Origin of the sequence: Mycobacterium montefiorense (assembly GCF_025823255.1) — a bacterium.
Lineage (GTDB): Bacteria > Actinomycetota > Actinomycetes > Mycobacteriales > Mycobacteriaceae > Mycobacterium > Mycobacterium montefiorense.
Genome location: NZ_JACKVL010000012.1, coordinates 341869 through 398560, shown reverse-complemented (window position 1 = coordinate 398560; position 56692 = coordinate 341869). Strand labels below are relative to the sequence as shown.

Annotated in this window: 59 protein-coding genes and 1 pseudogene (1 of these 60 cut by a window edge); 20 read left to right on the top strand and 40 right to left on the bottom strand. The window is 64.3% G+C overall.

Going from position 1 to position 56692, the window contains the following annotated elements:
- Positions 1–7 precede the first annotated feature (7 nt).
- The 5 genes from H7K34_RS11550 to H7K34_RS11530 form a co-directional block, all read right to left on the bottom strand.
- Positions 8–652, bottom strand: coding sequence for a S1 family peptidase (locus H7K34_RS11550; protein WP_264062025.1), 645 nt, complete (start codon positions 650–652; stop codon positions 8–10).
- Positions 653–708: 56 nt separating this feature from the next.
- Positions 709–1281, bottom strand: a complete 573-nt coding sequence (locus tag H7K34_RS11545; protein WP_264062024.1) for a nuclear transport factor 2 family protein — start codon at positions 1279–1281, stop codon at positions 709–711.
- A gap of 121 nt (positions 1282–1402) precedes the next feature.
- Positions 1403–2278 carry an alpha/beta fold hydrolase gene (locus H7K34_RS11540; RefSeq protein ID WP_264062023.1) on the bottom strand — a complete coding sequence of 292 codons (876 nt, stop codon included), beginning with the start codon at positions 2276–2278 and terminating at the stop codon, positions 1403–1405.
- A gap of 24 nt (positions 2279–2302) precedes the next feature.
- The gene (locus H7K34_RS11535) at positions 2303–2473 is read right to left on the bottom strand and encodes a hypothetical protein (protein ID WP_264062022.1); all 171 of its coding nucleotides are present in this window, start codon (positions 2471–2473) and stop codon (positions 2303–2305) included.
- A gap of 420 nt (positions 2474–2893) precedes the next feature.
- Complete coding sequence (locus H7K34_RS11530; RefSeq protein WP_264062021.1) at positions 2894–4042, bottom strand: TDT family transporter; 1149 nt, start codon at positions 4040–4042, stop codon at positions 2894–2896.
- Between the two features lie 121 nt (positions 4043–4163).
- Here H7K34_RS11530 and H7K34_RS11525 point away from each other — a divergent pair, with 121 nt between their 5' ends.
- Positions 4164–4370 (top strand): hypothetical protein, encoded by a 207-nt coding sequence (locus H7K34_RS11525; protein ID WP_372510766.1) that lies wholly within the window; start codon positions 4164–4166, stop codon positions 4368–4370.
- Between the two features lie 23 nt (positions 4371–4393).
- Here the strand turns inward: H7K34_RS11525 and H7K34_RS11520 are convergent, their stop codons facing one another.
- Positions 4394–4918 carry a hypothetical protein gene (locus H7K34_RS11520; protein WP_264062019.1) on the bottom strand — a complete coding sequence of 175 codons (525 nt, stop codon included), beginning with the start codon at positions 4916–4918 and terminating at the stop codon, positions 4394–4396.
- 379 nt (positions 4919–5297) lie between these two features.
- Between H7K34_RS11520 and H7K34_RS11515 the strand changes: the two genes are divergently transcribed.
- Complete coding sequence (locus H7K34_RS11515; RefSeq protein WP_264062018.1) at positions 5298–6881, top strand: LCP family protein; 1584 nt, start codon at positions 5298–5300, stop codon at positions 6879–6881.
- 41 nt (positions 6882–6922) lie between these two features.
- Here the strand turns inward: H7K34_RS11515 and H7K34_RS11510 are convergent, their stop codons facing one another.
- From H7K34_RS11510 to H7K34_RS11495, 4 genes are all read right to left on the bottom strand, one after another.
- The gene (locus tag H7K34_RS11510) at positions 6923–7714 is read right to left on the bottom strand and encodes an SDR family NAD(P)-dependent oxidoreductase (protein WP_264062017.1); all 792 of its coding nucleotides are present in this window, start codon (positions 7712–7714) and stop codon (positions 6923–6925) included.
- Positions 7711–8556, bottom strand: a complete 846-nt coding sequence (locus H7K34_RS11505; protein WP_264062016.1) for an SDR family oxidoreductase — start codon at positions 8554–8556, stop codon at positions 7711–7713. Before H7K34_RS11505 ends, H7K34_RS11510 begins: the two co-directional genes overlap by 4 nt.
- A gap of 166 nt (positions 8557–8722) precedes the next feature.
- Positions 8723–9658: an enoyl-CoA hydratase gene (locus H7K34_RS11500; protein ID WP_264062015.1), complete on the bottom strand. Its 936-nt coding sequence runs from the start codon at positions 9656–9658 to the stop codon at positions 8723–8725.
- Between the two features lie 93 nt (positions 9659–9751).
- On the bottom strand, positions 9752–10624 hold the full coding sequence (locus H7K34_RS11495; protein ID WP_264062014.1) for a DivIVA domain-containing protein: 873 nt from the start codon (positions 10622–10624) through the stop codon (positions 9752–9754).
- A 590-nt stretch (positions 10625–11214) separates the two neighbouring features.
- Between H7K34_RS11495 and H7K34_RS11490 the strand changes: the two genes are divergently transcribed.
- The 3 genes from H7K34_RS11490 (at position 11215) to H7K34_RS11480 (ending at position 13524) form a co-directional block, all read left to right on the top strand.
- Complete coding sequence (locus H7K34_RS11490) at positions 11215–11379, top strand: hypothetical protein (protein WP_108920566.1); 165 nt, start codon at positions 11215–11217, stop codon at positions 11377–11379.
- Positions 11380–12864, top strand: coding sequence for an alpha,alpha-trehalose-phosphate synthase (UDP-forming) (locus H7K34_RS11485; RefSeq protein WP_264062013.1), 1485 nt, complete (start codon positions 11380–11382; stop codon positions 12862–12864).
- An 81-nt stretch (positions 12865–12945) separates the two neighbouring features.
- A complete protein-coding gene (locus tag H7K34_RS11480; RefSeq protein WP_264062012.1) occupies positions 12946–13524 on the top strand; it encodes a hypothetical protein in 579 nt (192 codons plus the stop codon).
- 10 nt (positions 13525–13534) lie between these two features.
- Here the strand turns inward: H7K34_RS11480 and H7K34_RS11475 are convergent, their stop codons facing one another.
- The 12 genes from H7K34_RS11475 to H7K34_RS11420 form a co-directional block, all read right to left on the bottom strand.
- Positions 13535–14026, bottom strand: a complete 492-nt coding sequence (locus H7K34_RS11475) for a mammalian cell entry protein (RefSeq protein WP_108920405.1) — start codon at positions 14024–14026, stop codon at positions 13535–13537.
- The gene (locus tag H7K34_RS11470; RefSeq protein ID WP_264062011.1) at positions 14026–14736 is read right to left on the bottom strand and encodes a mammalian cell entry protein; all 711 of its coding nucleotides are present in this window, start codon (positions 14734–14736) and stop codon (positions 14026–14028) included. Before H7K34_RS11470 ends, H7K34_RS11475 begins: the two co-directional genes overlap by 1 nt.
- Positions 14736–16412 (bottom strand): virulence factor Mce family protein, encoded by a 1677-nt coding sequence (locus H7K34_RS11465; protein ID WP_264062010.1) that lies wholly within the window; start codon positions 16410–16412, stop codon positions 14736–14738. The genes H7K34_RS11470 and H7K34_RS11465 overlap by 1 nt, the downstream gene beginning before the upstream one ends.
- Positions 16413–16421: 9 nt before the next feature.
- Positions 16422–17573, bottom strand: a complete 1152-nt coding sequence (locus tag H7K34_RS11460; RefSeq protein ID WP_264062009.1) for a virulence factor Mce family protein — start codon at positions 17571–17573, stop codon at positions 16422–16424.
- Complete coding sequence (locus H7K34_RS11455) at positions 17570–19003, bottom strand: virulence factor Mce family protein (RefSeq protein WP_264062008.1); 1434 nt, start codon at positions 19001–19003, stop codon at positions 17570–17572. Before H7K34_RS11455 ends, H7K34_RS11460 begins: the two co-directional genes overlap by 4 nt.
- Positions 19000–20064 carry a virulence factor Mce family protein gene (locus H7K34_RS11450; RefSeq protein WP_276059479.1) on the bottom strand — a complete coding sequence of 355 codons (1065 nt, stop codon included), beginning with the start codon at positions 20062–20064 and terminating at the stop codon, positions 19000–19002. Before H7K34_RS11450 ends, H7K34_RS11455 begins: the two co-directional genes overlap by 4 nt.
- Positions 20054–21106, bottom strand: coding sequence for an MCE family protein (locus H7K34_RS11445; protein WP_264062007.1), 1053 nt, complete (start codon positions 21104–21106; stop codon positions 20054–20056). Before H7K34_RS11445 ends, H7K34_RS11450 begins: the two co-directional genes overlap by 11 nt.
- Entirely contained in the window at positions 21106–22308 is a 1203-nt protein-coding gene (locus H7K34_RS11440; RefSeq protein WP_264062006.1) for a virulence factor Mce family protein, read from the bottom strand. The genes H7K34_RS11445 and H7K34_RS11440 overlap by 1 nt, the downstream gene beginning before the upstream one ends.
- Positions 22309–22316: 8 nt before the next feature.
- A complete protein-coding gene (locus H7K34_RS11435; protein WP_108920397.1) occupies positions 22317–23159 on the bottom strand; it encodes an MlaE family ABC transporter permease in 843 nt (280 codons plus the stop codon).
- A 7-nt stretch (positions 23160–23166) separates the two neighbouring features.
- Positions 23167–23931, bottom strand: coding sequence for an MlaE family ABC transporter permease (locus H7K34_RS11430; protein WP_108920396.1), 765 nt, complete (start codon positions 23929–23931; stop codon positions 23167–23169).
- Positions 23932–24169: 238 nt separating this feature from the next.
- The gene (locus H7K34_RS11425; RefSeq protein WP_264062005.1) at positions 24170–25081 is read right to left on the bottom strand and encodes a 3-oxoacyl-ACP reductase; all 912 of its coding nucleotides are present in this window, start codon (positions 25079–25081) and stop codon (positions 24170–24172) included.
- A gap of 36 nt (positions 25082–25117) precedes the next feature.
- The gene (locus H7K34_RS11420) at positions 25118–25309 is read right to left on the bottom strand and encodes a ferredoxin (protein ID WP_108920564.1); all 192 of its coding nucleotides are present in this window, start codon (positions 25307–25309) and stop codon (positions 25118–25120) included.
- A 191-nt stretch (positions 25310–25500) separates the two neighbouring features.
- Here H7K34_RS11420 and H7K34_RS11415 point away from each other — a divergent pair, with 191 nt between their 5' ends.
- The 4 genes from H7K34_RS11415 to H7K34_RS11400 are packed head-to-tail and all read left to right on the top strand — an operon-like array spanning position 25501 to position 30031.
- Entirely contained in the window at positions 25501–26679 is a 1179-nt protein-coding gene (locus H7K34_RS11415; RefSeq protein ID WP_264062004.1) for an acyl-CoA dehydrogenase, read from the top strand.
- 23 nt (positions 26680–26702) lie between these two features.
- Positions 26703–27800 carry an acyl-CoA dehydrogenase family protein gene (locus H7K34_RS11410; RefSeq protein WP_264062003.1) on the top strand — a complete coding sequence of 366 codons (1098 nt, stop codon included), beginning with the start codon at positions 26703–26705 and terminating at the stop codon, positions 27798–27800.
- A gap of 4 nt (positions 27801–27804) precedes the next feature.
- On the top strand, positions 27805–29313 hold the full coding sequence (gene fadD17 / locus H7K34_RS11405; RefSeq protein WP_264062002.1) for a long-chain-fatty-acid--CoA ligase FadD17: 1509 nt from the start codon (positions 27805–27807) through the stop codon (positions 29311–29313).
- 4 nt (positions 29314–29317) lie between these two features.
- On the top strand, positions 29318–30031 hold the full coding sequence (locus H7K34_RS11400) for a serine hydrolase (RefSeq protein ID WP_108920391.1): 714 nt from the start codon (positions 29318–29320) through the stop codon (positions 30029–30031).
- Here the strand turns inward: H7K34_RS11400 and H7K34_RS11395 are convergent.
- Both H7K34_RS11395 and H7K34_RS11390 read right to left on the bottom strand, forming a co-directional pair.
- Positions 30000–31259 carry a cytochrome P450 gene (locus tag H7K34_RS11395; RefSeq protein ID WP_264062001.1) on the bottom strand — a complete coding sequence of 420 codons (1260 nt, stop codon included), beginning with the start codon at positions 31257–31259 and terminating at the stop codon, positions 30000–30002. The two genes, H7K34_RS11400 and H7K34_RS11395, sit on opposite strands and share 32 nt — an antisense overlap.
- A gap of 123 nt (positions 31260–31382) precedes the next feature.
- Positions 31383–31865 carry a VOC family protein gene (locus H7K34_RS11390; protein ID WP_264062000.1) on the bottom strand — a complete coding sequence of 161 codons (483 nt, stop codon included), beginning with the start codon at positions 31863–31865 and terminating at the stop codon, positions 31383–31385.
- Positions 31866–32139: 274 nt separating this feature from the next.
- Here H7K34_RS11390 and H7K34_RS11385 point away from each other — a divergent pair, with 274 nt between their 5' ends.
- Positions 32140–32769 carry an enoyl-CoA hydratase/isomerase family protein gene (locus H7K34_RS11385; RefSeq protein ID WP_264061999.1) on the top strand — a complete coding sequence of 210 codons (630 nt, stop codon included), beginning with the start codon at positions 32140–32142 and terminating at the stop codon, positions 32767–32769.
- On the opposite strand, the gene H7K34_RS11380 is transcribed toward H7K34_RS11385, so the two are convergent.
- Genes H7K34_RS11380 through H7K34_RS11365 form a run of 4 tightly spaced genes read right to left on the bottom strand, consistent with a single transcriptional unit; the run spans position 32759 to position 37593 of the window.
- On the bottom strand, positions 32759–34309 hold the full coding sequence (locus tag H7K34_RS11380; RefSeq protein WP_264061998.1) for an acetolactate synthase large subunit: 1551 nt from the start codon (positions 34307–34309) through the stop codon (positions 32759–32761). The two genes, H7K34_RS11385 and H7K34_RS11380, sit on opposite strands and share 11 nt — an antisense overlap.
- Entirely contained in the window at positions 34306–35130 is an 825-nt protein-coding gene (locus H7K34_RS11375; RefSeq protein WP_264061997.1) for an amidohydrolase family protein, read from the bottom strand. The genes H7K34_RS11380 and H7K34_RS11375 overlap by 4 nt, the downstream gene beginning before the upstream one ends.
- Positions 35131–35154: 24 nt before the next feature.
- Positions 35155–35922 (bottom strand): fructosamine kinase family protein, encoded by a 768-nt coding sequence (locus tag H7K34_RS11370; RefSeq protein WP_264061996.1) that lies wholly within the window; start codon positions 35920–35922, stop codon positions 35155–35157.
- 18 nt (positions 35923–35940) lie between these two features.
- On the bottom strand, positions 35941–37593 hold the full coding sequence (locus tag H7K34_RS11365) for an acyl-CoA synthetase (protein WP_264061995.1): 1653 nt from the start codon (positions 37591–37593) through the stop codon (positions 35941–35943).
- A gap of 34 nt (positions 37594–37627) precedes the next feature.
- On the opposite strand from H7K34_RS11365, the gene H7K34_RS11360 reads away from it, so the two are divergent.
- A complete protein-coding gene (locus H7K34_RS11360; protein WP_264061994.1) occupies positions 37628–38470 on the top strand; it encodes a crotonase/enoyl-CoA hydratase family protein in 843 nt (280 codons plus the stop codon).
- Positions 38471–38499: 29 nt separating this feature from the next.
- On the opposite strand, the gene H7K34_RS11355 is transcribed toward H7K34_RS11360, so the two are convergent.
- The 3 genes from H7K34_RS11355 to H7K34_RS11345 are packed head-to-tail and all read right to left on the bottom strand — an operon-like array spanning position 38500 to position 41494.
- Positions 38500–39696 carry a cytochrome P450 gene (locus tag H7K34_RS11355; RefSeq protein ID WP_372510738.1) on the bottom strand — a complete coding sequence of 399 codons (1197 nt, stop codon included), beginning with the start codon at positions 39694–39696 and terminating at the stop codon, positions 38500–38502.
- Positions 39693–40409: an acetoacetate decarboxylase family protein gene (locus tag H7K34_RS11350; RefSeq protein ID WP_264061993.1), complete on the bottom strand. Its 717-nt coding sequence runs from the start codon at positions 40407–40409 to the stop codon at positions 39693–39695. The genes H7K34_RS11355 and H7K34_RS11350 overlap by 4 nt, the downstream gene beginning before the upstream one ends.
- A gap of 44 nt (positions 40410–40453) precedes the next feature.
- Complete coding sequence (locus H7K34_RS11345) at positions 40454–41494, bottom strand: LLM class F420-dependent oxidoreductase (RefSeq protein WP_264061992.1); 1041 nt, start codon at positions 41492–41494, stop codon at positions 40454–40456.
- Between the two features lie 81 nt (positions 41495–41575).
- Between H7K34_RS11345 and H7K34_RS11340 the strand changes: the two genes are divergently transcribed.
- Genes H7K34_RS11340 through H7K34_RS11325 form a run of 4 tightly spaced genes read left to right on the top strand, consistent with a single transcriptional unit; the run spans position 41576 to position 45248 of the window.
- Complete coding sequence (locus H7K34_RS11340; protein ID WP_264061991.1) at positions 41576–42571, top strand: Zn-ribbon domain-containing OB-fold protein; 996 nt, start codon at positions 41576–41578, stop codon at positions 42569–42571.
- 15 nt (positions 42572–42586) lie between these two features.
- Positions 42587–43651, top strand: a complete 1065-nt coding sequence (locus H7K34_RS11335) for a thiolase domain-containing protein (RefSeq protein WP_264061990.1) — start codon at positions 42587–42589, stop codon at positions 43649–43651.
- Entirely contained in the window at positions 43651–44844 is a 1194-nt protein-coding gene (locus H7K34_RS11330) for a thiolase domain-containing protein (RefSeq protein WP_108920377.1), read from the top strand. Before H7K34_RS11335 ends, H7K34_RS11330 begins: the two co-directional genes overlap by 1 nt.
- Complete coding sequence (locus tag H7K34_RS11325; RefSeq protein ID WP_264061989.1) at positions 44841–45248, top strand: nuclear transport factor 2 family protein; 408 nt, start codon at positions 44841–44843, stop codon at positions 45246–45248. The genes H7K34_RS11330 and H7K34_RS11325 overlap by 4 nt, the downstream gene beginning before the upstream one ends.
- Here the strand turns inward: H7K34_RS11325 and H7K34_RS11320 are convergent.
- Positions 45245–45769, bottom strand: coding sequence for a gamma carbonic anhydrase family protein (locus H7K34_RS11320; RefSeq protein ID WP_108920375.1), 525 nt, complete (start codon positions 45767–45769; stop codon positions 45245–45247). The two genes, H7K34_RS11325 and H7K34_RS11320, sit on opposite strands and share 4 nt — an antisense overlap.
- Before the next feature lie 127 nt (positions 45770–45896).
- Between H7K34_RS11320 and H7K34_RS11315 the strand changes: the two genes are divergently transcribed.
- Both H7K34_RS11315 and H7K34_RS11310 read left to right on the top strand, forming a co-directional pair.
- A complete protein-coding gene (locus H7K34_RS11315) occupies positions 45897–47069 on the top strand; it encodes a 3-ketosteroid-9-alpha-hydroxylase subunit A (protein ID WP_264061988.1) in 1173 nt (390 codons plus the stop codon).
- Positions 47070–47074: 5 nt separating this feature from the next.
- Positions 47075–47524 carry a hypothetical protein gene (locus H7K34_RS11310; RefSeq protein WP_264061987.1) on the top strand — a complete coding sequence of 150 codons (450 nt, stop codon included), beginning with the start codon at positions 47075–47077 and terminating at the stop codon, positions 47522–47524.
- A gap of 1 nt (position 47525) precedes the next feature.
- Here H7K34_RS11310 and H7K34_RS11305 read toward each other — a convergent pair whose 3' ends face one another.
- A complete protein-coding gene (locus tag H7K34_RS11305) occupies positions 47526–48101 on the bottom strand; it encodes a TetR/AcrR family transcriptional regulator (RefSeq protein ID WP_264061986.1) in 576 nt (191 codons plus the stop codon).
- A 108-nt stretch (positions 48102–48209) separates the two neighbouring features.
- Between H7K34_RS11305 and H7K34_RS11300 the strand changes: the two genes are divergently transcribed.
- Positions 48210–48500: a hypothetical protein gene (locus H7K34_RS11300; protein WP_264061985.1), complete on the top strand. Its 291-nt coding sequence runs from the start codon at positions 48210–48212 to the stop codon at positions 48498–48500.
- A 1-nt stretch (position 48501) separates the two neighbouring features.
- Here the strand turns inward: H7K34_RS11300 and H7K34_RS11295 are convergent, their stop codons facing one another.
- The 7 genes and pseudogenes from H7K34_RS11295 to H7K34_RS11265 form a co-directional block, all read right to left on the bottom strand.
- Positions 48502–49647: a sulfotransferase family protein gene (locus H7K34_RS11295; protein WP_264061983.1), complete on the bottom strand. Its 1146-nt coding sequence runs from the start codon at positions 49645–49647 to the stop codon at positions 48502–48504.
- Positions 49647–50428, bottom strand: a pseudogene (locus H7K34_RS11290) (SDR family oxidoreductase). Before H7K34_RS11290 ends, H7K34_RS11295 begins: the two are co-directional and overlap by 1 nt.
- The gene (locus H7K34_RS11285) at positions 50425–51564 is read right to left on the bottom strand and encodes a hypothetical protein (protein WP_264061982.1); all 1140 of its coding nucleotides are present in this window, start codon (positions 51562–51564) and stop codon (positions 50425–50427) included. Before H7K34_RS11285 ends, H7K34_RS11290 begins: the two are co-directional and overlap by 4 nt.
- Positions 51565–51664: 100 nt before the next feature.
- Positions 51665–51964, bottom strand: a complete 300-nt coding sequence (locus H7K34_RS11280; RefSeq protein WP_264061981.1) for a heme-binding protein — start codon at positions 51962–51964, stop codon at positions 51665–51667.
- Positions 51965–52025: 61 nt separating this feature from the next.
- Positions 52026–53084, bottom strand: coding sequence for a 4-hydroxy-2-oxovalerate aldolase (dmpG, locus tag H7K34_RS11275; protein WP_108920367.1), 1059 nt, complete (start codon positions 53082–53084; stop codon positions 52026–52028).
- Positions 53081–54001 (bottom strand): acetaldehyde dehydrogenase (acetylating), encoded by a 921-nt coding sequence (locus tag H7K34_RS11270; RefSeq protein ID WP_264061980.1) that lies wholly within the window; start codon positions 53999–54001, stop codon positions 53081–53083. The genes dmpG and H7K34_RS11270 overlap by 4 nt, the downstream gene beginning before the upstream one ends.
- A gap of 52 nt (positions 54002–54053) precedes the next feature.
- The gene (locus tag H7K34_RS11265) at positions 54054–54839 is read right to left on the bottom strand and encodes a 2-keto-4-pentenoate hydratase (RefSeq protein ID WP_264061979.1); all 786 of its coding nucleotides are present in this window, start codon (positions 54837–54839) and stop codon (positions 54054–54056) included.
- A gap of 72 nt (positions 54840–54911) precedes the next feature.
- Here H7K34_RS11265 and kstD point away from each other — a divergent pair, with 72 nt between their 5' ends.
- Positions 54912–56594: a 3-oxosteroid 1-dehydrogenase gene (gene kstD, locus H7K34_RS11260; RefSeq protein WP_264061978.1), complete on the top strand. Its 1683-nt coding sequence runs from the start codon at positions 54912–54914 to the stop codon at positions 56592–56594.
- 1 nt (position 56595) lies between these two features.
- On the top strand, positions 56596–56692 hold the 5' portion of the coding sequence (locus H7K34_RS11255; RefSeq protein WP_264061976.1) for a MaoC/PaaZ C-terminal domain-containing protein. 764 nt of this gene lie beyond the right edge of the window; only the first 97 of its 861 coding nucleotides appear in the window; the start codon lies at positions 56596–56598; the stop codon falls past the right edge of the window.

The following is a 56692-nucleotide window of genomic DNA, read 5'->3' as shown; positions in this document are numbered from 1 at the left end:
GCGTGCGTCAGGGCAGAATGTGTATTCCCCACTTGCCCAGCAACGGCTGCACCAGAGTGAAGTACGTGGTGTTGTCGTCACCGTCCGGCGAGGACATCAGGATGCCGACGGCACTGACGGTGCCGTCCTCGTTCACCACGTAGCCGGGACTGCCACTGTCGCCATTCAGACTGAAGACGCTGGCTTCGACCACGTTGCCGTCGATGCCGGTGATGGTGCCGCAGGTCTCCGCCGTGACCGCACCCAACTTACAGAACGGCATGCCCATCTTAATCTGGTTGCGGCCCAACACATCTCGAACCGGCTTGGCCCCGACACCACCGGCGGGCGCGCCGACGGCGGGCACCAGCCGGATCATCGCGGCGTCGCGCTTGTCGCCTTCTTTCTCACTGGCGGTGATGGTCCCGAGCGGGACGCTCTCGCCGTAAGTCCAAACCGACCCGTCGTGCGCGCAGCAGTGCCCACTGGTCAGCAAGTAGTAGTCGCCATCGTTGCCCTGCGCCGCGAAACCCGCCGTGCACCGGCCACTTTCATCATCGACCTGCACGCCCGGCGTCGGCGGCACGTCAGCCGCAGCCGTATTCGCAAACACCGTCGCCACCGTCGCCACGGCGACGAACAGGCCCAACCCCCGCAACCGCGCTATACCCACGCCGCTCTCCTTTGTCGGGCCAGGATGCTACCAGCCCGTGTGCGGCTTGACGCAGGTCAGAGCGGCGAACGGAATGCTGTGGTGTCTGTGCTGGCCCGCGCCGCCTTCAGCGGGCGGGTGTAGGAGGGGTCGCTGCGGTCGCGCGCGGCGCCCTTGACGCCGGTGAGCATCGCGACGACTTCCTCGCTGATCAGATTCGTCGAGTCGACGATCCACTCGGCGATACACACCCGGTCCACGATCGCCCAGCGGCCGTCACGTCGCTCGAGGCGGTCGATGTAGCGGCCGCCGGAGACGGTCATGTGGTTGGCCGGTTCGAAGTCTGTCCCGACGAACAGGTAGTAGGTCTCGGCGTGCGCCTCGTCGCCGTCGACTTCCGACGTGTGGTTGAGCAGATAGTGCTGATGCCGCGTCTGCGTGGAGTGGTAGGCGAACGCCCAGTCGATGAAATCCTCTGCAGGGCCCACAAATCCGATGTAATCGTCGACCGCGTCGTCGTGATAGACCGACCGCAACAGCGTCCGGTCACGTCGGTCGATCCCCCGCGCGTAGCGCTGCACACAGTCGAAGATCTCGGCTCGTGCCTCGAGGCGGGCCACCCGGTCGCGCAATTCGACGTCGGTCGTCATCGGCTGTTCCGTTCGGTTGCGCCAACGCTTCGACGCCGGCTGTGGTCCATCGGAACAAATATTAGGGAAAAGGCCAAGGTAAACACAACGACCTAGGCTCAGTTCGCAAAACAGCCCGGCGTTAGCCCCCGTCGACGCGGCGGGACAAGAAATCCAGAACGGCGCCCGCGAAGACGTCGTTTCGATCGCCGGCCACCATGTGTCCGGCACCGCGGACGTCGGTGAACTCGACCTGAGGAAAGCGTGCGAGAAATTCGTCGGCGCGCTCCTGGCTGACTAGGTCGCTCACTTGGCCACGAATCAGCAGAATCGGCACACCGCTGCGCAGAATCGCCTCGACGGCGGTGTGCATGCGATCGGCATCGGTGACCTCAAATGGCGGAAACGCCGCAGTGCCACTGATGAATTGGGGGTCCCAGTGCCAATACCAGCGATCCCCGCGGCGACGCAGGTTAGTGGTCAGGCCATCCAGATCGGTTGGCCGGGGCCGGTGCGGGTTGTATTCGGCGATCGCATCGGCAACTTCTTCGAGTGAGCCGAATCCGGATTCCACCCGGTCGGCCATGAAATTGTGAATGCGATTCGCCCCGGATTGCTCCATGTCGGGCACGATATCGACGAGAACGGCGGCACTGGCGATGCCGGGTGAGATCTCCCCGGCCAGCAGCATCGATGTGAATCCGCCCAGCGAGGCGCCCACCAGCACCGGCTTTTCGGGCAGGCCGCGCAGCACTTCTTGGACGTCGGCGGCAAAGCTGACCACGCGGTAGTCGCCTTCGCTGGACCAGTCGGATTCGCCATGGCCCCGCAAATCGATCGTGACGGCTTGCCAGCCGCGTTTGGCGACCGCCGCGGCCGCCCGGCCCCATGAGCGCCGGGTCTGCCCGCCGCCGTGCAAGAACACGACGGCCCGCGAAAGCGGATCGCCCTGGCGGTCGGCGACGATGCGAACACCGCCCATCCCTGAGGTGGAGAACTGTTCAGGAGCCGTCGTCATCAGAAGATCGTAAGACGACCTCGCTCAGCCGGTGCCACCTGGGGAATCATGTTCGCCGCGAAAGAACTTGGCGAACCGCGCCACGACACGCCCCAAGGGGCTTCCCGGTCGCTGGACTTCCTTGATCTTGTCGTGCGTTTGCTTTCCTTCTCGGGCGTAATCCTCGACCGATTCGTCGCCTTCTTCAGCGCGCATGCGCTACCTCCATTCCTTGACGAGCCGAGTCTTATGTCCGCGCTTGACGGTTCCCTCGGATCGGTTCAGCCTTGCCTACCCGCCGAGCCGGTGTATTAAAACGCTGTCCGGCCACACGTCGCCGGCATAGTTGCAAAACGTTGGGCGCCTTGTATTTACGCACGCGTCAGCATTTTCCAGCAAGATCGGAAAGCTTCACCCGCTAACTACCGACGGCGCGTAGAGTTCCGGTCGACTCTCACGCCGGTTTGATCAACAGGTTACCGTCGGCCGTCGTCACCAAGTAGCTGTTGGCGATGTTGCGGGACATGAAGAATCCATCGCCGGGTCCATCGTCGACCTCCGGTGGGGATGGTCCGACGATAACCTAATATTTGTTCGTCAGATACGGGCGCATCTCGCACCGTGGCGCTTCGTCGGTCAGGACACGTGCTCCTTGCTGGCCTTGATCGGTGCGCTGCTCGGCGGCAGCTTCAGCAGATTGCCGCGCAGGCTGCCCCGCGCCGTGCGGATGGCCACCAACAACCAGGTGAAGAGCAGGCCGGAGTAAGCGATGGCAGCGGCCACCTTGAAGGCGGGCAGGTGCGTGTGTGCGGCGAGTTGCGATGTTCCGGTCACGAAGGTGCCCACCGGGAATGTCAGGCTCCACCATGTCAGAGCAAACGGCATCCCATGACGCAAGGTACGCACCGTGAGTGAGGTGGCAAGCGCGATCCACAACACGGCGAAGCCCCATACCGGCACCCCGTACAGAATTGCGAACGCGTTCATTTCCTCGGCCACGTCATGCTCGACGGCCAGCTTCGCGACCGCACCGAGAAGCCCTGCGGCCGTGATGGATTGGCCAAGGGGGCCCAGCACGATCCACAGTGTCGGCACCCGCGCGGTGCCGGAGGTGCCGTACAGTACCAGCCGGCTCCAGATCATCGCGACGATGTTCAACGACGCCAGCAACGACAACCCGAACATCGCATAGCAACCGTAGAGCATGGTCTGGCGGCCGGTGCCCGCCTCCATATGCGAAAGCAGTAGGGCACCCATCGCGGCCGACACCATCGGCGGAACCACGGGCATCAGCCACCCGCCGAAGGCGGCATCGGGTTCGACGGCGTGCTGGGTGAACATCAGAAACGGAATGCTGACCGCGGTGAACAGCCCGCCCAAGCTGCCCGCTGTCCACAGCACCCAGTCCAGATCGACGGCGATGCGCTCGCCGATCAGGTCCCTGCCGACCACGATCGCTCCGCCACCGACGGTCATCAGCGCCATCGGCGCGGCCCCGTAGAAATGCGCCATCTGCGGATTACGGGCGTGGCCGCGCGCCACCGTCGGGTGGCGTAGCCAATGACCACCGACCAGGACGATCAGCACCACGAGCAGCGCGGCGGCGATGCCCCAGACCACTTCGGCGAATGCGCGCAGCCCCAACACGTGGATCGGTAGCGTGGCACCGCCGATCGCGACGATGCCGGTGCCCATTACCGAGGCGAACCAGTTGGGCCCGATGTTGCCCAGCACCTCAACCCGAGTTTGCGACGGCGGCGGGTTCTCAGGGATTGCACGCGTCATAGCTGTGAGACCTTACTTCCCCGAGATTGCTCGATGTTGCGCTTACACTCCTTCGATGACGAACTCGGTGCAAACGAGGCCCAAAGTGAAAAAAGCCCCCGTCTTGGTCGGAATCGTCGTAATGCTGGTGATCGCAATGCTCGCGATGCCGACCAAACAGAGGTGCGGTGCACCGGGCCTGACGTGTGCGACGGCATTGGACAAGGACGGCTACGCCCACTACTACTACGAGGTTGAACCGGTCGGTGTGTACCTTGCGGAAATCATCACCGGGTCGAATCTTCCCATCTTCTACTATTCCGGCGAGGACCTGGTAAAGGTCCGTTAGCCGTTCGGCCACAACAGCTTTCGTCAACCATGACAGATCTGCAACGCGTAAGTCACCGGCTCGTCAGCCGGCCCGCCGAGCTCAGATGAAACTGTGAGCGCCGGGGTCACGAACTCGTTGTCAATGCCGAATTTCGATAGGTCCAGCGTCATCTCGACGGTGTCGGGTGCTGTGCGGCTGGCTTGGCTGCCGAGGTCCGTGCGGATCTTGGAGCCGTTGGGTGGGAGGCCGCGGATCGTCAGGTCGTCGCTGCCCGGCCGCTGGTTCAGCACGGCGAACGCGGTGCCGTTATTGGCGAGACGGTAGGTCAGTTGGTAGGCCGACGAGGCCGGCAACGGTTCGGCGAAGCGGACCGCGAGCGCTAGCACGTTGGCCCGGGGATGGCTGACACCGACCGAGGCCACGTTTGTCGCGGGTGGCGGGACAGTTCCGGACTGCACCTGGCAAACGAGTCGGTCCGGCAGCCGCGACCAATCATCCCCCGACGGCCGCACCCAGTTATAGAAGCCAACCACGACGACACCCACCAACACCGCCAGGGGCAACACCGTCCGTAGGCCTGGTGGGATTCGCTGCCAGATTCGGCGTAAGCCGTGCTCAGGCGGCTTTGGATCGGCATTGTGTCCGTCTGGTGACGGTTTGGGATCGATCTCGACAGTTATGTTTTCCCCCTGAGACCTACCCGCAACGTCTTCGGGTCCGAAGCTCGTCGCATCGTAGCCAAAACATGCTGGTAACGGGCAGATTACCGTCGGCGATTCGGCCGAATCCCGGGGGTGAGAAGGGCCACAGTGGCCTATTCCAGGCCGTCTCGATTGGGGGCTTCACAGCAAGCTAACGCATACTTGACCGCATGCTTTTCGCGTCATCACCGCAAACCGCTGATGCGGTATCGAGGGGTGCGCGGATTAAGGGTCACGGTCTCTGATGGCACGCTCCGGCGGCGCGCATCGCCGCCATCGAGCCGTTCGCCGAACGTCGCCTCTGCGCAGGGGGGTAACGCGGACATTCATGACGCTGGTCTCCACGGCGGCGGTGCTGATGACCGGGGCCGGGTATTACGTGGCGCACGGGGCGCTGGGCGGCATCACCGTCTCGCAGGCCCTGAGCCCCGACGATCCGCGGTCCAGCGGCGACAACATGAACATCTTGCTGATCGGTCTGGACTCGCGAAAAGACCAGGAGGGCAACGACCTCCCGAATTCGATCCTCAAGCAGCTGCATGCGGGCGATTCCGATGACGGCGGCTATAACACCAACACGCTGATCCTGGTACACGTCAGCGCCGACAACAAAGTGGTCGCCTTCTCGATCCCCCGCGACGACTGGGTGCCGTTCAACGGTGTCCCAGGGTACAACCACATCAAGATCAAAGAAGCCTACGGTCTGACCAAGCAGTACGTCGCCCAAAAGCTGATCAACCAGGGGGTGGGCAGCCAAAAAGAGCTGGAGACGAAGGGCCGCGAAGCCGCCCGGGCGGCGACGTTGCGCGCGGTGCGAAGCCTGACCGGTGTTCCGATCGACTACTTCGCCGAGGTCAACCTGGCGGGCTTCTACGATCTGGCGCAGAGCTTGGGCGGAGTCAATGTGTGCCTCAACCACGCCGTCTCCGACTCCTACTCCGGCGCCGACTTCCCCGCCGGGCCGCAGCGGCTCGACGCCTCCGAGGCGCTGGCGTTCGTCCGGCAACGTCACGGCCTCGACAACGGCGACCTGGACCGTACCCACCGGCAGCAAGCCTTCATTTCATCGGTCATGCGTGAGCTACAGGATTCGGGCACCTTCTCGAATCTGGGCAGGATGCAGAGCCTGATGGCCGTGGCCCGCAAAGACGTCGTGCTCTCAGCGGGCTGGGACGAGAACATGTTCCGCCGGATCGGCGAAATCGCTGGCAGCGCAGCGGCAAACCAGGTGGAGTTTCGGACGTTGCCGGTGGTCCGCTACGACAACATCGGCGGCCAGGACGTCAACATCGTCGACCCGGGCGCGATCAAGGCTGAGGTGGCCGCGGCGATCGGCATCGACACCTCGACCAGCTCGTCTCCTACGACGGCCGCCAAGCCGAATCCGTCCACCGTCGTCGACGTGGTCAACGCCGGCAGCATGAGCGGTCTGGCCAGCCAGGTGTCGCGTGCCTTGAAGAAGTACGGCTACACCCCAGGCATGGTCCGCGACCGTACCTGGTTCGATCCGACCAAGACGTCCATCCAGTACGGCACCGGCGCCGAAACCGACGCGCAGAACGTGGCGAATCTGCTCAGCCTGGATGCTCCCAAGCAGGCCGATCCCGGTGTCGAGCCCGGACACGTTCGCGTGACGGTGGACACCAACTTCTCGATGCCGACGATCGACGAGTACATGGACGATTCGTCCTCGTCCTCGTCCTCTTCGTCGTCGACCACCACGACGAAGAAGACGAGCAGCTCGAATTACGGCTACGACAACAACACCTACCCGACGCCCGACCAGGGCAAGCCGATCGACGGTGGCGGAGTGCCCTGCGTTAACTAGCGGCGATCGCAAGCGGCGCGTAGCGGGTCGTCGCCGCACGCCTAGGCGTGCGTGCCGCCGTCCATACGGATCTCGGTGCCCGTGATCCAGGCTCCATCGTCGGACACCAGCATGGCGATCACACCGGCGACCGCATCGGGTCCTGCCATCCCCGCGCCGCTGGATTCCGTCGTGGTCGGCAGGATCGGCATCAGCCGGGGAAACAGCGACCAGTCCGCGTCCTTCGGGATGTATCCACCAGTCGCGTCGGTGATCCCGGACTTGATGCTGCCCGGGGCCACGCACGCCGCGCGCAGACCCTGCTTGGCATATTTGAGCGCCAAAGAATGAGTGAAGGCCTGGATTCCGCCCTTGCTCGCGGCGTAGGCCGCCATGTACGGGTGGGCAAAGGACGCGGAGGTTGAGCTGAAGTTCACGATCGCGCTGCTCGAATTCGCCAGCAAGGCCGGCAACGCCTCCCGGACCACCAGAAAAGTACCGGTCAAGTTCACGGCGATGATTTGATTCCACTGGTCGGTGCTGGTCTGGTGAGTGTGCCAGGAACGCAGAATGCCCGCCGCATTGACGAGCGAATCCAGGCCGCCGAGCTTATCGACGGCCGCGCGGACGCCGTCGATCACCGAATCCTCGTTACCGACATCGATCGGCATGGCGCTGAGCCGCTGCGCGGTTGCGGCCTCGTCGGCTCGGGCCTGAGTGACCCTCAGACCGTCGGCCGAGATGTCGGCGGCCACCACGCTGGCGCCCTCGCTCAGTAGCCGCAGCGCTGTCGCCTGGCCGATCCCCGACGCGGCGCCCGTCACCAGGATCCGCTTGCCTTCAAGTCTGTTCATGATTGTTGGACCACTCCGCGTAGCGCATCTTCACCGAACATCTGCACCATCATCGAGGAGTAGTCGGGACCGCGGCGCAGAATGTGGCCGCCGTCGACGTTGATGCACTGCCCGGTGATCCAGTTAGCCGCATCGCTGAGCAAGAACAGGGCCAGGTTCGCGACGTCGGAGACCTCACGCACTCGGGGCAGCGGCGTGCACAGTGCGTAGTCGGCACTGATCTCCGGTGACTGAATCACGCTGGCATCAACGAGATCGGTGCGAATCAGCCCGGGGCGGATGCTGTTGACCCGCACCCACGACGGCCCGAGTTCGTCGGCGGCCAGCATCATCATGTGGTCGATGGCCGACTTGGTGACGCCGTACGGCCCGAACCAGCGGTGTGTGTTGCTGGCGGCGATCGACGAGATCCCGACGAATGAGCCACCGCCGCCGCGCACCAACTCCCGCCCCACGTGCTTGAGCACGTACATGGTGCCGTTGACGTTGAGGTCGACGGTGTTTCGCCATGCCTCCGAGTCGGTGTGGGTGATCGGCCCGACGGTCAACGAGCCGCCCGCGCAGTGCACCGCGCCGTTCAGCCGACCGTGCCACGCCGTTGCGGCGTCGACCGCACGAGTTACCTCTTCTTCGTTCGTGACGTCGGTGGGCTCGTAACGGATCGCACCGCCGTTGGCGGCCAGCGGCTCGATCTCCTCGACGGCTCCTGCCAGGCGGTCGGGGTTGCGGCCGATGATCATGACGGAGGCCCCGGCCGCGACCAGACCGGCAGCCACACCCTTGCCGATTCCACTGCCACCGCCGGTGATCAAATACGTCCGGTCTTCGAAAGTTAGCTGCACGAGGGCCCTCTCAAACTGGAACAGGTTCTAGATATAGAAGCATGCAGCACCGACGGTGAATATCGCTACCCCCGGTCTCGTTAGGCAGCGGACACCGATGTGAACGACGAACATGTCGCGTTGAGGCGGGCGGATTGGCCGTCGCCTCCGACCAGTGCGGTAGGTGCTACGGCGTATCGCGGCGGGCGACCTTGGTCGGCTTCGCGTTGCGCCAGTCCTCGACGTGCGGCGGCTGGCCGACAGGCCACCTGTTCTCGTTGAAGGCTGCCCAGTGCGCGTGCCCCAACAGGTGAACATGGAACGCGTGCCGTAAAGCCTCTGTGTAACCCATCGCATCGGAGGCGGCATTGACCGAATCCTTGATCAGCAACGACGCCATCGTAGGCCGCTCGGCAATGCGCCGGGCGAATTCCAGTGTCTTTTCCTCTAGTTCGTCGACCGCGAACACCTTGGACACCATTCCCAGCCGATATGCGTCGTCGGCGTCCAGCGAATCACCAGTCAATAGCAGCTCTTTGGCCTTACGGGGACCGAATTCCCAAGGGTGCGCGTAATATTCAACGCCCGGCATGCCCAGCCGGACGGCGACCACGTCACTGAACTTCGCATTGTCGGCCGCGACGATCAGGTCGCATGCCCAGATCAGCATCAGGCCCGCCGAGATCGCGTTGCCCTGCACCTGGGCGATGGTGATCTTGCGTAGATCGCGCCAGCGGCAAGTGTTTTCAAAGAAGAAGTGCCACTCCTGGTGGTACAGCTTTTCCATGATCGGCTCGTAGGTCGCGCCGTGTGAGCGGAAGGTCGGATGCTGCCCCGGTCCGGGTGCACGCTCCGCCAGGGCCTGCTCGGAGCCCAGATCGTGGCCGGCGGAGAAGTTCTTGCCACGCGCCGCCAGGATCACCACGCGAACGGTGTCGTCGGCCTCGGCCCGGCCGAACGCCTCATCGAGCGCAACCAGCAGTCCGCGACTCTGCGCGTTGTGCGCATCGGGCCGGTTAAGCCAAATCCGCGCGATGCGACCCTCATCGAGGGTCTCGTAGGCCACCAGCTCTGCTGAGTTGGAATTGGCCGCCGCGGCGTCGGCTTGTTCGGAGACTGTCATTCCGCCCACCTCGTTAGTCGTTGAATCGCCTTGTTTACACATTACGGCGAGTATGTAAGCGACTCCGAGTTGGGTTGGTAGCCGCCAGCCGAGCTACGGGCCGTCGAGCGCGGCCGCCAGCACTGCGGCGGCGGATTTGAGCAGGCTCAGCGAGCGGGCAAGTTCAGCGTTCTCTTCCTTCAATTGTTCGAGTTCGGTGGACCGCTCGGAAGCGACGGCCGGGTTGACATTCTCGATAGCGCTCCGGCGGGTCCGCTCGTGCACCGTTTCGGTCATCGTGTTGCCGCGTGTGTCGGTGATCGCCCGGATGGCCATCCGCTCCATGTCGTGGCGACCGTGCACCGCGGCGACCGGACGCATCTGCTCGAGGTGCACCGCCCCGTTGACCGTGCCGGGCGCCGGCACTACCCGCAATTGCTGTCGTGCCATCTGGCTCGTTGCACCCTCGGCGGCCGCCTGGCGAAGCTCCGACTCCCACTGGCTGAGCTCGGCTTCCCGGTGGCGAAGCCCTGATTCGCGCTGGGTCAGCTGGGCTTCGCGCTGAGCTACTTCGGCCTCGTGCTGGGCGCACTTAGCCTCGCGCTGGGCAACCTGGGCTTCCCGATAGCGCAGCTGGGCGACCTGCTGGGGAAGCGGCGTCCCCCGTTGGGCGAGCGCAGCTTCCTGATGGCGGACCTGATCTTCGTGCTCGTGAATTTTGGCCTCGTACCTGCGAACTTCAGTCTCGTGCTCGTGCAGGACGGCTTCTCGCTGGGCTATCTCGGCTTCCCGCTTCTTGAGCCCACCGTCCCGGTTGCGCAGCTCGGCGTTCCGGTGACGCAGCTCCGCGTCCTCTTCGATGTGGCGAATCAGCTCTCGCTCAACCAGATCAATGAACGGATCGACTTCCTGCTCGCTGTAGCCACGCTTACCGACACGCGCCCTGGTAAACGCAACATTGTGAACATCGGCCGGCGTGAGAGCCATTGTTCTTCTCCCGAAGTATTCGATGTCAGCGCAAGACCAAAATGAGGTGCGCTGCGGCTTAGGATAATGCCTTTGTCACGGTGGCATCCTGGTTTGCCTTTGAACAACTGGACAGCAGTCCGTAGACAGACAGGGGCGAGGCGAGGCGGCCGCCGCCAGGCAACCCGGCCAACCATCGTGGGACGACATATGTACATGTCGCAGCCTTGGCGCAAATTGCAGTGGCCCAACTGAGCGGCCCGCTTGACCGTCCATTAAGAGCGGCGCGCAGCACACCGGATCGCCAGCGCCACGGTCGCCGCAAACATTCGCCACGTCGCCTCGCAGCTGACCTCCGATAACGCTCTGAGTGCGTATCTTCTGATTTAATCTCACCCATTTTGTTGGAGCAGGGTGCGGAGCCAAAGAACGAATCTCATCCGGCGGAGAATTCGGAATTCGTTAACAATTGCGGATATTTGTATGACCGAATAGCTGCGCAGAGGTTTCCGCCAGATGTGGGGCATCGACAAACCGGGTCCCGCGGGCAGGCGAGCCCACCCCGCGCCGGACGGCTGCGGACGAATATCGGCGTCGCATACAGTTGTGTCATGCCTACGAAATCTGATCCTGGCGAAATCGGCGATGTCGAGCCCCTGGCCGACAGCACCGCGAGCCAGGCCAGGCGGGTCGTCGCGGCGTACGCGAACGATGCCGATGAATGCCGCGTTTTCCTGTCCATGCTTGGTATTGGACCGGCGAAACTCGACGCCTAAATGGCTCCCCGGGGTGGCCAGAACTCGAAGAAGTCCTCACACTTCGGGAATTCCGACTTTGTGGTGGTCGCCAACCGGTTGCCGGTTGATCTCGAGCGGCTACCCGACGGCTCCACAACCTGGAAACGCAGCCCGGGGGGCTTGGTCACGGCCCTAGAGCCGTTGCTGCGCCGCCGCCGGGGAGCCTGGGTGGGCTGGCCGGGAGTTGTCGACGAGGAAGTGGACGTCGACGACGAACCCATCGCCCAAGATGAGCTGCAGCTCTATCCGGTGCGCTTGTCCGGCGACGACGTCGCCGAATACTACGAGGGATTCTCGAACGCGACCCTGTGGCCGCTTTATCACGACGTCATCGTCAAGCCCATCTACCATCGCGAATGGTGGGACCGCTACGTCGAAGTGAACCGCCGCTTCGCCGAAGCCACGTCACGAGCTGCCGCGCAGGGCGCGACCGTGTGGGTGCAGGACTATCAGCTGCAGCTGGTCCCCAAGATGCTGCGCGAGCTACGCCCGGACCTGACCATCGGCTTCTTCCTACACATCCCGTTCCCGCCGGTCGAGCTCTACATGCAAATGCCGTGGCGCACCGAGATCATCGAAGGTCTGCTCGGCGCCGACCTGGTCGGATTTCACCTAGTCGGCGGCGCCCAGAACTTCCTGATCCTGTCCCGGCGACTGGTCGGCGCCAACACCTCGCACGGAGCGGTCGGTGTGCGCTCGCGGTTCGGTGAGGTCGAACTGAAGGATCGCCGGGTGCGGGTCGGCGCGTTTCCGATCTCGATCGATTCCGGTGCGCTCGATCAGACCGCCCGCGACCGCGATATCCGGCGCGCCGCCAAAGAGATCCGCGCCGATTTGGGCAATCCGCGCAAGATCTTGCTCGGCGTCGACCGGCTCGACTACACCAAGGGCATCGACGTCCGGTTGAAGGCATTTTCGGAGTTGCTCGCCGAGGGGCGGGTCAAACGCGACGACACGGTGTTCGTCCAGCTGGCCACACCGAGCCGCGAACGAGTGGAGAGCTATCAGCTGCTGCGCAACGACATCGAACGCGAAGTCGGCCATATCAACGGCGAATACGCCGAAGTCGGTCACCCGGTGGTGCATTACATCCATCGCGCGGTTCCCCGCAACGAACTCATCGCGTTCTTCGTGGCCAGCGACGTCATGCTGGTCACTCCGCTGCGGGATGGAATGAACCTGGTGGCCAAGGAGTACGTCGCCTGCCGCAGTGATCTAGGTGGCGCGCTCGTTCTGTCCGAATTCACCGGCGCCGCAGCCGAACTCCGGCAGGCTTATCTCATCAACCCGCACGACCTCGAGGGCGTCAAGGACGCGATCGAGGCGGCGCTCAACCAGACCGCCGACGAGGGCCGCCGCCGGATGCGGGCGTTGCGGCGCCAGGTGCTCGCTCACGACGTGGACCGCTGGGCGCGGTCATTTCTCGATGCGCTCGCCGAGGCGCATCCGCCGGACGCGAAATAGCGGCGGCAGACCCATGGTGTTGACGTCGAAACGCTGTGATACTCAATGCAGTGCGCAGGGATGGCCAGAAGGGAGGGCACTGTGAAAATCCGTCGCGCGCTGGCTGCAGGGGCCGGCGTCTTCTCAGCAGTGGCAATCGGAATCGCGCTGGAGTCGGATAACCCGGCCCGCGCGCTCGGACCACCGCCCGACGGCACCTACACCTACAACGAGGCGGGCGTCTCGGGAGCTAGCTGGACAATATCGGCACTGTGCGATCAGCCCTCCGGCACCCGAAACATGAACGACTATTCCGACCCGATCGTTTTCGCGATGCAATGTGCGCTGAACATCGTGAGTTCGACGCCCGAACAGATCAGCGCTGCCGACAAGCTGCAGAACTTTAGCGGCCGGGCCCGGATGTCCAGCATGCTATGGAGTTTCAAGGTCGACAAGGCAGATGGCGTCTCATGTCCGGGTGGTGGCACCGCGCCATCCACCGAGACCTTTGCGTTCAGCGATGAAACGATGAGCGGCACCCACACCACCATGCACGGTGCCGTCTGCGGCATGGAACCGACGATGAAAAAGACACCGTTCTCGCTGCAGTTGGCCGGACCGCCGCCCAGCCCAGTGCAGCGTTATCCGTTGTACTGCAACGGCATTGCGATGTGCTACTGAGCGGATCCGTCTAGATCGGCGTGATGTAGTTGATCAGCCATTTGTTGCCGATTTTCTTGAAGTCCACCCGCAATCGACTACCGTCGTAAAGGGGCTGGCGCGACTTGTCGGTCACAGTGCGATTCATGTACACCATCACCGACGCCGAATCCCGCTTGGCCGACATAACCCCAACGCCAACGACATTGGCCTGGACAACCACCTCGCGCTTCTTCGCCTCGGGGATGATCTGCGCATTGGCGCTCTTCTGGAACTCCTGGCGATAATCAGGCGTCAGCATCGGATACGCGTCGGCGAGGCTGCGTTCGACGGTCTGGTAGTCGTAGGCGAAAACCGCGGGCACTTCTTTGGCGGCCAGCTGCGGCAGCACCGCCCGCGCCGCCTGCTCGCCGCGGATCTCCACCCGTTCCCAGTAGAACCAGCCGGCAGCCGCAGATAAACCGACAATGGCTGCCACCGCAAGGTATCCCGTGATGGCAATGAGCCACCGCCGCAACCGCATCAGTTTCCCCCGTCGGGATACTTCAGGTCGTAACCCGTCATGTGGCCCTGTTCATCCTCGTGCACGATGACCCGCAGCCGATAGGGCTGGGACGGCTTATGGACTCCGTCAATGTCGGCCACTGTGACACGCACCGACACCAACACCGACGCGTTATCGGTAACTGTGTCAATGCCTTCCAGCGCCGACCCGTTGATCACTGCCTCAGATGTCGCATTGGTGGAACGGAACAGAGCCTTCAGGTTTTCGATGTTGTTGTTGGCGCCGAGCATGCCGCGCAGCGGTCCGCTGGTGCCGTTGTAGAACCGGTTCACGCTCTCGTCGATGTTGTCCTGCTTGTAGCTGAACATGTTGACCACTGTCTGCGTGGCGGTGTCGACAAAGCGCTGATCGCGAGCCCGCCCCGCTTCGGCGTGCCGCTGTTGGACGATCAAGGCAGTCAGGCAGCCGGCCAGCGCGCCAATCGCCAACAACGCGGCGGCCAGCGAAATCCAGGCGACCTTAACCCCGTTCGGTCGGCGCCGCGGTGGCGGCTTGACCGTCTTGAGGGATTTGGCGGGTTTCGCCGCTGGCTTCTTCGGCTTCCCCGGACCCGCAAGCTGAACTTCGGTGGCTGCCCCCGACTCGCTTTTCGCCGGGCCCGCCGCGCGCGACGCTCGGCGCCGAGCACGCTGAGCCGTAGTTTGATCGCTGCTAGCTGCAGAGGCCACTACATCGGCCTTGGATCAAGCATCAGGTCCACCCAATTCTCGGCGCTGGATGTATTCGCGCCGGCCGCGAAGATACCAGTGCCTCCCGCCGGGTCCCTGAAGGCTCCGGTGGTTTGGTCATAGGTGGTGTAGGCGGGGCCACTGGCCTGCGGACCCGGTCCGGGCGCCGGGGCTTCCGGCGCTGCCGGGGGCGGCAGCCACTTCGGGTACGGAACCTGCGGCGGTACCGGGGGCACGCCCGGCGGTTGCCATGACGTGAAAGGCGGTGGCGGTCCGTTGTCGTTGGGCGGCGGGGGCGCGTAGGCGGGCTGGTGGTTGGGCAGCGGCCCGGGCCCCGGCACCACACCCGGCGGGGGTGGCCCGACGATGGGAGTACCCGGATCCGGTTCCGCTTCCGGCGGAATATAGGGGAATTTGTTGGGCGGCAGGGTGTTTAGCCCATTTGTCTGCGGAGTGTTGTACGGGACCGGCGGACCGCGCCACGGGTTACGGCCAACCGGCACGTAGCCCCGCGGGTCACGGCACAGCTGAACCGTCGGGGCCCGTTTGCCCGGGACCTCCTGGCAGGGATAGTTACGCGCGCCACGCACGGTGCTGGGATCGTTCTGAGCGACCTTGCAGTACATGTCTCGCGGGAGCTCGCGCACCGTCTCGTCGGCGGGCGTGCGCATCAACGGTGGCGGCAAAAAGCCGACGGCACACGGCGGGGGGTCGTTGAGGTCGAGCTTGAAGTCCAGCTTGGCGCCTTCGTCCTGGGGGGCACCACCCGCGGCTGTGGTGATCGCGGCGAACAAGGCGGGCAGAACCACCAGCAATTGCTCGATCGACTTGTGGTAGATCACACCGACCCGACCCAGATTTGCCAGGCTGGCGGCCAGCGCCGGGAATGCCGGCCGGATACCGGAGAACGCGGTGCTCGCCTCGTCGGTCGCGCCCGGCGCGATCGACAATGTCGAACGAAGCTGCGGGTCGGCTTGATGCACCTCTGAGGTGAACCGGGCCAGTCCGTCGGCGAGCGACTTGATGTCGGCGCCGGCGCGAATCTGGGACTGCAGGAACGGGCCCGCCTGATCGATCAACTGCGAGACTTGTGGGTAGTCGGCGTTGGCCTCGTCCACCAGCAACCGGGCTGATTCAAACAGCCGGGCCAGCTCTGGACCCGACCCGTTGGCCGCCTGGAACGTCTCGTGCAGCAGCTCTCGCAACTTGGTGTCACCGAGGCTGTTGACCAGCGTCTCCGCTCGCTTCAATAGATCGGCGACGTCTTGACCGATTCGGGTGTTGGCCCGATCGATGCGAGATCCGTTGTGCAACTTGGCCGATGCCGGGTCCTTCGGCGGCACCAGGTCGATGTACTGCTCACCGACGGCCGACACACTTTTCACCGTGGCGGTGACATTCGACGGGATGGTAGTGCCACTGTTAAGCCGCATTTCGGCGGTGACGCCATTGGGGTTAAGCCCGACCGACTCCACCCTGCCGACCGCGACGCCGCGATAGGTCACGTTGGCGCTCTTGTACAGACCGCCGCCGGCAACGAAGTCGGCGTTGACCAGGTAGGTCCCGAGGCCGAATGTGGCGGGCAGGCGGAGGTAGAAAATCGCCATCACGGTGAGCGTGATCGCGGTGATCACCGCGAATATCCAGAGCTGAATTCTGGTGAGTCTGTCTATCATTCCCGGCCCCTACTGTGCTGCCGTGCCGGGCGGAATCTTGAACGGGTCGGCCGCCTGTCCGGACAGGTTGGCCAGTTCGCCGATCAAGAAGTCGGGCGGGTTGAGAATCTCGGACATGTGAGCCATGTTCGGGTCGAAGTACGCCGTGGTGAAGAACGTCTCACCGAGCCGGCGCAAGGTGAGGTCGAACGTGGTGAACACGTTGAGATAGTCGCCGCGCACCGCTTGTTTGATACCGAAGTTCGGGAACGGGAACGTCAACAACAACTGCAGCGACGTCACGAAATTCTTCCGGTTGTCGTTGAGTGCCTTCACGGCCGAATACAGCCCTTTGAGGTCTTCGGCGAAGTCCACCTTCGTCTTTGACAGCACGTGGGAGGTGACCGTCGCCAGCTTATTCAGCGCGCCGAACGCCTCGACAATGTGGTCCCGGTTTTTGTTGAGCACACGCAGTGCTTCAGGCAGGCTGTCCAGCGCCCGGCCCAGGTTGTCTTTGTCGCGCGCCAGGTTCGCGGAAAATCGGTTCAGACCGTCGACCGCATTGATGATGTCGCCAACTTGCCTGTTGAGTCCCGACGTCAGTTCCGCCAGCCTGGGCACCAAGCCGGTGAACTGGTCTTGCCGGCCCGCCACAGCCTGGAACGTCTCGTCGGTAATCTCTTCCAGCGCACCGAGATTGCCCTTATTTACCACGACACCGAGAGCGGAAAACACCTCTTCGGTGGTGGGGAAGCGGCCGGTATTCGACTCCGAGATCTTGGATCCGTTAGCCAGCCTGCCGGTCGCCGGCTTGCCCTTCGGCGCAGCCAGATCGATGTGCAGCGAACCCAGTAACGACGTCTGCGCGACGGTTGCAGTCGCATTGGCCGGCAGCACGACATTTTTGTCCAGCGTCAATTTTACTGCGGCATAAAATGATCCGTCGCTGCGCTGCTCGGCAGAAATACCGGAGACGCTGCCGACGGTGACATCGTCGACCATCACCGGTGAGTTCTGCGGCATCGTCGCCACGTCGGGCATTTCCACGGTAACCGTGAATGCGCCGCTACCGTGACCGGCGGTACCCGGCATCACCAGGGAGTTCAGTCCGCCGTATTGGCAACCCGCCAACAGGGTGACACCCGCTGCCAATGCACTGCAGCGCAACAAGATTCGTCTCATCCGCCAGACCCCTGACCATTTTGCAGCCCGGCGGAAGGCCCTTGATTGGGCGCCGGACCGGGCAGCGGCCCGAATGCGGAGCCGGTACCGGGCGCGGGCGCATTGAGGCCAGCGGGCCCCCCTGGCGGCGCGACGGCCTGCGGGGCCGTCGGCACCAGCAGGGCCTGCAGATCGGCCGGGTTCTGGGTGGGAGCCGGCGGAGCACCCTGGGCCGGTACCCAGGTCAGCTGCGGAATCGGCGTCTGCGCCTTGGCTTGGGTTTCCGGGGTGTCGTAAATGATCTGGCCCTTGTACGCCGTGATCGTGTTGAGCGGGTGGAACATGATCGGCGGGTAGTTGACTGCCAGCCGGCGCAGCACCGGCCCCAGCCGCTCGCGGCACAGCTCGGCGCGCCGGTAGTAGTCGGGTGCTCGCGGACCGCCGGCGGTTTCGAAGGAACCGCCGCAGATGAACTGCACCGGGTTGGCGAACTCGGGTATCGACAGCAGACCGTTCAGGGTGCCCTGCGCGGGATCGTAGATGTTGTAGAAGTTGGCGATACCGGGGCCCGCGACGTGCAGCACCTGCTCGATGTTGTCGCTCTGATCGCTCAGTGTCTTGCTGAAATCGTTGAGCTGGTTGACCGTATCGATCAGCGTCGAATTGTTCTCGTGCAGGAAGCCGCGGATGTCGGACAGTGCCTGATTGAGAGTGCCCAGCGTGTTGTCCAGATGGCGCGAGCTATCAGCGAGGACCTGCGAGACGGAGGCGACGCTTCCGGCGAACTGCACGATCTGCTCGTTGCTCGCCGACAAAGCGTTGACCAGAACCTGCAGGTTCTTGACAGTGCCGAAGATGTCACTGCGCGAATCCCCCAGTCGCCCAGCGACTTGCGAAAGTTGCTGCAGCGCATTGTGGAACGACTCGCCCTTGCCGTCGAACGTATCCGCGGCCTGGTTGATCGCCGCGCCCAACGGTCCGTGCATGGATCCGGTCGTCGGCCCCAGCGAGACGGCCAGTTGGGTCAGCGCTTCCTTCACCTCGTCCCATTCCACCGGGACCGCGGTGCGGTTCAGGTCGATGCTGCCGCCATCGGGCAGCACCGCACCGCCGGTGTATGCCGGGGCAAGCTGAATGAACCGGGCCGACACCAGGTTCGGTGACATGACGACGGCCCTGGCATCCTTCGGGATCTTTACGTCCTTGGGGACCGTCATGGTGATTTTGACGTCGGACGGCCGTGGTTCGATCGAGTCGATGGTGCCAATCGGGACGCCGAGAACGCGGACCTGATCGCCGGGATACAGCCCGACTGCAGCTGTGAAGTAGCCGACGATGCTGCGGTTATTCGCTTGCGTGGAAAGCACATACACGCCCCCCACCAGCACCGCGACCAGCGCGATGATGGTGGTGTAGCGCAGGCCGCGGCTGCTGCTGATTCGCTTGATCACGGTGACTTCGGCCGGATCGTCCAGCGTTCCTGGATCAACCCGCGCAGGTAGTCGGAGAGGCTGGCGGGCAGCTTGCCCGGCTGATAGAAGAAGTCGAACATTGCCGCGAGCAGGGGCGCCGGGATCACGCCGTAGACGTTGACGTTGAATCCCGGTCCGGATCCGACCACCTCGCCGAGCTCTGTCGCATAGGTGGGCAGTCGTTTCAGGGCCTCAGTGATGTAGTCACGGCGCTCATTGAGATTGCTCAGGACATCGTTGAGCTTGCTCAGGGCGGGGCCGAATTCCTTACGGTTATCGGCGACGAAGCCGGAAATCTGAGCTGACAAACCGTTGATGCCGGAGATCAATTGGCCCAGCGAGGCGCTGCGCTCATCGAGCGCGGCGAACAGCTCGTTGCCGTCGTCGACCAGCTTGTTGACTTGGTTGGCGCGGTCGGACAACACCGAAGTTACCGACTTTGCATGTGCCAGCAGGCTTTGTAGGGCTTCGTCACGGTGGTTGAGGGTGCGAGACAGTGATGTCACCCCGTCCAGCGCGCCGCGCAGTTCCGGGGTGGCGCCGTGCAGCGTGTCGGTGAGCACGTTCAAGGCCTGCTCGAACTGGGGCTTGTTCAGGTTGCCGGAGTTTTGGCCCAGGTCCTCCAGCGCGCCCGCCAGTGTGTACGGCGTGGTGGTGCGGCTGCGCGGAATCGTGGTCGTCTTGCCATGCCCCGCCGGAGTCACAGCAATCGAGCGCTCGCCGAGGATCGTGTCGGTGCGGATCGCGGCCAGCGACTGATCGCCGACCGCCACATGCCGGTCCACCGAGAACGTCACCTTTGCGCTGTCCCCGGCCAGGCCGACGGACTGCACCTTGCCGACCTTGAAACCCGACACGTAGACGGAGTTACCGGGCGAGATCCCGCCGGCGTCGCTGAAGTAGGCGTCGTAGGCCCGGCCCTGCGGGTAGAACGGCAAGTTGGCGTAACCGAATGCAAGTAATACGACGCAGACGACCAGCACCACGCCGAAGATCCCGGTGCGCAGTGGATCGCGTTCACGCTTTGGGCTATTTGACAAAAGCGCACCTCCCCTGGCTGGGATCCACCTGACCACCGAGGGGCAGCAGAATGTCGCTGCCGGCCGGTCCGTTGATCTTGATGGTCACCGAGCAGAAGTAGATGTTGAAGAACGACCCGTAGGCGCCGAGCGCGGCCAGCCGCAGGTAATCCTCGCCCAGCTGCTCGACGTCGTTGTTCACCTCGGCCTTGCGGTTGTCGATCTCGGTGGCCAGCGGCCGGGTGTTTTCCAGGATGCCTTGCAGCGGCCGGCGTGAATTCTTCAGCAGTTCAGTAAGATCCGTCGTTGTCGATGCCAGTGGCGGAATAGCGCCCGCGATCGAGTCCTTGCTCTTGGCCAGCCCGCTGATCAATTGCTGCAGTTGATCCACGCTTGCCGAGAATTGCGCACTCTTTTGGTCGATGGTGCCCAGCACCGTGTTCAGGTTAGTGATCGTGTCACCGATGAGCTGATCGCGCTGGCCCAGCGCCGTCGAGAAGGCGCTGGTGTCGGCCAGCACGTTCGACAATGCTCCACCCTGGCCCTGCAGCAGCTCGATGACAGCACTGCTGATCGTGTTGACCTTATCGGCATCCAGGCCTTTGAGAACCGGCTTCAGTCCGCCCAGCAACGCGTCCAGATCCAGCGCCGGCTGGGTGTGTTGGGCGTTGATCGTCCCGCCCGGTGCCAGCTTGCGCAGCTCCCCCGGGCCCGATGTGATCTCGAGAAACCGGTCGCCAACCAGGTTTTCGTAGCGGATCACCGCGCGCGTTGACGAGTACAACGTGTAGCGGCTGTCGATTCCGAATGCCACGTCGACGCTGTTGTCCGGGTTGAGCTTGATGCCGTCCACCGAACCGACCGGCACCCCGGAAATGCGGACCTTTTGGCCGGCCTTCAACTTGGATGCATCGATAAACGTGGCGTGATAAGTATTTTCGTCGCCGAACCGGAAGTCGCCGAAGACAACCACCAGGCCTGCGGCCACCAGCAACATCGCCACCGCGAAGACGCTGACCTTGATCACCATCGACCGGTGCGACGGCATTTCCGAGTCCACCATCAGAAGTCGTCCCGTTCCGCGAACGAGCCGTGGAACAAGAACTGCAGCGTCGAGGGGGCGTCGAACTGCAGTTCGGTGAACGGCTCGTACGGAATGTTGGCGTTGTCGGTGACCAGGAATGGTGCCCGGTAGAACGACCCACCCGTCTGCTTGGTCGGGATGTCCGGCAATCCCCGGCAGTTCGGGCCACCAGATGCATTGACGACCGGCAGGGACTCCGGGAAGGTGTAGGCTGGCGCGCCCAGCACGAAGCTCGACGAGGTGAACAGTCCCGCTTTGCGCACACCGAGCAGCGGAGCGAACTCCTTGATGCCGCGCTCGATACCGGCGAAGAGGCAACCGAATTCGGGTGAGTAGTCGGCGGCGACCTTGACCGGGGCCCGCAGCCTGTTGATGGCGTCGATCAGGTCCTGCTCGGCCGGCGCCAACGTGTCATAGGCGTTGTTGGACAGGCCGATCGTGGCCAGCAATGTGTCGTTGAGGTTCTTCTGCTGGTCGACGACGGTCTTGCTGATGGTGGGCAGGTTGTCGAAGATCGTGTTCAGATCCGGGGCGGCGTCGGCGTAGATGTTGGTGACGGCCGCGGTCTTGCGGAAATCTTCCTGTAGCGCGGGAAGCTTCGGGTTCGTTTGTTGGGTAAGTGTATTCAGTCCCGAGAGCAGCGCGCCCAGGTCGTCGCCATGGCCGCGCAGACCTTCGGCGAAGGCGCTCAGCGTCCCGTTCAATTCGACGGGGTCAATCTTGTGCAGCAGATCCATCAGCGACTGGAACAGGGTGTTGACTTCCAGCTGTACCGCAGAGGCTTGAACGTGCGCATCCGGCCGCAGCGGCGTCGACGAAGGCGCCTGGGGCGGAATGAATTCGACCGACTTGGCGCCGAAAATTGTATTGCCCGCGATACGCACCGTCGCGTTGGACGGGATGTAGTGCATGTCGTCACTGTTGATCGCCAGCGTCAGGCGTGCTTGGTCGCCCCCGTAGTTGATGTCGGTGACCTTGCCGACCTGGATGCCACGGTACTTGACCTTGGCGCCCTTGTCCATCACCAGCCCGGCCCGCGGCGTCGCGACGGTAACCGTGTCGACCGACGCGAAAGCCGCCGTGTACGAGAGGTAAGTCAGCACTGCAAACGCCACCAACAAACTGGCCAGCAGCGCCGCTGCCAGCCGTACAGATCTGCGTCGCGCTCCGGCCTCTGACATCGTCCCCCTTACCCGGAGAGGTTGAAGTTACCGGACGCGCCGTAGACGGCCAGGGAGATGAACAATGTAATGACGACCACGACGATAAGCGAGGTTCGCACCGCCTGGCCGACCGCGATGCCCACGCCCACCGGCCCACCGCTGGTGTTATAGCCGTAATAGGTATGGACCAGCATCACCGCGATGGACATCACGATGGCCTGCAGGAACGACCAAAGTAGGTCCGACGGGATGAGGAACGTATTGAAATAGTGGTCGTAGAGACCGGCCGACTGCCCGTTGATGAAAACCGTGGTGAACCGGGCGGCGAAAAAGGCCGCGAGCACCGACAACGAATACAACGGGATGATCGCCACCAGCCCGGCGATCAATCGAGTCGACACCAGATAGGACACCGAGTGTACGGCCATGCATTCCACGGCGTCGATTTCCTCGGACACCCGCATGGCACCCAATTGGGCGGTGGCACCAGCACCGATCGTCGCCGCCAGCGCGATGCCGGCGATGACCGGCGCGACAACGCGCACGTTCAGGAACGCCGACAGGAAACCGGTCAACGCCTCGATACCGATGTTGCCCAGTGACGAGTAGCCCTGGACGGCGATGACCCCTCCGGAGGCCAGCGTCAGGAACGCCGCGACACCGACCGTGCCTCCGATCATCACCAGCGCGCCCGCGCCCAGCGTCATCTCGGCGATGAGCCGAATGGTCTCCTTGCGGTACCGGGTGAGCGCATTGGGGACATAGCGCACGGTCTGCCCGTAGAACAGCGCCTGCTCGCCGAAGTCGTCGATCGGGCCTTGCAGTCGCGCCGCGATGTTGCGGAACCGGTAAGTGAGGTCGTAGCTCATCGCGTGCTCACTTCGTCGAGAACCGCACGCCGATGGCCGTCATCACCACGTTGATGACGAACAGACAGATGAACGCGTAGACGACGGTTTCGTTGACCGCATTACCGACACCTTTGGGCCCACCCTTCACGGTGAGGCCGCGGTAACACCCGACAAGGCCGGCCATCACGCCGAACAGCAGTGCCTTGACCTCCGCAAGCATCAACTCGCGCAGTCCGGTCAGTACGGTCAGGCCGTTGATGAACGCGCCAGGGTTGACACCCTGAAGGAACACGGAGAATACGTACCCGCCGGACAAACCGATCGCGCACACCAAACCGTTAAGCAGCAGCGCGACAACGGTCGACGCCAGAACGCGGGGTACCACCAGCCGGTGGATCGGGTCGATGCCGAGTACCCGCATCGCGTCGATTTCTTCACGGATGGTGCGCGCACCCAGGTCCGCGCAGATCGCGGTGGCGCCGGCCCCCGCGACGACGAGCACGGTCACGACCGGGCCCAGCTGGGTGATGGTGCCGAACGCCGTTCCGGCGCCGGACAAATCGGCCGCGCCGATTTCCCGCAGCAAGATATTGAGGGTGAATGCGACCAGCACGGTGAATGGGATGGATACCAACAGCGTCGGTACCAGCGATACGCGCGCGATCATCCACGTCTGATCCAGGAACTCGCGGAATTGGAACGGCCGCCTAAAAGATGCCCGGGCCGTATCGATCATCATTTCGAAAAACCCGCCGACAGCACGGGCCGGGACCGCGAGTTGTTCAATCAACGCGGCACCCCCCTTTGCTGCTCACGGCGAAGCCTGTGCGTCGCCTTTACGTTGCCTTCGGTCGCACCCGGCTCCGTGTGAGCCGGATCATATTAACTCAGAAGAAGTACACCGTGTCAATGAACAGGTTATTCCTGTCCGAAGCATTAATTGTCCTGGTCAGCGCCCTTGCGGTATTACCAATCTGACACACGTTCTATTAGCGAAAGCCCCCCCGAGAAGCTGTATTGTGCCGCTATTATTCCATTAACGCGGTCGCGGAAAAGTTGCGGTCTGGATCACGACCAGCAAAGTAGTCCTGCAAGGCGCCGCTCAGCTGAGCCGACTCCCACGCGGCACCGTCCGCGGTGAATCTGTGCTCCGCCGTCGGGGCTGAGACCAATGTCACTTGAGGCCCGTAAACAATGAACACCTGACCGTTGACCTCTGCGGCGGCCGGGGACGACAGGAACTGCACCAGGTTCACCACGTGCTCGGGTGACAGCGGGTCGACGCCGCCTTCCTCTATATCTGGTGCGCTGCCGAACACGTCGGCCGTCATCGCGGTGCGTGCGCGGGGACAGATGGCGTTGGCACACACTCCGTAGCGTCCGAGCGCTCGGGACGCGGTCAGGGTCAGCGAGATGATGCCCGCCTTGGCGGCGCCGTAGTTGGCCTGCCCCACCGGACCCACCAGTCCGGCCTCCGACGCGGTGTTGACGATCCGGCCGTATATCGATCCCCCGGCGTCCTTGGCCCTGCTGCGCCAGTAGGTCGCCGCGTTACGGGTGAGCAGGAAATGCCCACGCAGGTGCACGGCGATGACCTGGTCCCATTCCTCGTCGGACATGTTGAACAGCATCCGGTCGCGGGTGATGCCGGCGTTGTTGACCACGATGTCGAGTCCGCCCAGCCCGTCGGCGCAGGACACCAGTTCGTCGGCCGTGGAGCGCTGGCTGATGTCGCCGGTCACCGCAACGGCCTTGGAGCCGACAGTGCTGATCTCGTCGATGACGTCGGAGGCATCCAGCGCGGCGGCCATGTCGTTGACGACGACGGTGGCACCCAAGCGGGCCAAGCCGAGCGCCTCGGCGCGCCCCAGCCCCGCGGCCGCACCGGTCACCACCGCGACCTTCCCGGATAGATCGGTCGCGTTCGTGCTGCTAGTCAATTTATGAATACCTCTAGTTTCGGGAGTCCCTCGCCGCTAGCCTTCGCGCAGCAAAGCCGCGCGCGGACACTCGGCGATTGCTTGCTCGGCGAGATTTTCTTGGTCGGACGGTATCGGATCGAGCTTCACGACGGCATAGTCCTCATCGTCCAGGTCGAAGATATCCGGTGCGATTCCCAAGCACACCGCGTTACCTTCGCACCGGTCACGATCCACGATCACCCGCACGGCATCCTCCTTGAAGCTGGCCTGGATCTCGTCACATATCCCATCAGAATGTAGCTCCACCATAGGGCTCACGTGGATCTGAGGAAACGGTCGCTGGATTCCCAGACTAGAACGTGTTACAACCGGGAAGACGAATGGGTAGCCGTTGGTCGAATAGCCGCTTGTCACGTTTAACCAAAAGGACGGCTGGAATGCGCATCAGTTACACCCCTGAACAGGAGGAGCTGCGTCGCGAGCTGCGGTCGTACTTCACCAAGCTCATGACCCCCGAGCGCCGCGAGGCACTTAGCTCAACACAGGGAGAGGTCGGAACCGGCAACGCCTATCGCGACACCGTCGCGCAGATGGGCAAAGACGGATGGCTCACGCTGAACTGGCCCAAGGAGTACGGCGGCCAGGACCGCTCGCCGATGGATTCGCTGATCTTCACCGACGAGGCCGCCGTCGCCGGCGTGCCGGTGCCCTTCCTGACGATCAACAGCGTGGCGCCGACCATCATGGCGTTCGGCACCGACGAACAGAAGAAGTTCTTCCTGCCCAAGATCGCCGCCGGGGAGCTGCACTTCTCGATCGGCTACTCCGAGCCTGGTGCCGGCACCGACCTCGCGAACCTGCGCACAACGGCGGTGCGCGATGGCGACGACTACGTCATCAACGGCCAGAAGATGTGGACCAGCCTGATCGCGTACGCCGACTGGGTCTGGCTGGCGGTGCGCACCAACCCCGAAGCCAAGAAACACCGCGGCATTTCCATGCTCGCCGTGCCGACCACCGCCGAAGGTTTCTCCTGGACGCCGGTGCACACCATGGCCGGCGTGGACACCAGCGCCACGTACTACTCCGACGTGCGAGTGCCGGTGACCAACCTGATCGGCGAGGAGAACGGCGGCTGGAAGCTGGTGACCAACCAGCTCAACCACGAGCGGGTCGCTTTGGTGTCGGCGCAACCGATCTTCCTGGCCCTGCGCGAGGTTCGTGAATGGGCACAGAACACCAAAGACGCCGGCGGGGCTCGGCTGATCGACTCGGAATGGGTGCAGCTGAACCTGGCCCGGGTGCACGCCAAGGCCGAAGTTCTCAAGCTGATCAACTGGGAGCTGGCGTCGGCGGAAGGTCACGCCCTGGGGCCGGCGGACGCATCGGCGGCGAAGGTTTTCGGTACCGAGCTGGCAACCGAGGCCTACCGGCTGCTGATGGAGGTGTTGGGTACCGCGGCGACGGTCCGCCAGGACTCGCCGGGAGCGTTACTGCGCGGCCGAGTCGAGCGGATGCACCGGGCCTGCCTGATCCTGACCTTCGGCGGCGGCACCAACGAGGTGCAGCGCGACATCATCGGCATGGTCGCCCTCGGCCTGCCCCGGAACCGCTGAACATCGAGAAGGACAGACATCCCATGGATTTCACGACAACCGAAGCGGCGAGCGACCTTGGCGGCCTGGTCGACACGATCGTGGACTCGGTGTGCACGCCCGAGCATCAACGCGAACTTGACGGGCTCGAGCAACGGTTCGATCGCGTCCTGTGGCAGAAGCTGATCGAGGCCGACATCCTCACCAGCGCATCGGCGTCCGCGCTCGGCGGCGACGGTTTCGGCGCGCTCGAGCAGGTCGCGATCCTCGTTGCACTCGGCCGCCAGCTGGCCGCCGTGCCGTACCTGGAGTCCGTGATGCTGGGCGCCGGGGTGCTGGCCCGGTTCGGCTCCGAGGAGCTGCAGCAGGGCTGGGGTGTGCCGGCCGTCAAGGGCGAGAAGATCCTGACGGTCGCCCTCGACGGCGAGATGGGTGAGGGGCCCGTGCAGGCCACCCGCTCCGGTGACGGCTACCAACTGACCGGAACCCGCACCCAGGCCGGCTTCGGTCCCGTTGCCGACGCGTTCCTGGTTCCTGCCGAAACAGATTCCGGCACAGCTGTTTTCGTTGTCGCCGCCGACGATCCGGGCGTCAGCGTGACCTCGCTGGCTACCACCGGCCGGACCAGCATCGGGCACCTGGCGCTGGACGGCGTCGCGGTGAGCGAAGCGCACAAGGTCGGCGGTAGCGAAGTCGCCGCGTGGCTCGGCACCCTCGGCACCCTGGGCCGCACCGCCTATCAACTCGGGGTGCTCGATCGCGGGTTGCAGATGACGGCCGAATATGCCCGCGAGCGTGAGCAATTCGACCGCCCGATCGGCAGCTTCCAGGCGGTGTCGCAACGGCTGGCCGACGGCTACATCGACGTCAAGGGGCTGCGTTTGACGCTCACCCAAGCGGCCTGGAAGGTCTCCGAAGATATCCCCGCCGAGATCGATGTGGCTAGCGCCGCGTTCTGGGCCGCTGACGCCGGACACCGAGTCGCGCACACCGTTGTGCACGTGCACGGCGGCGTCGGCGTCGACACCGATCACCCGGCGCACCGTTACTTCTTGGCCGCCAAAGAGGCCGAGTTCGCGTTGGGCGGCGCCACCGGGCAGCTCCGCCGAATCGGGCGTGAGTTGGCGGAAACTCCTGCCTAGCTTCGTGATTCCTCCCGACCCCACGGTCACCAAACTGCTGGAACCACTGGCAGAGATCGACGACCGGGGCGTCTACTTCGAGGATTCGTTCACCAGCTGGCGCGATCACTTGCGGTATGGTGCCGCGATTGCGGCAACGTTGCGCGAGCGCCTCGACCCGACCAAGCCGCCACACGTCGGCGTGCTGCTGGAGAACACCCCGTTCTTCTCGGCGATGTTGACGGCGGCCGGGATGTCGGGAATTGTGCCGGTTGGCCTCAACCCGGTGCGTCGCGGCGACGCACTGGCGCGCGACATCGACCGATCTGATTGTCAACTGGTGCTAGCCGACGCGAAATCTGCTGCAACTCTGGACGATATCGACCACTTGAACGTCGATTCCGCGCAGTGGGCCGCCGAGGTCGATGCGCATCGCGATGCCGAGCCGAGTTTCCAGTCCGCCTCGGCCGAAGACCTTTTCATGCTGATCTTCACATCGGGCACCAGCGGCGAGCCCAAGGCGGTGAAGTGCAGCCACGGCAAGGTTGCGATAGCCGGAACGACGATGGCGCAGCGGTTCGACCTCGGCCGCGACGATGTGTGCTACGTGTCGATGCCGTTGTTCCACTCCAATGCCGTTCTGGTCGGCTGGGCGGTAGCGGCGGCGTGTCAGGGCTCAATGGCGTTGCGGCGCAAGTTCTCTGCATCGAACTTTTTGGTCGATGTACGTCGCTATGGCGCCACCTATGCCAACTATGTGGGCAAGCCGCTGTCCTATGTGCTGGCCACGCCGGAACAAACCGACGATGCGGACAACCCGTTACGGGCCGTCTACGGCAACGAGGGGGTTCCCGCCGACATCGAACGGTTCGGCCGCAGATTCGGGTGCGTCGTCCAGGACGGGTTCGGGTCGACCGAGGGCGGCCTCGCGATCGCCCGCACACCCGATACGCCGCCGGGCGCGTTGGGGCCGCTGACCGAAGGGCTCGAGATCGTCGACCCCGAAACCGGCAAGCCCTGCGGTGTGGGAGTGGTGGGCGAGCTGGTGAACGCCACCGGGCCGGGCCGTTTCGAGGGCTACTACAACGACGCGGCGGCCGAGGCCGAGCGAATGGCCGGCGGGGTCTACCACAGCGGCGACCTCGCTTATCGCGACGAGGACGGATACGCGTACTTCGCTGGACGGCTTGGCGATTGGATGCGGGTCGACGGCGAGAATCTCGGTGCCGCCCCGATTGAGCGGGTATTGCTGCGATACTCCGAGATAGCCGAGGTCGCCGTGTACGCGATTCCCGATCCCGTGGTCGGCGACCAGGTGATGGCCACGTTGGTAATGAAGCAGGGCGCCGAGTTCGATGCGGACAAATTTCGCGCGTTCCTGGCCGAGCAGCCCGACCTGGGGCCCAAACAGTGGCCGTCGTACGTCAGGGTCAGCGCGGAGCTGCCGCGGACGGTGACATTCAAGGTTCTCAAACGCCAGTTGGCAGCCGAGGGTGTCGACTGCCATGATCGGGTATGGCAGATACCCCGGTAAACCGATGAATGCGCGGCCCCTTGAGCTCGCGCTGGAAGCGAGTTTCGAACAGCTTTCTGATTCGGTACCGGCCAACATCGGTGTCGCGATCGCGCGTCCGGACCGGACCTATTCCCTGGGCAGGTGGTGGTCGGGCGTCGCCTGGTCGACGATCAAAGTGCCGCTGGCGATTGCGGCATTGCGCAGCGATTGGCTTAATGCCCGCGAGCTGGCGGTCAAGGCGATCACCGAATCCGACAATCGTGCGTCCGAGCAATTGTGGTCACTGCTGGGCGAGCCGGTGGACGCGGCACACAAGGTTCAGGGCGTGGTCGCCGAAGGTGGTGACACCGCCACTGTGGTCGAATCACGGCGACTTCGGCGCGGTTTCACCGCCTTCGGCCAGACGGAGTGGGCTTTGCAGCGGCAAGCTCGGTTCGCCGCGGAGTTGCCATTGATCCCCGGCGCTTCAGATGTGATCGAGCTGATGAGCGCGCTGACTCCCGATCATCGTTGGGGCCTGGCCACCAATGGCGCTGCGGCAAAAGGGGGTTGGGGGCCCGGCATCAACGGCGAGTACCTAGTTCGGCAATTCGGGATCCTGCCCACGCCTTCGGGGCAATGGGGCGTAGCCCTGGCCGCCGAAGTCCACGACGGCGGCTTCGAGACCGGCGTCGATGTCGCCAATACCGTGATGGACTGGCTCGTCAGTCGGCTTCCCGTACTGGCCCGTTACTGACGGATTCGAACTCCAGGGGCAGAGTTGTCGGTCCGGTGATCCCTGCTATCGCTCCCCACGGCGCTGGTCCGGCTCGACGAGGGTTGGGCATGCGTTGGGTGATGACTCGAAGCGCCTCCATCAACTCGATCCGCGCGAGGTGAACTCCGAGGCAGTAGTGCACGCCGCCGCCGAACGTCAGAATGGCCGGTGGGTCTTGGCGGCTGATGTCCAGCCGGTCCGGATCGTGGTAGACATCCGGATCGCGATTGGCCGCGGCAGTGTTTGCGAATACCAAGGTACCGGTGGGAATACGCAGCCCGGCCATGTCTACATCTTCGACTGCTCGGCGAATATTTCCGAAAACACTGGGGTAGCAACGCATTAGCTCGTTGATCGCGACGCCGGCCAATTCGGGGTGCTCGGCGAGTAGCGCCCATTGATCGGGTTGGGCGCACAGCGCCTGCACCGCCGCGGCCAATTGATTGCGGGTGGTGTCGGTACCGGCGCGCAGCAGGCTACCGCAGAGGGTGACTATTTCGTGCTGGGTGAGGCGGTCGCCGTCGACCTCGGCCCGAATGAGGTCGGAGATCAGGTCGTCGGTCAGCGATGCGGACCGACGGGTGACCAACTCCTCGAGATATGCGTCGAGCTCCTCCCACGCTGCCAGGATCGCCGGCCCGTCCTTTGCGGCATTCCCTTCAAAAATCTTCGTGATCTGGTCGGTCCAGTCGGAGAAAAGTTGCCAGTCCTGTGACGGGGCACCCAGCAGCGCGCAGATGACCCGCGTGGGATAACCGCGGGTGATGTCGGCCACGACATCAACGTGTCCTGCTGCCGCGTGTGGTTCGACCAATCCGGTGATGAGTTCGACGATCAACGGGCGCAGCCGCTCGGCACCCCTAGGCCCGAACGCTTTGGACACCAGCCGGCGCAACCGATGATGCGGGGCGCCGTCGAGGCTGAGAATGTTGGTAATCGCCCTGTCCCACAACGGTCCTGAGGTAATGCCCTGCGCGTCGAGCCCGAGGCCTTTTGCCGTAGTGAAGCGATTGTCGCGGAGTACGGTACGAACCAGCTCATAGCTCAGCACCTCGGCGCCGTACGAGCCGATCGCTATCGGGGACTGGGAGCGCGCCGCGGCGATGACACGATGGGCCGTGTCAGGGTCGGTGAGGTGGCCATAACGGAGGGTAGGCAGACCGGAGTCGAAAACACTCGGGCAAGATTGAAATTGAGCTGTCGCCATGCATATCACCCGGTCAATCTTTTGCCTAATTCTAGCGGTTCATGCAGACCCGCGTCCTGGGCGAGATCGAAAAGACAACGCCCGATACCACTTAGGGCTAATCGAGGCGTCAAAGCGGCAGATCTACGGCGCTTGCCCACCGACCCACCGCGGCACATCTGCCATCTCGATTCGGATACCCGCCTGCTGCCGCGCGTCCATCACATAGACGCGGTTAACGTCGGTCTCAGATAGTCCGCCCAAAGGCATGTCCATCTCGGCAACCTTCACCGCGCCCGCGGCCTCCAGGACTTGACGCGCGTCTTCAAGGCCATCGACATTGAACGTCACGTTATGCACACACGGACCCTGCTGCTTCAGCACCGAATACCACGGCTCCAACCCCTCAATCGGACGCACCAGCTGAAACACCACACCCGTGACGCGGACATGGACACAGCCCACGCCCACCGCCAGAGCCCTCACAGTCGCGGAGAGCTCACGCTCAACAATCTCGCCACCGAGCTTGTCGCACAAGAACTTTGCCGCGGAGTCGGGGTCTGGATGCACGACCTCGATGTGCAACCACCCCCGGATGGGCACCCGAGCGGGGTCTGTGCCGCTCATCGAGCAGCTGCCGCGTCACGCCCGGCGAGCGTGCCGGACAACAGATTCATCGAGATTCCTCCTGCCACGGGATGACGGGACGACCCTCGCCACGCCTGCGGGCGGCTGTGCCACCCGGCCTTTCAGCACGACCGGCTATTGGCGTTACTGGGGCCGATCGTGTTCGGGGCCCGGGTCCGCGCCTCGGCGAGGACCCGATGCGCCGCCTCCGGATCGGTGCGGCGGTACTGCGACCCTAAATCGGTCGCTCCATCCGGTATGACGGTACCGACTTGTGCGGACCCGCGTTACCCAAAATCGCAATGACAACTGCCGATGCCGGTACCCGGCCCGTAGCGGTCGGCCACGACACACAAATGATGCGTCACTTCGGGCGGATACACGATCAACACGCCGATCATCGCGCGCGATCAACGGCGACTGCATCGCCGGAGGGCATGAGCTCGCCGAGTTCTGCGACATCCGGATCACCGTTCCCCATGCGCGTTTCGGACATCAGGAGATCAAGTGGGGGCTGATGCCCGGTGCTGGCGGCTGCTCTCGCCTGCCGCGGATCGTCGGACTGGGACGCGTGATGGAGCTGATCCTGACTGGGCGACTCTACGACGCCGACGAAGCATTGCGAATTGGCTTTGTCACCAAGATCGTCGAGCCGCGCGGTTTGACGGATGAAGCACTGACGATAGCGGGGCGAATCGCCTGCAACGGGCCGCTTGCGGTGCGGGCCGCCAAACAGACGATCCTGCGCGGGGTCGGACGCCCCCTGACCGACAACATCCCGTTCGAGACCGAGACATTGAGCTATCTGTGCAAATCCGAGGATTGGACGCGCGGCCAACAGGCTTTCCTGACTGGGGGAAAGGCCGGAGCTCCTCGGTCGATGACGTGGTGCCTTAGCCCGTGATTGACGGCACCACGGCATCGATCAGATGCGGCCCGGGTTCGGTGAAGGCGTCGCGCAGCGCATCAGCCAACTCCTCGGCGGTGTTCACGCGCCGGGCCGGTACGCCCATGCCCTCCGCAATCTTGACGAAATCCATTGTAGGACGGGATAAGTCAAGCAGGTCCAGCGCCTTAGGGCCGGGTGCAGAGCCGGCGCCGACACGTTGCAGCTCGATCCGCAAGATATCGTAGGCGCTGTTGTCGTACAGCACGGTGGTCACATTGAGGTTCTCGCGCGCCTGCGTCCACAGACCCGCAATCGTGTACATCGCCGACCCGTCGGATTCCAGGCAGAGCACTGGGCGATCCGGGGCGGCCACCGCGGCACCCACCGCGGCGGGGATGCCATAACCGATCGCCCCGCCGGTCAGCGTCAGCCAATCATGGGCGGGTGCTCCGGCGGTAGTCTGCGCGAGCAGCAGGCCCGAGGTGTTCGACTCATCGACGACGATTGCCCGTTCGGGCATCAGTGCGCTGATCACGTCCGCCACCGACGCGGAGGTCAGTGCGCCGCTCGGCAGCTGCGGGCGCGACGCGGCGGCCACCGGGGCGACCGTGCCGGGCGCGATCTCGTCGGCCAATGCCACCAGCGCGTCGCTCGCACCGCTGTGCGCGGCGAGCACGTGCACCTCGCAGCCGGCCGGTACCAGGTCGCTGGGCATATTCGGGTAGGCGAAGAAGGACACCGGCGACTTGGCGCCGGCCAGCACCAGGTGCTTGGCACCGTCGAGTTGCGCGGTGGCGGCCTCGGCGAAGTACGCCAACCGCTCGACGGCAGGGATGCCGGCACCGCGTTCCAGGCGCGTCGGGAAGGTCTCGCATATGACCCGGGCACCGGTTGCCTCGGCTATCCGCACCGCCGCGGCCAGCCCGCGGGCACGGGTGGCGTCGCCGCCGACCATGATCACCGTCGGTTCGCCCGACCGCAGCAGCTCAGCGATCTCGGGCGCCAGCAGCGGGTCGGCGCCCGCCGGTTGCGCAGGCGTTGCGGCCGCGGGCTGGGCACCGTCCGACCAGGACGCGTCCGCGGGCAGGATCAGCGTCGAGATATGAGAGCCGGCCCGGCTCGCGGCGATGGCCTCGGCGGTGTCGTACCCGACGTCGGCCGCGGCGCCGGCGCGGCGCACCCACCCCGAGACACTGCCCGCGAGCGCATCGATGTCGGATTCCAGTGGGGCGTCGTACTTTTTGTGATAGGTGGCGTGGTCGCCGACGACGACCACCATCGGCACGTGCGCCCGGCGCGCGTTGTGCAGGTTGGCCAGACCGTTACCCAGTCCGGGCCCCAGATGCAACAGCACTGCCGCTGGCCGATCGGCAATGCGCGCATATCCGTCGGCAGCGCCGGTGGCGACGCCTTCGAAAAGCGCTAGCACGCCACGCATTTTCGGAACGGTGTCCAGGGCGGCAACGAAGTGCATCTCCGAGGTGCCGGGGTTGGCGAAGCACACCTCGATCCCGCCATCGACCAGGGTGTTGATCAGAGCCTGCGCACCGTTCACCTGTTTGCCTCCAGTCTGAATACGCGTCCGGCATTGCCGTAGAGAAAGTCCTGGCGAGCCTCGTCGCCGAGTCCGAGTTCGTCGAGCCCGACCAACGCGTGCTCGTGAGTGATCATCGGATAGTTGGTGCCGAACAAGACTTTGCGTTGTCCGGTAGCGGTTTTCATGAATCGGATCAGTTCTTCCGGAAGCCGCCGGACGGTGTAAGCGGACGTATCGATGTAGACGTTCTCGTGTTTGCGCGCGACGGCCACCATCTCCTCGGTCCACGGGTACCCGACGTGTCCGCACACGATCATCAGCTCGGGAAAGTCCAGGGCCACCTGGTCGATGTAGGGAATCGGGCGTCCGGTCTCCGAGGGCTGCAGCGGGCCGGTGTGGCCGACCTGCGTGCAGAACGGGACGGCGGCCTCGACACACTCGGCGAAAAGTGGGTAGTAACGGCGATCGGTGGGCGGCGCGTTCCATAGCCAGGGCACTACTCGCAGCCCGACGAACCCTTCGCCGACCCGTCGACGTAGCTCACGCACAGCCTGCATCGGACGATCCAGGTCGACGGTCGCCAGACCGGCAAATCGGTTTGGGTGCAACCGCATCCATTCGGCAACCTCATCGTTAGAGATCAGATCCTGACCGTTCGGGCCACGCCAGGCACTGAGCAGGCCGAAGCCGACGTCGGCCGCGTCCATCGCCGCGATCGTGACGTCTATTGGGATGTCAGCGTCAGGTATGGACCCGCCGGTCCAGCGTCGCAGCGACGCCAAGAAGTCGCTGCGCAGGAACCGCGCGGTCGGGTGCTGCATCCACACATCGATCGTCATTGCGATCGACTGTAGACGCCGACATCAAGCGTCCAGCGCCGCGCGGGCACAAGCGTGCGTCCGCCGGGCGTGCCCGCCCCCGAACAGGACGACATGAGCCAGCAACGGAAAGAGCTGGTGCAGCCCGATTCGACTGCGCCAGCCCGGTTGCAACGGTCTCATCTGTTGATAGCCCGCGATGATGGCTTCGTAATGCGGGCAGCCGAACAGCGCGAGCATCGCCAGGTCGCTCTCGCGGTGGCCGGCGTGTGCGGCCGGGTCGATCAGCACCACGCCGTCGGGTGTCCACATCACATTGCCGCCCCACAGATCACCGTGCAGTCGCGCCGGCTGATCACCATCCTCGAAATCACCAGCACGGCAACGCGTCATCACGGCGTCGATCGTGGCGCGCGCCGGCTCATCCAGGCGCGCCGCCGCGAGCTCGAGCATCGGAGCCAACCGTTCTTGCGCGTAGAAGTCGCCCCAGCGTTGGTGGCGCCGCAGCGACATCGGCAATGGCTGCGACAACGGCCCGAAGAAGCCGGGCCCATCCCAGCCGTCGGGACCCGCGCCGAACGCCGGAGCTCCCGCGTCGTGCGTGATAGCCAGTTGGCTGCCGAAGATGCGCGCCGCCTCCGGATCGGGGCTCACCGATTCAAGTCGCCGCAAGGTCAGGCTTGTGGCGTCAACCGAGACAATCGGCGCGCTGGGCACGCCTGCGCCGACCGACGAAAGCCAACGCAGCCCCGCGGCTTCCCAGGCGAAGTAGCCGGTGGGCGCGCCCGAGTGGTGTTTGACGAAGTCGGTCACTCCGCGGCTAGCTGCGGATCATGCAGTGGCGTGAGCCGCGTGCACGTCGTCGGCGGGCCGGGCCTCGGTCTGCTCCTTGGCCCACCGGTAGTCCGGCTTCCCGGCCGGCGAGCGCTTCACCTCGTCGACCAGCCAAAGACTGCGCGGGACTTTGTATCCCGCGATCTCGGAGCGCACGAAGGCATCGAGCTCCGCAAGCGAAGGCCGCGTCCCGGGCCGCGCCTGCACAACGGCGGCCACGTGCTGTCCATACCGAGGATCAGGCACACCGACCACCAGTGCGTCGAAGACGTCGGCGTGCCCTTTCAGCGCGGCCTCGACCTCCTCGGGGTAGATCTTTTCGCCGCCGCTGTTGATCGACACCGAGCCGCGGCCCAGCATCGTGACGGTGCCGTCCTCCTCGACGGTGGCGAAGTCCCCGGGGATGGCATAGCGGACGCCGTTGATGGTCTTGAACGTCTCGGCGGTCTTCTTCTCGTCCTTGTAGTAGCCGACGGGAATGTTGCCCTTCTTGGCGATGAAGCCGCGGACTCCGGAGCCCGGCTGGACCTCGTTGCCGTCGTCGTCCAGGACGACGGTCCGGTGGTCGATCGCCACGCGCGGGCCGCCGCTGTGCGGCGCGTCCTTGGCGACGATGCTAGTGCCCCCGAAGCCGGTTTCCGATGAGCCGATCGAGTCGGTGATGACCCGGTTAGGCAGCAGCTCGAGGAACTTCTCCTTGATGCTCGGTGAGAACAGCGCCGCGGTGGAGGCGAGCAGGAACAGCGACGACAGATCGTATTCGTTGCCTTTGTCCTGGTGTGCCAGCAGCGCGTCCAGCAATGGTCGCGCCATCGCGTCGCCGGTGAAGAACAGCAGGTTCACCTTGTGGTCGTGAATCGTGCGCCAGACCTCGTCAGCGTTGAATTCCGGTGCCAGAACGGTGGTTTGGCCCGAGAAGATCGACATCCAAGTCGCGGATTGGGTGGCGCCGTGGATCATCGGCGGAATCGGGTGGCGGACCATCGGCGGATTGGCCGCAGCGGCCTTCGCCAGGTCGTACTCGTCGGAGATGAATTCACCTGTCGCGAAGTCGGTTCCACCGAACAGCACGCGGTAGATGTCCTCGTGGCGCCACATCACGCCTTTCGGGAACCCGGTGGTACCACCCGTATACAGCAGGTAAATGTCGTCGGCGCTGCGTTCGCCGAAGTCGCGTTCGGGTGAGCTTTGCGCGATCGCGGAGTAGAACTCGACGCCGCCGTAGCGGCCGAAGTCGTCGTCGCTGCCGTCCTCCACGACCAGGACGGTCTTGACATTGGGGGTCTCCGGCAAGACATTCGCCACCCGGTCGGCGTACTGGCGCTCGTGGACCAGCGCGACCATGTCCGAGTTGTCGAACAGGTACCGAAGCTCGCCCTCGACGTAGCGGTAGTTGACGTTGACCAGGATGGCGCCGGCCTTGATGATGCCGAGCATCGCGATGACGATTTCGATGCGGTTGCGGCAGTAGAGTCCGACCTTGTCGTCCTTCTGCACACCCTGTTCAGCCAGGTAGTGGGCAAGACGGTTGGCCTTCTCTTCCAGCTCGGCGTAGGTCAGCTGTTGATCGCCGCAGATGAGCGCTACACGGTCAGGCACGGCGTCGATGGCGTGCTCGGCAAGATCGGCAATATTCAGGGCCACGGCCACCAAATTAGAACGTGTTACATTTCTTGACAAGTTCATGCCCGCCGTGAAGGGAAAGGCGATAGCCGTGGCCGAGGCGCCAGCAAACGTTGAATCCGGACCCGACGCACTGGTTGAGCAGCGCGGTCACACGCTGATCGTCACCCTGAACCGACCGCACGCCCGCAACGCGCTGAGCACCGAAATGATGGAGATCATGGTGCAGGCCTGGGACCGCGTCGACAACGATGACGACATCCGCTGCTGCATCCTGACCGGGGCCGGTGGCTACTTCTGCGCCGGGATGGACCTCAAGTCAGCAACCAAAAAGCCGCCGGGCGATTCGTTCAAAGATGGCAGCTACGACCCGTCACGCATTGACGCCCTGCTCAAGGGCCGTCGGCTGACCAAGCCGCTGATCGCGGCCGTCGAGGGTCCCGCGATCGCAGGCGGCACCGAGATCCTGCAGGGCACCGACATCCGCATCGCCGGCGAGAGCGCGAAGTTCGGCATTTCGGAGGCCAAGTGGAGCCTCTACCCGATGGGCGGTTCCGCCGTCCGGCTGGTGCGCCAGATCCCTTACACCGTGGCCTGTGACTTGCTGCTGACCGGCCGGCACATCACCGCGGCCGAGGCCAAAGAAATGGGGCTGATCGGGCACCTGGTGCCCGACGGGCAGGCGCTGACCAAGGCGCTCGAGATCGCCGAGCTCATCGAGAACAACGGCCCCCTGGCCGTGCAGGCGATCCTGCGGGCCATCCGCGAGACCGAGGGCATGCACGAGAATGACGCGTTCAAGATCGACACCCAGATCGGTATCAAGGTGTTCCTGTCCGACGACGCCAAGGAAGGCCCACGGGCGTTCGCCGAGAAGCGCAAGCCGAACTTCCAGAACCGCTAACGCTCGCCCTTTCTCGCGCCGCGGACGCCTTACGCCAGCGGCGCGCTTGGGGTGAAGGCCACCGGCATCTTCTCCAGGCCGGACACGAAGTTCGCGGGACGTAACGGCAGGGCGGCACCCGGAGAAGCCAGCCGCATGTCAGGCAGCCGCTGCAGCAGGCGGGTCTGCATGATCGACAATTCCAGCCGGGCGAGCTGATTGCCGAGACAGAAGTGGGTGCCGAAGCCGAACGCGAGGTGGTTGTTCGGGTAGCGCTCGATGTTGAAGCTCTCCGGCTCTTCGAAGACCTTCTCGTCGAAGTTGGCCGACTCGAACAGCAGGATCATCTTCTCGCCCTCATGCAACGCGGTGCCGTGGAACTCAGTGTTCGCGGTGATCGTGCGTGCCATGTTCTTCACCGGCGCGGTCCAGCGCAGCATCTCTTCAATTGCGTTGGGCAGCAAGCTCAAATCGCCCGCCAGGCGCTGGTGCTGATCGGGGTGCTGCAGCAGTTGCCTAGTTCCGCCCGACAGCGTGTGCCGGGTGGTCTCGTCGCCGCCGATCAGCAGCAGCAGCACCTCGGTGACGATCTGGTGGTCTTCGAGCTGCGCGCCCTCGACCTCCGCGTGCACGAGAACGCTGACCAGGTCGTCGGTCGGCTCGTTCTTGCGGCTCTCGATCATGCCCATCATGTATTGGCTGTAGGTGGCGAAGGCCTCCATCGTGACCTGGACGTCCGCCTCGGCCGCGGTGCTGCTCAAGGAACTGACCAGATCGTCGGACCACTTGAGAAACATCGCGCGTTCCTCGGGACGCACACCAAGCATGTCGCCGATGACCGCCATCGGCAGGGGCGCGGCGAGGTCCCAGACGAAGTCGCACTCGCCGCGTTCGCACACCGCGTCGATCAGCGTGTCGCACAGCGAGGTGATCGATGCCTCTAGGTTCTTCACCCGCTTGCGGGTGAAGCCGTAGTTGACGAGCTTGCGGCGCAACAGATGTTGCGGATCGTCCATTTCGATCATCATCTCGACACCCGGCTGGTCGGGTCGGATGCCGCCGGCATTCGAGAACAGCTCGGGGTTGCGCTCGGCCTCGATGACGGACTGATACGTCGAGGCCGCGGCCAGCCCGTTGCGGTCTCTGAAGACCGGCTCGTTCTCGCGCATCCACTTGTAGATAGGCCGGGAGTCACCGGCGTAGAAAGCACCGTCCGTCAAATCGACGTCGGGTTTGGTCATCGTCATGAGATCTCCTGGGCATCGCCGAATGTCATCTGAACCTGGTCAGCAGAGCTGGACAACATTGCATGCTTCGGAAGCCCCAGCAATGCAAGCTCTTTCGCGTATGGGTGATCACCCAGCCGGACGCGTACGCCGCCAAGCCGCGTCCGCACGCCGTCCAGCGTGTGCCCGAAGGCGGTCTCGCGGGTAATCCCGTCGCGGTGTGAGTAGCTGCGCTGCGCCTGCTGGCGAGGGGTCAGCCGAATCGGCAGGCCGGGACGGAAGTCCATGCCGATCACCAGTTGACCGTCGATCGTGCAGTCGAACCCGAACTGCCGGCCGTCACGAATGGCGAAGTCCGCCATGACTTTCGGATAGCCCCATATCTTGGTTCCGGCTTCCAGCGTAAATTCCTGGTCGACGGGCAGGTGGTGAATGAAGGCGCCGGCCGACTGCAGGGCTCGTAGCCCGCTCGCGGTCGACCCGGGCGGGTTGACCATCACGCTGGTGCCGAATTCGTAGTACTGGCCCAGGTCTCCGTCGATGTAATGCATCAGCATCAGCACCACGATCGCGCGCCTGGGCAGGTACCGGCAGACCTGCAGGCCGCTGTAGTCGATCAGGTGCTGGGCGGCGTCGGCGTCGACCGAGAACATCGCCATGTGCTGATTTGCCTTGTGAATCTGCACCGGCATCGTGATCACCGTGCCGGCGATCGTGTGCTGCGAGGCTGTCATCCGGTCAATCTAGAACCCGTTCTACTGACGGGGCAAGCCCCGGCCTAGATCAGCGCGGCAAGGTCTCGGACCTGCTCGGGAGAGCGACCAGAGACCACCATCATCGTGACGCCGGCGGCCTCCCAGGCCTTGATCTGCTTACGCACGTAGTCGACGTCACCGACGATCGCGGCGTCGTCGATGACCTCGTCGGGGATGATCTGGGCGGCCTTGTCCTTCTGGTTGCTGCGGAACAGCTTGGTGACGTCGTCGACCACCTCGGCGTAACCCATCCGGCGGTAGACATCGGCGTGGAAGTTGGTGTCCTCGGCGCCCATCCCGCCCATGTAGAGCGCGATGTAGGGCTTCATGGCCGCAAACGCAGCGGCGCGGTCCTCGGTGATGACGATGTTGGCCGTCGCGCAGATCTCGAAGTCTTCGCGGCTGCGGCGTGCGCCCGGCCGGGCGAAGCCCTCGTCCAGCCACTCGTTGTAGGTGTCGGCCATCCGCGGCGTGTAGAAGATCGGCAGCCAGCCGTCGCAGACCTCGGCGGCCAGCGCCACGTTCTTCGGACCCTCGGCGCCGAGCATGATCGGGATGCCGGCGCGCAGCGGGTGGGTGATCGGCTTGAGCGGCTTGCCCAGGCCGGTAACCGGTCGCCGGGCCCCGTCCTTCAAAGGCAGCGGGTAGTGGGGGCCGTCGCTGGTCACCGGCTCCTTGCGGGCCCACACCTGCCGGATGATGTCGATGTACTCGCGGGTGCGGGCCAGCGGTTTGGGGAATGACTGGCCGTACCAGCCCTCCACGACCTGCGGCCCGGACACGCCGAGTCCGAGAATGTGCCGCCCGCCGGACAGGTGGTCGAGGGTCAGCGCGGCCATCGCGCACGCCGTCGGTGTCCGCGCGGAGAGCTGGACGACCGACGTGCCCAGTCGGACCCGCTGCGTCGACGATCCCCACCAGGCCAGCGGCGTGTACGCGTCAGAGCCCCACGCCTCGGCGGTGAACACGGCGTCGAACCCGCTGGCCTCGGCCTCGCCGACGAGCTCCGCGTGGTTCTCCGGCGGCTGAGCGCCCCAATATCCCAGCTGCAAACCGAGCTTCATTTCTCCGCCTTTCCCGGCCAGAATGGACCCGACCACGACCCAATGTTGAAACGGTTCTTAGAACCTGTTCTACTCGAAGGCGTGACAGCCACTTCGAGCGGCCCGACCACGACCGATCACTCCGAGCCGCCTCTCTCAGCGCCGTTAACTCTGTCCTTCGACTACACCCGTTCAGTCGGTACCACGCTAAGCAAGTTCTTCACCGCACTGCGTGAGCACCGCGTCCTCGGGGTTCGCGGATCGGACGGCCGGGTGCATGTGCCACCGGCGGAGTACGACCCGGTTACCTACCAACCGCTGGGCGAGATGGTACCGGTCTCGTCTGTCGGGACAGTGGTGTCCTGGACCTGGCAGCCCGACCCGCTGGAGGGCCAGCCGCTGGACCGGCCGTTCGCCTGGGCTCTGATCAAGCTGGACGGCGCCGACACCCCGCTGCTGCATGCGGTCGACGCCGGCGAATCGGACAAGATCAAGACCGGCGCGCGGGTGCATGCGCATTGGGCCGATGAGACGGTGGGTGCCATCACCGACATCGCCTACTTCGCGCTGGGCTCGGAGGAAGAACCCGTCGCCGACCCGACTTCTGGCGACCAGGACCCGGTCACGATGATCGTCACGCCGGTCTCGCTGACCATTCAGCACACCGCCTCCCACGAGGAAAGCGCCTACCTGCGGGCGATCGCGGAAGGCAAACTGCTGGGCGCCAAGACCGGCAAGAGTGGCAAGGTCTACTTCCCGCCGCACGGCGCGGACCCGGCCACCGGCCAGCCCACCACCGAATTCGTCGAGCTGCCGGACAAGGGCACCGTCACGACGTTCGCCATCATCAACATCCCGTTCCAGGGCCAGCGCATCAAGCCGCCCTACGTCGCCGCCTACGTGCTGCTCGACGGCGCCGACATCCCCTTCCTCCATCTGGTCGCCGACACCGACGCGAACGAGGTGCGGATGGGCATGCGCGTGGAAGCCATTTGGAGGCCTCGCGAGGAGTGGGGATTTGGCATCGACAATATCGAGTACTTCCGGCCTACCGGTGAGCCGGACGCCGAGTACGACACCTACAAGCACCACCTGTAAAGGGCCTACCTACACATGAGCGAACGCAATGTTGCGGTGGTCGGCTTTGCCCACGCGCCGCATGTCCGCCGTACCGACGGCACCACCAACGGTGTCGAGATGTTGATACCCTGCTTCGCCCAGCTCTACGAAGATCTGGGTATCGCCAGGACCGATATCGGCTTCTGGTGTTCGGGATCGTCTGATTACCTTGCTGGACGGGCATTTTCGTTCATCTCGGCCATCGACTCAATTGGAGCTGTTCCGCCGATCAACGAGTCGCACGTCGAGATGGACGCGGCCTGGGCCCTTTACGAGGCCTACATCAAGATCCTGACCGGTGAGGTCGACACCGCGCTGGTGTATGGCTTCGGCAAGTCCTCGGCCGGGATTCTGCGTCAGATCCTGTCGCGGCAGACCGACCCCTACACCGTCGCACCACTGTGGCCGGACTCGGTGTCGATGGCCGGACTGCAGGCCCGCATGGGGATCGACTCCGGCAAGTGGACCGAAATACAAATGGCTCGCGTCGCGTTCGATGCGTTCGCCAACGCCCGCCGGGTCGACAAAGTGGAGTCGGCGGTCAATGTCGAGGACCTGCTCGAGCGGCCCTTCTTCGCCGACCCGCTGCGACGCCACGACATCGCACCGATCACCGACGGCGCGGCCGCGATCGTGCTGGCCGCCGACGAACGCGCCCGCGAGTTGCGCGAAAACCCAGCCTGGATAACCGGAATCGAGCATCGCATCGAGACCCCGGTGCTCGGTGCACGCAATCTCACCGAATCCCCATCCACCAGGGCGGCGGCCAAGATCGCCACCGGCGGCAACACGTCCAACCTCGACGTTGCCGAGATTCATGCGCCCTTCACTCACCAACACCTGATCTTGGCGGATGCCATCCGGATCCCAGGGAAGACGAAAGTCAATCCGTCCGGCGGTGCGCTGTCGGCCAACCCCATGTTCGTTGCCGGCCTCGAACGAATCGGATTTGCAGCACAACATATCTGGGATGGTTCTGCGAACCGGGTGCTGGCGCACGCCACCAGCGGGCCTGCGCTGCAACAGAACTTGGTCGCGGTCATGGAAGGAAAGAACTGATGGCCGGTGCAGGTGCGCACCTCGCCGCGGTACTGGGTACCGGGCAAACCAAGTACGTAGCTAAGCGCAAGGACGTTTCGATGAACGGCCTGGTGCGCGAGGCGATCGACCGTGCGCTGGAAGACTCCGGTTCGACCTTCGCCGACATCGACGCGGTCGTGGTCGGCAAGGCGCCGGACTTCTTCGAGGGCGTCATGATGCCGGAGCTGTTCATGGCCGACGCCGTCGGCGCCACCGGCAAACCACTGATCCGGGTGCACACCGCGGGTTCGGTCGGTGGGTCCACCGCGGTGGTGGCCGCCAGCCTGGTGCAGTCCGGCAAGTATCGGCGCGTGCTGGCGATGGCATGGGAGAAGCAGTCGGAATCAAATGCCATGTGGGCGTTGTCGATTCCGATCCCCTTCATTAAGCCGGTCGGCGCCGGGGCGGGTGGCTATTTCGCCCCGCACGTGCGGTCCTACATCCGCCGCTCGGGCGCTCCGTTGAACATCGGTGCCATCGTCGCGGTCAAGGATCGGCTCAACGGGGTCCGCAACCCGCTGGCCCATCTGCACCAGCCCGACATCACGGTGGAAAAGGTGATGGAGTCCCCCATGCTGTGGGACCCGATCCGCTACGACGAGACCTGCCCGTCCTCCGACGGTGCAGCAGCGGTGGTCATCGGCAACCAGGAAGTCGCCGAAGCCCGGGTGGCACAAGGACAGCCGGTGGCCTGGATCCATGCCACCGCGTTGCGCACCGAGCCGCTGCAGTTCTCGGGCCGCGACCAGGTCAGTCCGCAGGCCGGTCGCGACGCCGCAGCTGCCCTGTGGAAGGCAGCCGGCATCAAGAGCCCGATCGACGAGATCGATGCCGCCGAGATCTACGTACCGTTCTCCTGGTTCGAGCCGATGTGGTTGGAGAACCTGGGGTTTGCCGCCGAGGGTGAGGGCTGGAAGCTCACCGAAGCCGGCGAAACCAAGATCGGCGGACGGCTGCCGGTGAACGCGTCCGGTGGCGTGCTCTCGTCGAACCCGATCGGCGCCTCGGGCCTGATTCGCTTCGCCGAGGCGGCAATCCAGGTGATGGGCAAGGGCGGCGACCACCAGGTACCCAACGCCCGAAAAGCGTTGGGACACGCCTACGGTGGGGGTTCGCAGTACTACTCCATGTGGGTGGTCGGTGCTGACAAACCCGAGAAAGTAAACGCATGACCGCGCATCCCGCGCATGAGGCCGGCCGCCGCTCCCGCGAGGCAGTGATGGCCAGGGACAAGGAAGCCTGGCTGGCGGTCTTCGCCGACGACGGCATTGTCGAGGACCCCATCGGACCCTCGGTGTTCGACCCCGAAGGCAAAGGACACCGCGGCCGTGACGCGATCTCGGCGTTTTGGGACAAGGCCATCGCCCCCACCACCAAAATCGAGTTCGTCTTCCGCGACACCTATCAGTGCGGCAACGAGGAAGCCAACGTCGGGCACATCCTGATCACCACGGGCGAGTACCAGACGACTGCCGAGGGCGTGTTCACCTATAAGGCGAACGACGAGGGCAAGATGGTGGCCCTGCGCGCCTATTGGGAGATGGACCGCGCGGCCGCCAATACCCAGAAGCTCTAGATCGCCTCCAACCCGTTGAGATGGCGTTGCGCCAGCTCGCGGTAGGCCTGCGGATTCAGGTTGATCCACATCTCGGCGCCGGTTCCGGCGATCGGGCCCTTGATTTGTGCCGGCGACCCGACGACGAGCACGCCAGCCGGAATCTGAGTGCCTGCCGTGACCAGAGAATGGGCGGCGACCAAGCTGCGGGCGCCGATCACCGCGCCGTCCAGAACAGTGGCGTGGTTGGCGATCAGTGCCTCTGAACCGACGTGAACTCCGTGGATGACGCACAGATGAGCCACCGTGGCACCCGGTCCGATATCGACGGGGATCCCGGGAGGGGCGTGCAACACCGACCCGTCCTGCACATTGGCGCCCTCTCGCACGACGATCGGCCCATAGTCGCCGCGAAGTACGGTGTTGAACCAGACCGACGCCCCGGCCTCGACCGTGACATCGCCGATCAGGGTCGCGGTCGGCGCCACGAAAGCCGTCGGATCGATCCGTGGCGCCCGACCCTCAAATGCGAACAGTGGCATCGTCTAGATATACCCCAAGCATCAAGCACCTCCCGAGACAACGCAGCTAGAGCCGCTGTCGTTGCGCGTCCGTGGGTCAAAACTGTAACGTGTTCTAGTTAGAGGGCAAGCAAGTTGGAGGTGACAGGTGACTACCGACACAAAAGCGGTCGGCATCCGGGAAATCGATCCCGGCGCGTTGCCGACCAGGTACGCCCGCGGCTGGCACTGCCTGGGCGTGGCAAAGGACTTCCAGGACGGTAAGCCGCACTCCGTCGAGGCATTCGGCACCAAGCTGGTGGTCTTCGCAGACTCGCACGGGGACGTCAAGGTCCTCGACGGCTACTGCCGCCACATGGGCGGGGATCTGTCCGAGGGCACCATCAAAGGCGACGAGATCGCGTGCCCGTTTCACGACTGGCGTTGGGGCGGCGATGGCCGCTGCAAGTTGGTGCCCTACGCCAAGCGGACACCCAAAACGGCGCGGACCCGCTCCTGGACGACCGACGTGCGCGGTGGTCTGCTGTTCGTTTGGCACGATCACGAGAACAACCCGCCGGACCCGGCCGTCCAAATTCCGGACATCCCGGAATCCCACAGTGACGAGTGGACCGAGTGGCGTTGGAACAGCATCCTCATCGAGGGGTCCAACTGCCGCGACATCATCGACAACGTCACCGATATGGCGCACTTCTTCTACATCCACTTCGGGTTGCCGACGTACTTCAAGAACGTCTTCGAGGGCCATGTCGCCTCGCAGTACCTGCACAACGTGGGCCGGCCCGATGTCAACGATCTGGGCACTTCCTACGGCGAGGCTCACCTGGATTCCGAAGCGTCCTACTTCGGTCCGTCGTTCATGATCAACTGGCTGCACAACAGCTACGGCGGCTACAAGGCCGAGTCGATTCTGATCAACTGCCACTACCCGGTGACCCAGAACTCGTTCGTGCTGCAATGGGGCGTCATCGTCGAAAAGCCCAAGGGCATGGACGAAAAGATGACCAACAAGCTATCCAAGGTTTTCACCGAGGGTGTCAGCAAGGGCTTCCTGCAGGACGTCGAAATCTGGAAGCACAAGACCAGAATCGACAACCCGCTGCTGGTCGAGGAAGACGGCGCCGTATACCAGTTGCGTCGCTGGTATCAGCAGTTCTATGTCGATGCCGCTGACGTCGAGCCGGAAATGGTGGCGCGCTTCGAGATCGAGGTGGACACCACCCGCGCCATTGAACACTGGAACGTCGAGGTCGCCGAGAACCTGAAGGCACAGGATGCCGAAGCCCCTGCGGCCGAAGAAGTTCCAGCCGAACGGCACTGATTCTGATGCCTGACGATCAGCCGGCGGTTCCCGACGTCGATCGGCTCGCCCGGTCGATGCTGTTGCTACACGGGGACGGCCACGATCACGAGGACGACAAGCCAGCTCGCGACGGCGGGTCTGGAACCTGGTCGAAGTCAAGAGATTTCGCCGACGACCCGCAGCGCGCGGCCGCGGTCCGCGAGGCTAGCCGTGCCGACCGGGAGCGCTATCTCACATCGGGCCTGCAACCGGTGGATTGCCGCTTCTGCCACGTCACGGTGACCGTTCGCAGGCTGGGGCCGGGACACACCGCGGTGCAATGGAATGCCGCGGCGTCGCAGCGGTGCGCCCACTTTGCCGAAGTGCGTGAGTCCGGCGGCGACACCGCACGAACCAGGTCGTGCCCCAGGCTGAGTGACAGCATCGAACATGCGGTCGCCGAGGGCTATCTCGACCGGCCGGACAGCGACTGACTCAACGCCGGTGGGGCAGTTGAGTAATCGCCTCGAATGCGTCGAGGAACACCGCGGTGATGTCCTCGTCACGCGCGCTGACTATCGGTCTCTTCTGTAGCAGGACACGCTGCACGCCGATACCTAACAGCAGTGCGGTGACCATGTCGGCACGGATCCTGGCGTGGTCAGCCGTTATGCGCTTGGCCAAGTTGCGGGTGATGCCGGCATCGAGTTGCGCGTTCAGTCGAGCCACTACCGAAGGATCCTCGCTGGACCGCAGCAGTGCGAAAAGCGGCGCATCGACGTCCTGGCGCGATGCTAGGACGCGTGCAATCATCTGCTGCCCCACTGCGTTGTCGGGTGCATTCCGGATCTCGTCCAGGTTGCCTGAGACATCCGTGGCAGCCTCGAAAAGTTGTTGTTTAGAGCCGAAATAGCGGCGAACAAGTGTGACATCAACTCCGGCACGCCCCGCCACCTCACGCAATCCGACAGCGCTGTAACCCTGGCTCAGAAACAGTTCGCGGGCCGCATCCAGCAGTCGGGCTTTCGTGGCGCTGGCGTCGCGGCGCCGCGGCGGCGGCAGATCAGCCATCAGGCGGCTCCCTTCACTTTGTCTACGACTGTAGACAAAGTCATGCCGCCACGCTAGCCTGATGGATGTCTACAAATGTGGACATCGTGTCTGCTCTGGGAGGTTCTCGTGACGGGAGTCATGCTTGTCAGACATCGAGTCGCTGACGTCGGGCAATGGAACGCCATCTTCGGTGATCCAGGGCTCGACGCAATCCGGCGCCGGCACGGGCTGGTGGTGACCGGGACCTACCTGGACGGAACCGATCCCGATACCATCATCGTCGTCATGGACATGCAGAACATAGAAGCGGCAAGGCAATTCGCGGCTTCTGCTGAGCTCGCCTCGGCCCGTGAACAAGCCGGTGCGATCGGATCTCCCGACGGCGTGTGGTTTGGGCCCGAAAAGGTCAACAGCTAGGTCACAGCCCGGCGAACCGCTCCTTGACCTCGTCGGCGGTGAGCCCGTAGTCGGCCAGCGAGTACTTGTGCTTGGGAGCCCGGGCCCCGGTCTGACTCTCGGCGTGGCTGTCCTCCATCGCCTTTCGGGCCTCGTCGGTCAGCGTCATGCCGAAGTGGTCGTACACGTTGGCGACCGTCCCAAGCGGATCGTCGATCAGATCGCGATAGGCAACGTCATAGAACTGAGCCGGGTTGTGCTTGGCGCGTGCGGTGTTGAACTGCTCCAAACCGCGCGACCACGTCTCCATTGAGTCGGCACCGATCTGGGCGCCCGAGAAGGTCGTCGACCATCCCTCGGCGGTGTGCTGCGCAAGCGAGCACATCGAACCCATGATCGTCTCCACCGGCCGGTGGGTCTGGATCACCAGGGCATCCGGGTAGGTCGCCATCAATGCGTCCAGCGCGAACAGGTGGCTGGGATTCTTGAGCACCCAACGCTTTTCGGCATCGTTCAGCCCGATCAACTGGAGGTTTCGGCGGTGCCGCTGATATGACGGCTTCCAGTCCTGCCGGGACAGCCCCTGGGAATAGGTGGGTAGGTGCGACAACGTCTCGTATGACACCGAATGCAGCGACTGCCGTAACAGCTGCCAGCACTCCTCCAGCTCGTATGCGGCCATGAAATGCAGGCCGGTGTACTCGGGGTTCTCCGCGTGAGCCTTGTCGAACTGCGCGTTCAGCTGGCTGTACCACGGGTTGGAGTCCCAGGTGTCACGAGGCGGACGCGGCTGCGGGAACTCGGCCAGCCACAAGTGCAGGCCCTGATGGGCCGGGTCCGCGCCGAGCAGGCGATGCAGAATCGTGGTGCCGGTGCGCGGCAGCCCGGTGACGAAGATCGGCCGCTCGATGCCGACCTCAGTGTGCTGGGGGTATTGCTTCCAGGCGGACTCGGAGAACAGCCTGGCTACCAGTGCGCCGCGCAGGAAGAATCGATTCATCTTGCTGCCCAACCCGGTTAGGCCCGCATCACGCTGGTAGGACTCCAGCAGTACACCGAGGGCTTCGCGGTAGTTGTCGTCGTCGACGCCGAAGTCGTCGAGTCCGACCAGCTTTATTGCCGACGCGTGCATGTCCTCGACAGTGCCGACGTCGGTGCGCTCTGCCATCAGTTGTGGTACTCCCCGCAATTGACGTCCAGGGTCTGCCCGGTGATACCGCTGGACAGGTCGCTGGCCATGAACAGAATCGCCGAGGCCACCTCATCCTCGGTCGGCAGCCGCCTCAGGTCGGAGTTCGCCGCGGTCGCCGCATAGATCTCCTCTGCCGTGGTGCCGTACTTGCCGGCTTGGTGATTGAAGTAGCCCTGCAGCGTCTCGCCCCAGATGTAGCCAGGTGCAACGGAATTGACGCGAATCCCCTGCTCACCCAGTTCGGTGGCCAGCGAATGCGACATCGCCAGCAGCGCGGACTTGGCCATCTTGTAGGCGCCGTACTTCGCCTGCGAGTGCCGAATCACCATGGAGTTGACGTTGACCACCGAGCCCTTCGACTCGGCAAGCGCCGGCGTGAAGCCCTGGATGAGCCGCAGCGCGCCAAGCGCGCTGAGTTCGATAGCGTCGCGAATATGCTGAAAGGTGTGCCCGAGAACGGTTTCAGCGACGGCACCCGAAAGGCGTTGTTGACCAGCACATCGACCCTGCCGTAGGCCTCCAAGGTCTGCGCAACGAGGTTGTTCACCTGGTCGTCGTCGGTGATGTCGGTGCGCACCGTCGCCGCACGACCGCCGGCGTCGGCGATCTGCTTGGCGACGTCGTCCAGGCGTTCTGGGGTGCGGGCTGCCAGCACCAGATCGGCTCCCTCCCGCGTGCACCGGTGCGCCAGCGTGGTGCCCAGGCCCGGGCCGACACCACTGATCACCACAACCTTGCCGTCGAGCAGCTTCGTCATCCCAGCATCCTTGCTTGAATTTGTTGGTGGCGCAGTGCAATTCGCGCGCGCCAGTCATCCTCGGAAATCTTGTTGTGCTCGAAATACGGCAACTTGCTGGCCACCGCGTCGAGGTCAACCAGCTCCACGGTAGGCCCGTCCGCATCGGTCAGCTCACGCGATACCCGTTGCCAGCGGAACTGCAGATACCCGCGACGGTGGCCTAGCGTCTCGACCCAGTTGGTCACGCCCGGATTCTGGTCGGCGACCACGATGCGAACCTTTCCGTCCGGATCCGCCTGTGCCTGCGTGTTGTTCAGCGACGTCTGGTGGTTGATGTAGTCCAGCGAGATGTACCACAGGCTGCCGAGCTGGAAGCCGAGGTAGGGCGCGTCGCTGACCGGAATCGTGATCACCAGCGCCTGGTCGGGCCGCAGATCCCAATGCCCGACCGACGAGTACTGGGTGGCCAGCCCGCCCGGCGTCAACCGGGGCGCCACCATGGTGTTGACCGGGAGATTGTCATAGAACCACTGCGGGAATTGCAGCCAGGTCTTCACCCGTTGCACCAACTGCTTTCCCGCTGTGGCATAACGCTTTTGGATTAGGTCGCGAGTCAGCGGCGGCGGTGCGGTGCCCGCGGTATCGGTGCGGGCGATAGCCAGCGTGCCGCGTTGAGCCGACCAATCGCCGTACACCTCGCGCATCACCAACTGCCCCGGGCTGGTCGGTGTCACCCGCCACTCGAAGGTCCCGTCGGCCGCGATCTCAAGCTCGCGGTCATCGAACGCGGCCTGGCTGGCGGGCACGTTGTCGTCGGTGTACTCGCCGCCGAGCAACTGGAAGCTCAGGTCGGTGGTGGTGCCGCGCCGGCCGGTGACGACGTACCCGTGGTTGGCGTGCACCCGGGTGCCGAAGTACAGGGTGTCAGGGTTGTCCAGGGCCATCTTGGTGAACGGGCCGGTTCCCGACTGCAGGAAGGGATGGTCGCGGTCATAGTCGACGGCCAGATGGATACACGCCGAGATACACCCGGCCAGATATTGCATTCCTTCGAGCAGGTCGGCTTCGGTCTCAATATGCGGTGCGGCGGCGACCAGTTTCTCGGCCTCGGCGATCGCGGAGGTTAGGGGATCGGAAAAGGAGTGGGTGGACACGCCTAGACGCTAGAACGTGTTCTACTTTTTCGTCAATGGCGAACATTCCCGCGCGTCGCCGCTCACGTTTACCGACTTGAAAGACTAACCCCGCCGATCGCTACGAGGCGCACTGCTGCGACAGGTCGACCAGATGCTGCCGCACATCGGGATGCCGACTCAGGTAGTCCATCACGTTGGGGCCGCCGCCCTCCGCCGCCGACTTGGCGGACAGCGACGCCTTGACGTCGGGATGGCGCGTTAGGTACGCGTCGATGGACTGACCCACGGTCTGATTGCACGGATCCGCATTAGCTACGGGCAGTGCGATCAGCGTCGCGGCGGTAGTAGTCAGTAGCCCCCCGGCGAGCAGGCCGTACAGTCCGCGACGACGAAGGCCGCGTGTGTTGGATGTGCTCATGTGGGTGAGGCTACCCACACCAGCTATGTCCGGGCTGTGTCCAGACTGTGCGCGGGTGCAGTCAGCGCGCGACCGCGGCGCCGCCGTCTCGCTCCCTTTTGATCTCCAGCGCGATGTCGATGAGCTGGTCTTCCTGGCCACCGATCAGCTTGCGCTGGCCCGCCCGGTGCAACAGCTCGTGAGCCGGGACGCCGTAGCGCTCGCCCTGACGGACGGCGTGCTTGAGGAAGCTCGAGTAGACCCCGGAGTAGCCCATGATCAGCGCGTTGCGGTCGAGTAGGCACTCGGCCGGCATCGCCGGGCGCACCACGTCCTCAGCGGCGTCGGCGATGTCGAAGAAATCGATACCGGTCTTGACGCCGATCTTGTCGAACACCCCGATCAGGGCCTCGACCGGCGCGTTGCCCGCACCGGCGCCGAACCGGCGCACGCTGCCGTCGATCTGCTTGGCACCCGCGCGCACGGCCTCGACCGAGTTGGCCACCCCGAGCCCGAGGTTCTCGTGCCCGTGGAAACCGACCTGGGCGTCGTCGCCGAGCTCGGCAACCAGCGCCTGCACCCGGTCGGCGACGCCGTCGAGCACCAGGGCGCCGGCCGAGTCGACGACGTAGACGCACTGACAGCCGGCATCCGCCATGATGCGGGCCTGGGCGGCCAGCTTCTCCGGCGCGATGGTGTGAGCCATCATCAAGAACCCGACGGTTTCCAGGCCCAGCTCGCGAGCCAGACCGAAGTGCTGGATCGAGACGTCCGCCTCGGTGCAATGCGTGGCGATCCGGCAGATCGACCCACCATTGTCCTGAGCCTGTTTGATGTCCTCCTTGGTGCCCACGCCCGGCAGCATCAAGAACGCGATCTTGGCTTCTTTGGCCGTCTCGGCGGCGAGTTTGATCAGCTCTTGCTCGGGGGTCTTGGAGAAGCCGTAGTTGAACGACGAGCCGCCCAGTCCGTCGCCGTGGGTCACCTCGATCACCGGCACCCCGGCCGCGTCGAGGGCGGTAACGATGGCCTGGACCTCATCGGAGGTGAATTGGTGGCGCTTGTGGTGTGAGCCGTCGCGCAGCGACGTGTCCGTCATGCGGACGTCCCAAACCGGGTTGAAGAAGATGTCGGTACTCATGCCTGTGCTCCTCCCGCCGTTGCGGACAAGGATTCCTTCGCGATCTCTTCGCCGACCTTCGTGGCCGCGGCCGTCATGATGTCGAGATTTCCCGCGTACGGGGGCAGGTAATCGCCGGCACCCTCGACTTCAACGAACGTCGTGACCAGGGCCTGACCGCCGGAGTGCATCGACGGGTCGTCGAACTGCGGATCGTTGAGCAGCCGATATCCGGGGACATAGGTCTGCACCTCGGCCACCACGTCGTGGATGGATTTGGCGATCGCGTCGCGATCGGCATCCTCGGGGATGGCGCAGAAGATGGTGTCGCGCATGATCATCGGCGGATCGGCCGGGTTCAAGATGATGATCGCCTTACCGCGCTGCGCCCCACCGATTGTCTCGACGCCCCTGCTGGTGGTCTTGGTGAACTCGTCGATGTTCGCGCGCGTGCCGGGGCCGGCGGACAGCGATGCCACCGATGCCACGATCTCGGCGTAGGGCACCTTCACGACTCGCGAGACCGCGTACACGATCGGGATGGTGGCTTGCCCGCCACAGGTGATCATGTTCACGTTCGGGGCATCCAGATGCTGGCGCAGATTCGCCGGCGGGATGACCGCCGGGCCCACCGCGGCCGGCGTCAGGTCGATGGCCCGGATGCCGGCGGCCTCGTACTTGGGCGCCGCGTCCCGGTGCACATAGGCGCTGGTGGCCTCGAACACCATGTCCGGCTTCTCGGACTGGGCGAGTAGCCAGTCGACCCCCTCATGGGTGGTCTCCAGACCCAGCTTGCGAGCCCGCGCCAGGCCTTCGCTTTCCGGGTCGATCCCTACCATCCAGCGCGGTTCCAGCCAGTCCGATCGCAGTAGCTTGTAGAGCAAGTCGGTGCTGATGTTCCCCGACCCCACAATGGCGACGCTTGCCTTCGACGGCATGATGCTCCCTTTTTCGAAGCCTTAAATCGACTGATTCAAAACTAATCCGAGCCTATTCAAACGACAAATGAACTGTGCCCAGCCCCGTGAAGTCGGCGACGAACTCGTCGCCGGGGCGAGCATCGATCGCCTTTGTGCAGGAGCCGGGAAGCACTACGTCACCTTTACGCAGCCTCACCCCGAAGCCTTCCACCTTGCGAGCCAACCAGGCCACCGCGGTCACCGGGTTTCCCAACACGGCGTCGCTGCGACCCTCGGCGATCACCTCGCCGTTGCGGGTCAGCACCGCGTCGATCGTCTTGACGTCGAGGTCGGCCGGCAATACCCGCGCCTTCCCCAGCACATAACCCGCCGAAGACGCGTTATCGGCGATGGTGTCGCACAACCCGATCTTCCAGTCGGTGATCCTGGTGTCTATCAACTCGATCGATGGCACCAGGGCCTCGGTGGCCGCCAGCACGTCCTCTTCGGTGCACCCGGCACCCGGCAGGTCGGCGGACAGGATGAAGCCCACCTCGACCTCCACCCGCGGAAACAGGTACTTGTCGGCCCTGACCGGGGTGTCCTCGAACACCTGCATCTCGTCGAGCAGGTGGCCGTAGTCCGGCTCGTCGACCCCCATCATTTGCTGCATCGCCTTGCTGGACAGACCGACTTTATGGCCCAGCACGCGGGCACCCTCGGCGACCCGCTGCCGGATGTTGATCAGCTGGATCTCGTAGGCGTCGACGACGTCGATGTCTGGGTGGGCGGACGTCAGCGGCGGAATTGGCAGCCGGCTGCGTTCGGCTTGCGCCAGGTCGGCGGCCAGCTCGTCGCGGATCGCAACACTGAGCATTTACCGAAGTCCCCTCGTCCGTTTGACCGGGCCGGTAGCGGCCAGCCCGGGCAATTCTATAACGTGTTCTACATGACAGCGCAGGAGTACGACGTCGTCGTGGTCGGAAGCGGCGGAGCCGGCATGGTGGCTGCCCTTGCAGCCGCGCACGGAGGCCTTTCGACAGTAGTCATCGAAAAGGCCCCGCATTTCGGCGGCTCCACTGCTCGTTCCGGCGGCGGTGTGTGGATCCCGAACAACGAGGTCCTCAAGCGCGACGGGGTGAAGGACACGGCCGACGCGGCCCGCACTTACCTGCACGGCATCATCGGCAAGGCCGTCGAGCCGGAGCGCATCGATACCTACCTGCAGCGCGGTCCCGAGATGCTTTCGTTCGTTTTGAAGCACACGCCGTTGAAGATGTGCTGGGTGCCGAAGTACTCCGACTACTACCCGGAGGCGCCGGGCGGCCGCGCAGAGGGACGCTCGATCGAGCCGAAGCCGTTCAATGCGCGCAAGCTCGGCGAAGACGAAGCCGGACTCGAACCTGCCTACGGCAAAGTGCCACTCAATGTGGTTGTGATGCAGCAGGACTACGTGCGACTCAACATGCTCAAGCGGCACCCTCGGGGAGTGCTGCGCAGCTTGAAGGTCGGCGCTCGCACGATGTGGGCGAAGGCAACCGGTAAGAACCTGGTCGGCATGGGCAGGGCGCTGATCGCTCCGTTGCGGATCGGGTTGCAGCGGGCCGGGGTTCCCGTCCAGCTGAACACCGCGCTCACCGACCTGTATGTCGAAGACGGCGTGGTGCGCGGCGTCTATGTCCGCGACACCGGAGCGTCGGAATCTGCTGAGCCGCAACTGCTCCGGGCACGGCGCGGCGTGATCCTGGCCAGCGGTGGTTTCGAGCACAACGAGCAGATGCGGGTGAAGTACCAGCGCGCACCGATCACCACCGAGTGGACTGTCGGCGCCAAGGCAAACACCGGTGACGGCATCATCGCAGGCGAAAAGCTCGGCGCCGCACTGGATATCATGGAAGACGCGTGGTGGGGACCAACGGTGCCGCTGGTCGGTGCACCGTGGTTCGCGTTGTCCGAGCGCAACTCGCCGGGGTCGATCATCGTCAACATGTCCGGCAAGCGATTCATGAACGAGTCGATGCCCTACGTCGAAGCCTGCCACCACATGTACGGCGGGGAGTTCGGCCAGGGGCCGGGGCCGGGCGAAAACATTCCCGCCTGGCTGGTGTTCGACCAGCAGTACCGGGACCGCTACATCTTCGCCGGATTGCAGCCAGGACAACGTATTCCGACGAAATGGATGGAGTCCGGTGTCATCATCCGGGCCGACACACTCGAGGAGTTAGCCGAGAAGGCAGGCCTGCCGGTCGCCGAGTTCAACGCAACCGTGGCCCGATTCAACGGCTTCGCCCGCGCGGGTGTGGACGAGGACTTCCGCCGCGGCCAGAGCGCCTATGACAGGTACTACGGCGACCCGACCAACAAGCCCAACCCGAACCTGGGCGAGCTCGCCCAGGCGCCGTATTACGCGGCCAAGATGGTGCCGGGCGACCTGGGCACCAAGGGTGGTATCCGCACCGACGTCAACGGCCGTGCGCTACGCGACGACGGCAGCATCATCGACGGCCTCTACGCCGCGGGCAACGTCAGTGCACCGGTGATGGGGCACACCTACCCCGGCCCGGGCGGCACCATTGGACCGGCGATGACCTTCGGATACCTCGCCGCACTGCACATCGCGGGGGAGAACTGACATGCCGATCGACGTAGAAGTCGCGCTGGCCGCTGAGCTGGAGCCCCTCGAATTCTCTTGGTCCAGTAGCGATATCCAGCTGTATCACCTGGGGCTTG

Coding starts and splice junctions, on each gene's coding strand:
- H7K34_RS11545 (WP_264062024.1), bottom strand. CDS start 1,281: ATGACGACCGACGTCGAATTGCGCGACCGGGTGGCCCGCCTCGAGGCA.
- H7K34_RS11540 (WP_264062023.1), bottom strand. CDS start 2,278: ATGACGACGGCTCCTGAACAGTTCTCCACCTCAGGGATGGGCGGTGTT.
- H7K34_RS11535 (WP_264062022.1), bottom strand. CDS start 2,473: ATGCGCGCTGAAGAAGGCGACGAATCGGTCGAGGATTACGCCCGAGAA.
- H7K34_RS11530 (WP_264062021.1), bottom strand. CDS start 4,042: ATGACGCGTGCAATCCCTGAGAACCCGCCGCCGTCGCAAACTCGGGTT.
- H7K34_RS11525 (WP_372510766.1), top strand. CDS start 4,164: ATGCTGGTGATCGCAATGCTCGCGATGCCGACCAAACAGAGGTGCGGT.
- H7K34_RS11515 (WP_264062018.1), top strand. CDS start 5,298: ATGGCACGCTCCGGCGGCGCGCATCGCCGCCATCGAGCCGTTCGCCGA.
- H7K34_RS11510 (WP_264062017.1), bottom strand. CDS start 7,714: ATGAACAGACTTGAAGGCAAGCGGATCCTGGTGACGGGCGCCGCGTCG.
- H7K34_RS11500 (WP_264062015.1), bottom strand. CDS start 9,658: ATGACAGTCTCCGAACAAGCCGACGCCGCGGCGGCCAATTCCAACTCA.
- H7K34_RS11495 (WP_264062014.1), bottom strand. CDS start 10,624: ATGGCTCTCACGCCGGCCGATGTTCACAATGTTGCGTTTACCAGGGCG.
- H7K34_RS11490 (WP_108920566.1), top strand. CDS start 11,215: ATGCCTACGAAATCTGATCCTGGCGAAATCGGCGATGTCGAGCCCCTG.
- H7K34_RS11485 (WP_264062013.1), top strand. CDS start 11,380: ATGGCTCCCCGGGGTGGCCAGAACTCGAAGAAGTCCTCACACTTCGGG.
- H7K34_RS11475 (WP_108920405.1), bottom strand. CDS start 14,026: ATGCGGTTGCGGCGGTGGCTCATTGCCATCACGGGATACCTTGCGGTG.
- H7K34_RS11465 (WP_264062010.1), bottom strand. CDS start 16,412: ATGATAGACAGACTCACCAGAATTCAGCTCTGGATATTCGCGGTGATC.
- H7K34_RS11460 (WP_264062009.1), bottom strand. CDS start 17,573: ATGAGACGAATCTTGTTGCGCTGCAGTGCATTGGCAGCGGGTGTCACC.
- H7K34_RS11445 (WP_264062007.1), bottom strand. CDS start 21,106: ATGGTGGACTCGGAAATGCCGTCGCACCGGTCGATGGTGATCAAGGTC.
- H7K34_RS11440 (WP_264062006.1), bottom strand. CDS start 22,308: ATGTCAGAGGCCGGAGCGCGACGCAGATCTGTACGGCTGGCAGCGGCG.
- H7K34_RS11435 (WP_108920397.1), bottom strand. CDS start 23,159: ATGAGCTACGACCTCACTTACCGGTTCCGCAACATCGCGGCGCGACTG.
- H7K34_RS11415 (WP_264062004.1), top strand. CDS start 25,501: ATGCGCATCAGTTACACCCCTGAACAGGAGGAGCTGCGTCGCGAGCTG.
- H7K34_RS11410 (WP_264062003.1), top strand. CDS start 26,703: ATGGATTTCACGACAACCGAAGCGGCGAGCGACCTTGGCGGCCTGGTC.
- H7K34_RS11400 (WP_108920391.1), top strand. CDS start 29,318: ATGAATGCGCGGCCCCTTGAGCTCGCGCTGGAAGCGAGTTTCGAACAG.
- H7K34_RS11395 (WP_264062001.1), bottom strand. CDS start 31,259: ATGGCGACAGCTCAATTTCAATCTTGCCCGAGTGTTTTCGACTCCGGT.
- H7K34_RS11390 (WP_264062000.1), bottom strand. CDS start 31,865: ATGAGCGGCACAGACCCCGCTCGGGTGCCCATCCGGGGGTGGTTGCAC.
- H7K34_RS11375 (WP_264061997.1), bottom strand. CDS start 35,130: ATGACGATCGATGTGTGGATGCAGCACCCGACCGCGCGGTTCCTGCGC.
- H7K34_RS11360 (WP_264061994.1), top strand. CDS start 37,628: ATGCCCGCCGTGAAGGGAAAGGCGATAGCCGTGGCCGAGGCGCCAGCA.
- H7K34_RS11355 (WP_372510738.1), bottom strand. CDS start 39,696: ATGACGATGACCAAACCCGACGTCGATTTGACGGACGGTGCTTTCTAC.
- H7K34_RS11350 (WP_264061993.1), bottom strand. CDS start 40,409: ATGACAGCCTCGCAGCACACGATCGCCGGCACGGTGATCACGATGCCG.
- H7K34_RS11345 (WP_264061992.1), bottom strand. CDS start 41,494: ATGAAGCTCGGTTTGCAGCTGGGATATTGGGGCGCTCAGCCGCCGGAG.
- H7K34_RS11335 (WP_264061990.1), top strand. CDS start 42,587: ATGAGCGAACGCAATGTTGCGGTGGTCGGCTTTGCCCACGCGCCGCAT.
- H7K34_RS11330 (WP_108920377.1), top strand. CDS start 43,651: ATGGCCGGTGCAGGTGCGCACCTCGCCGCGGTACTGGGTACCGGGCAA.
- H7K34_RS11325 (WP_264061989.1), top strand. CDS start 44,841: ATGACCGCGCATCCCGCGCATGAGGCCGGCCGCCGCTCCCGCGAGGCA.
- H7K34_RS11320 (WP_108920375.1), bottom strand. CDS start 45,769: ATGCCACTGTTCGCATTTGAGGGTCGGGCGCCACGGATCGATCCGACG.
- H7K34_RS11310 (WP_264061987.1), top strand. CDS start 47,075: ATGCCTGACGATCAGCCGGCGGTTCCCGACGTCGATCGGCTCGCCCGG.
- H7K34_RS11305 (WP_264061986.1), bottom strand. CDS start 48,101: ATGGCTGATCTGCCGCCGCCGCGGCGCCGCGACGCCAGCGCCACGAAA.
- H7K34_RS11295 (WP_264061983.1), bottom strand. CDS start 49,647: ATGGCAGAGCGCACCGACGTCGGCACTGTCGAGGACATGCACGCGTCG.
- H7K34_RS11280 (WP_264061981.1), bottom strand. CDS start 51,964: ATGAGCACATCCAACACACGCGGCCTTCGTCGTCGCGGACTGTACGGC.
- dmpG (WP_108920367.1), bottom strand. CDS start 53,084: ATGAGTACCGACATCTTCTTCAACCCGGTTTGGGACGTCCGCATGACG.
- H7K34_RS11270 (WP_264061980.1), bottom strand. CDS start 54,001: ATGCCGTCGAAGGCAAGCGTCGCCATTGTGGGGTCGGGGAACATCAGC.
- H7K34_RS11265 (WP_264061979.1), bottom strand. CDS start 54,839: ATGCTCAGTGTTGCGATCCGCGACGAGCTGGCCGCCGACCTGGCGCAA.
- kstD (WP_264061978.1), top strand. CDS start 54,912: ATGACAGCGCAGGAGTACGACGTCGTCGTGGTCGGAAGCGGCGGAGCC.